The organism is Ureibacillus manganicus DSM 26584, from assembly GCF_000772945.1.
GTDB classification, from domain to species: domain Bacteria; phylum Bacillota; class Bacilli; order Bacillales_A; family Planococcaceae; genus Ureibacillus; species Ureibacillus manganicus.
Map to the genome: position 1 here is coordinate 1 of NZ_JPVN01000012.1, position 57,671 is coordinate 57,671.

60 protein-coding genes (1 of these 60 running past the window's edge) are annotated in these 57,671 nt (G+C 33.4%); 27 read left to right on the top strand and 33 right to left on the bottom strand.

From position 1 onward, the window contains the following. The first annotated feature begins 662 nt into the window (after positions 1-662). Positions 663-851 carry a hypothetical protein gene (locus CD29_RS10725; protein WP_036186441.1) on the top strand — a complete coding sequence of 63 codons (189 nt, stop codon included), beginning with the start codon at positions 663-665 and terminating at the stop codon, positions 849-851. 67 nt (positions 852-918) lie between these two features. Here the strand turns inward: CD29_RS10725 and CD29_RS10730 are convergent, their stop codons facing one another. The 7 genes from CD29_RS10730 to CD29_RS10760 all read right to left on the bottom strand — a co-directional run bounded on the left by CD29_RS10730 (position 919) and on the right by CD29_RS10760 (position 8,639). Next, a complete protein-coding gene (locus CD29_RS10730; protein ID WP_052124116.1) occupies positions 919-2,061 on the bottom strand; it encodes a GGDEF domain-containing protein in 1,143 nt (380 codons plus the stop codon). A gap of 394 nt (positions 2,062-2,455) precedes the next feature. Next, the gene (locus tag CD29_RS10735; protein WP_036186443.1) at positions 2,456-2,881 is read right to left on the bottom strand and encodes a hypothetical protein; all 426 of its coding nucleotides are present in this window, start codon (positions 2,879-2,881) and stop codon (positions 2,456-2,458) included. A 130-nt stretch (positions 2,882-3,011) separates the two neighbouring features. Beyond that, positions 3,012-3,572, bottom strand: a complete 561-nt coding sequence (locus CD29_RS10740; protein WP_036186446.1) for a DNA-3-methyladenine glycosylase I — start codon at positions 3,570-3,572, stop codon at positions 3,012-3,014. Positions 3,573-3,593: 21 nt separating this feature from the next. Further along, positions 3,594-4,202 carry a methyltransferase gene (locus tag CD29_RS10745; RefSeq protein WP_036186449.1) on the bottom strand — a complete coding sequence of 203 codons (609 nt, stop codon included), beginning with the start codon at positions 4,200-4,202 and terminating at the stop codon, positions 3,594-3,596. Positions 4,203-4,775: 573 nt separating this feature from the next. Further along, positions 4,776-6,020, bottom strand: coding sequence for a Ger(x)C family spore germination protein (locus tag CD29_RS10750; RefSeq protein ID WP_052124117.1), 1,245 nt, complete (start codon positions 6,018-6,020; stop codon positions 4,776-4,778). Further along, a complete protein-coding gene (locus CD29_RS10755; RefSeq protein ID WP_036186452.1) occupies positions 6,017-7,105 on the bottom strand; it encodes a GerAB/ArcD/ProY family transporter in 1,089 nt (362 codons plus the stop codon). Before CD29_RS10755 ends, CD29_RS10750 begins: the two co-directional genes overlap by 4 nt. A 1-nt stretch (position 7,106) precedes the next feature. Then, a complete protein-coding gene (locus tag CD29_RS10760) occupies positions 7,107-8,639 on the bottom strand; it encodes a spore germination protein (RefSeq protein WP_052124125.1) in 1,533 nt (510 codons plus the stop codon). A gap of 234 nt (positions 8,640-8,873) precedes the next feature. On the opposite strand from CD29_RS10760, the gene CD29_RS10765 reads away from it, so the two are divergent. The 5 genes from CD29_RS10765 (at position 8,874) to CD29_RS10785 (ending at position 15,173) form a co-directional block, all read left to right on the top strand. Beyond that, positions 8,874-10,625, top strand: coding sequence for a B12-binding domain-containing radical SAM protein (locus tag CD29_RS10765; protein ID WP_036186455.1), 1,752 nt, complete (start codon positions 8,874-8,876; stop codon positions 10,623-10,625). Between the two features lie 209 nt (positions 10,626-10,834). Then, the gene (locus CD29_RS10770) at positions 10,835-11,338 is read left to right on the top strand and encodes an Lrp/AsnC family transcriptional regulator (RefSeq protein WP_036186458.1); all 504 of its coding nucleotides are present in this window, start codon (positions 10,835-10,837) and stop codon (positions 11,336-11,338) included. Next, the gene (locus CD29_RS10775; protein ID WP_036186461.1) at positions 11,338-12,510 is read left to right on the top strand and encodes an aminotransferase; all 1,173 of its coding nucleotides are present in this window, start codon (positions 11,338-11,340) and stop codon (positions 12,508-12,510) included. Before CD29_RS10770 ends, CD29_RS10775 begins: the two co-directional genes overlap by 1 nt. Positions 12,511-12,881: 371 nt before the next feature. Next, on the top strand, positions 12,882-13,949 hold the full coding sequence (locus CD29_RS10780; protein ID WP_036186464.1) for a hypothetical protein: 1,068 nt from the start codon (positions 12,882-12,884) through the stop codon (positions 13,947-13,949). Positions 13,950-13,952: 3 nt separating this feature from the next. Beyond that, positions 13,953-15,173, top strand: a complete 1,221-nt coding sequence (locus CD29_RS10785) for an amidohydrolase family protein (protein WP_036186467.1) — start codon at positions 13,953-13,955, stop codon at positions 15,171-15,173. 48 nt (positions 15,174-15,221) lie between these two features. Here CD29_RS10785 and CD29_RS10790 read toward each other — a convergent pair whose 3' ends face one another. After that, a complete protein-coding gene (locus CD29_RS10790; protein ID WP_408056617.1) occupies positions 15,222-16,475 on the bottom strand; it encodes a mechanosensitive ion channel family protein in 1,254 nt (417 codons plus the stop codon). A gap of 386 nt (positions 16,476-16,861) precedes the next feature. Next, positions 16,862-17,731, bottom strand: coding sequence for a protein kinase domain-containing protein (locus CD29_RS10795; RefSeq protein WP_036186472.1), 870 nt, complete (start codon positions 17,729-17,731; stop codon positions 16,862-16,864). A 439-nt stretch (positions 17,732-18,170) separates the two neighbouring features. Between CD29_RS10795 and qoxA the strand changes: the two genes are divergently transcribed. The 4 genes from qoxA to qoxD are packed head-to-tail and all read left to right on the top strand — an operon-like array spanning position 18,171 to position 21,973. Beyond that, the gene (gene qoxA, locus CD29_RS10800; protein ID WP_036186475.1) at positions 18,171-19,085 is read left to right on the top strand and encodes a cytochrome aa3 quinol oxidase subunit II; all 915 of its coding nucleotides are present in this window, start codon (positions 18,171-18,173) and stop codon (positions 19,083-19,085) included. Between the two features lie 59 nt (positions 19,086-19,144). Continuing rightward, positions 19,145-21,094 (top strand): cytochrome aa3 quinol oxidase subunit I, encoded by a 1,950-nt coding sequence (gene qoxB, locus CD29_RS10805; protein WP_036186478.1) that lies wholly within the window; start codon positions 19,145-19,147, stop codon positions 21,092-21,094. Next, entirely contained in the window at positions 21,094-21,690 is a 597-nt protein-coding gene (gene qoxC, locus CD29_RS10810; protein WP_036186481.1) for a cytochrome aa3 quinol oxidase subunit III, read from the top strand. The genes qoxB and qoxC overlap by 1 nt, the downstream gene beginning before the upstream one ends. Before the next feature lies 1 nt (position 21,691). After that, entirely contained in the window at positions 21,692-21,973 is a 282-nt protein-coding gene (gene qoxD, locus CD29_RS10815) for a cytochrome aa3 quinol oxidase subunit IV (protein WP_036186484.1), read from the top strand. 58 nt (positions 21,974-22,031) lie between these two features. On the opposite strand, the gene CD29_RS10820 is transcribed toward qoxD, so the two are convergent. After that, positions 22,032-22,250 (bottom strand): hypothetical protein, encoded by a 219-nt coding sequence (locus CD29_RS10820; protein ID WP_036186486.1) that lies wholly within the window; start codon positions 22,248-22,250, stop codon positions 22,032-22,034. Between the two features lie 234 nt (positions 22,251-22,484). Between CD29_RS10820 and CD29_RS10825 the strand changes: the two genes are divergently transcribed. Continuing rightward, positions 22,485-22,937, top strand: coding sequence for a hypothetical protein (locus tag CD29_RS10825; RefSeq protein WP_052124118.1), 453 nt, complete (start codon positions 22,485-22,487; stop codon positions 22,935-22,937). A gap of 86 nt (positions 22,938-23,023) precedes the next feature. Here CD29_RS10825 and CD29_RS10830 read toward each other — a convergent pair whose 3' ends face one another. The 4 genes from CD29_RS10830 to CD29_RS10845 form a co-directional block, all read right to left on the bottom strand. Then, entirely contained in the window at positions 23,024-23,884 is an 861-nt protein-coding gene (locus CD29_RS10830) for a hypothetical protein (protein ID WP_036186489.1), read from the bottom strand. Positions 23,885-24,068: 184 nt separating this feature from the next. Continuing rightward, positions 24,069-24,938, bottom strand: a complete 870-nt coding sequence (locus tag CD29_RS10835) for an AraC family transcriptional regulator (protein ID WP_036186493.1) — start codon at positions 24,936-24,938, stop codon at positions 24,069-24,071. 219 nt (positions 24,939-25,157) lie between these two features. Next, positions 25,158-26,030, bottom strand: coding sequence for a TRM11 family SAM-dependent methyltransferase (locus CD29_RS10840; protein ID WP_081976228.1), 873 nt, complete (start codon positions 26,028-26,030; stop codon positions 25,158-25,160). A 344-nt stretch (positions 26,031-26,374) separates the two neighbouring features. Continuing rightward, positions 26,375-26,698 (bottom strand): SCP2 sterol-binding domain-containing protein, encoded by a 324-nt coding sequence (locus CD29_RS10845; RefSeq protein WP_036186499.1) that lies wholly within the window; start codon positions 26,696-26,698, stop codon positions 26,375-26,377. A 361-nt stretch (positions 26,699-27,059) separates the two neighbouring features. On the opposite strand from CD29_RS10845, the gene CD29_RS10850 reads away from it, so the two are divergent. From CD29_RS10850 to cbpA, 5 genes are all read left to right on the top strand, one after another. After that, on the top strand, positions 27,060-28,445 hold the full coding sequence (locus CD29_RS10850; RefSeq protein ID WP_052124119.1) for a glycosyltransferase: 1,386 nt from the start codon (positions 27,060-27,062) through the stop codon (positions 28,443-28,445). 91 nt (positions 28,446-28,536) lie between these two features. Next, entirely contained in the window at positions 28,537-29,220 is a 684-nt protein-coding gene (locus tag CD29_RS10855; protein ID WP_169716179.1) for a WbqC family protein, read from the top strand. Between the two features lie 50 nt (positions 29,221-29,270). Further along, complete coding sequence (locus tag CD29_RS10860; RefSeq protein WP_036186504.1) at positions 29,271-29,954, top strand: PIG-L deacetylase family protein; 684 nt, start codon at positions 29,271-29,273, stop codon at positions 29,952-29,954. A 17-nt stretch (positions 29,955-29,971) separates the two neighbouring features. After that, entirely contained in the window at positions 29,972-31,030 is a 1,059-nt protein-coding gene (locus CD29_RS10865; protein ID WP_036186507.1) for a DegT/DnrJ/EryC1/StrS family aminotransferase, read from the top strand. A 110-nt stretch (positions 31,031-31,140) separates the two neighbouring features. Next, a complete protein-coding gene (gene cbpA / locus CD29_RS10870) occupies positions 31,141-31,779 on the top strand; it encodes a cyclic di-AMP binding protein CbpA (RefSeq protein WP_036186510.1) in 639 nt (212 codons plus the stop codon). Positions 31,780-31,814: 35 nt separating this feature from the next. Here the strand turns inward: cbpA and CD29_RS10875 are convergent, their stop codons facing one another. The 3 genes from CD29_RS10875 to CD29_RS10885 form a co-directional block, all read right to left on the bottom strand. Then, a complete protein-coding gene (locus tag CD29_RS10875; protein ID WP_052124120.1) occupies positions 31,815-32,642 on the bottom strand; it encodes a carbonic anhydrase in 828 nt (275 codons plus the stop codon). A 177-nt stretch (positions 32,643-32,819) separates the two neighbouring features. Next, positions 32,820-33,605, bottom strand: coding sequence for a YqhG family protein (locus CD29_RS10880; protein WP_036186512.1), 786 nt, complete (start codon positions 33,603-33,605; stop codon positions 32,820-32,822). 49 nt (positions 33,606-33,654) lie between these two features. Further along, positions 33,655-35,172: a DEAD/DEAH box helicase gene (locus tag CD29_RS10885; protein ID WP_036186513.1), complete on the bottom strand. Its 1,518-nt coding sequence runs from the start codon at positions 35,170-35,172 to the stop codon at positions 33,655-33,657. Between the two features lie 242 nt (positions 35,173-35,414). Here CD29_RS10885 and CD29_RS10890 point away from each other — a divergent pair, with 242 nt between their 5' ends. Beyond that, positions 35,415-36,791 carry a coiled-coil domain-containing protein gene (locus tag CD29_RS10890; RefSeq protein ID WP_036186514.1) on the top strand — a complete coding sequence of 459 codons (1,377 nt, stop codon included), beginning with the start codon at positions 35,415-35,417 and terminating at the stop codon, positions 36,789-36,791. A 49-nt stretch (positions 36,792-36,840) separates the two neighbouring features. On the opposite strand, the gene CD29_RS10895 is transcribed toward CD29_RS10890, so the two are convergent. Next, on the bottom strand, positions 36,841-37,290 hold the full coding sequence (locus CD29_RS10895; RefSeq protein ID WP_036186517.1) for an SRPBCC family protein: 450 nt from the start codon (positions 37,288-37,290) through the stop codon (positions 36,841-36,843). 189 nt (positions 37,291-37,479) lie between these two features. Here CD29_RS10895 and CD29_RS10900 point away from each other — a divergent pair, with 189 nt between their 5' ends. Further along, a complete protein-coding gene (locus tag CD29_RS10900) occupies positions 37,480-37,731 on the top strand; it encodes a hypothetical protein (protein ID WP_036186520.1) in 252 nt (83 codons plus the stop codon). Between the two features lie 16 nt (positions 37,732-37,747). On the opposite strand, the gene CD29_RS10905 is transcribed toward CD29_RS10900, so the two are convergent. Next, complete coding sequence (locus CD29_RS10905; protein ID WP_036186523.1) at positions 37,748-38,158, bottom strand: nuclear transport factor 2 family protein; 411 nt, start codon at positions 38,156-38,158, stop codon at positions 37,748-37,750. Positions 38,159-38,476: 318 nt separating this feature from the next. Here CD29_RS10905 and CD29_RS20800 point away from each other — a divergent pair, with 318 nt between their 5' ends. After that, positions 38,477-38,599, top strand: coding sequence for a hypothetical protein (locus CD29_RS20800; RefSeq protein ID WP_268870985.1), 123 nt, complete (start codon positions 38,477-38,479; stop codon positions 38,597-38,599). Between the two features lie 51 nt (positions 38,600-38,650). After that, positions 38,651-38,788 (top strand): hypothetical protein, encoded by a 138-nt coding sequence (locus CD29_RS20270; protein ID WP_156111889.1) that lies wholly within the window; start codon positions 38,651-38,653, stop codon positions 38,786-38,788. A 43-nt stretch (positions 38,789-38,831) separates the two neighbouring features. Here CD29_RS20270 and CD29_RS10910 read toward each other — a convergent pair whose 3' ends face one another. Further along, the gene (locus CD29_RS10910) at positions 38,832-39,194 is read right to left on the bottom strand and encodes a DoxX family protein (RefSeq protein ID WP_036186526.1); all 363 of its coding nucleotides are present in this window, start codon (positions 39,192-39,194) and stop codon (positions 38,832-38,834) included. A 297-nt stretch (positions 39,195-39,491) separates the two neighbouring features. On the opposite strand from CD29_RS10910, the gene CD29_RS10915 reads away from it, so the two are divergent. The 5 genes from CD29_RS10915 (at position 39,492) to CD29_RS10920 (ending at position 42,767) form a co-directional block, all read left to right on the top strand. Next, on the top strand, positions 39,492-40,442 hold the full coding sequence (locus tag CD29_RS10915) for an NAD(P)-dependent alcohol dehydrogenase (protein WP_036186529.1): 951 nt from the start codon (positions 39,492-39,494) through the stop codon (positions 40,440-40,442). A 285-nt stretch (positions 40,443-40,727) separates the two neighbouring features. Beyond that, positions 40,728-40,850: a hypothetical protein gene (locus CD29_RS20805; RefSeq protein ID WP_268870986.1), complete on the top strand. Its 123-nt coding sequence runs from the start codon at positions 40,728-40,730 to the stop codon at positions 40,848-40,850. Positions 40,851-40,938: 88 nt separating this feature from the next. After that, positions 40,939-41,061, top strand: coding sequence for a hypothetical protein (locus tag CD29_RS20810; RefSeq protein ID WP_268870987.1), 123 nt, complete (start codon positions 40,939-40,941; stop codon positions 41,059-41,061). Positions 41,062-41,380: 319 nt separating this feature from the next. Continuing rightward, positions 41,381-41,545, top strand: a complete 165-nt coding sequence (locus CD29_RS20010; RefSeq protein WP_081976227.1) for an aspartyl-phosphate phosphatase Spo0E family protein — start codon at positions 41,381-41,383, stop codon at positions 41,543-41,545. A 169-nt stretch (positions 41,546-41,714) separates the two neighbouring features. Next, on the top strand, positions 41,715-42,767 hold the full coding sequence (locus CD29_RS10920) for an MFS transporter (RefSeq protein WP_036186532.1): 1,053 nt from the start codon (positions 41,715-41,717) through the stop codon (positions 42,765-42,767). Positions 42,768-43,084: 317 nt separating this feature from the next. Here the strand turns inward: CD29_RS10920 and CD29_RS10925 are convergent, their stop codons facing one another. From CD29_RS10925 to CD29_RS10965, 9 genes are all read right to left on the bottom strand, one after another. Then, entirely contained in the window at positions 43,085-43,870 is a 786-nt protein-coding gene (locus CD29_RS10925) for a metallophosphoesterase (RefSeq protein WP_036186535.1), read from the bottom strand. 60 nt (positions 43,871-43,930) lie between these two features. Further along, a complete protein-coding gene (gene tatC, locus CD29_RS10930; protein ID WP_036186538.1) occupies positions 43,931-44,812 on the bottom strand; it encodes a twin-arginine translocase subunit TatC in 882 nt (293 codons plus the stop codon). 12 nt (positions 44,813-44,824) lie between these two features. Beyond that, positions 44,825-45,037 carry a twin-arginine translocase TatA/TatE family subunit gene (gene tatA, locus CD29_RS10935; RefSeq protein WP_036186541.1) on the bottom strand — a complete coding sequence of 71 codons (213 nt, stop codon included), beginning with the start codon at positions 45,035-45,037 and terminating at the stop codon, positions 44,825-44,827. Between the two features lie 19 nt (positions 45,038-45,056). After that, the gene (locus CD29_RS10940; RefSeq protein WP_036186544.1) at positions 45,057-46,769 is read right to left on the bottom strand and encodes a GMC family oxidoreductase; all 1,713 of its coding nucleotides are present in this window, start codon (positions 46,767-46,769) and stop codon (positions 45,057-45,059) included. 16 nt (positions 46,770-46,785) lie between these two features. Further along, positions 46,786-47,556 carry a gluconate 2-dehydrogenase subunit 3 family protein gene (locus CD29_RS10945; RefSeq protein WP_036186547.1) on the bottom strand — a complete coding sequence of 257 codons (771 nt, stop codon included), beginning with the start codon at positions 47,554-47,556 and terminating at the stop codon, positions 46,786-46,788. Positions 47,557-47,809: 253 nt separating this feature from the next. Beyond that, a complete protein-coding gene (locus CD29_RS10950) occupies positions 47,810-48,874 on the bottom strand; it encodes a branched-chain amino acid aminotransferase (RefSeq protein ID WP_197061758.1) in 1,065 nt (354 codons plus the stop codon). 145 nt (positions 48,875-49,019) lie between these two features. Continuing rightward, positions 49,020-50,195: a rhomboid family intramembrane serine protease gene (locus CD29_RS10955; RefSeq protein WP_211277459.1), complete on the bottom strand. Its 1,176-nt coding sequence runs from the start codon at positions 50,193-50,195 to the stop codon at positions 49,020-49,022. Positions 50,196-50,283: 88 nt separating this feature from the next. Continuing rightward, complete coding sequence (locus CD29_RS10960) at positions 50,284-50,955, bottom strand: GNAT family N-acetyltransferase (RefSeq protein WP_036186553.1); 672 nt, start codon at positions 50,953-50,955, stop codon at positions 50,284-50,286. 146 nt (positions 50,956-51,101) lie between these two features. Beyond that, on the bottom strand, positions 51,102-51,485 hold the full coding sequence (locus CD29_RS10965; protein ID WP_036186555.1) for a VOC family protein: 384 nt from the start codon (positions 51,483-51,485) through the stop codon (positions 51,102-51,104). A 685-nt stretch (positions 51,486-52,170) separates the two neighbouring features. On the opposite strand from CD29_RS10965, the gene proB reads away from it, so the two are divergent. Together proB and CD29_RS10975 are read left to right on the top strand one after the other, a co-directional pair. Further along, positions 52,171-53,277, top strand: a complete 1,107-nt coding sequence (gene proB / locus CD29_RS10970) for a glutamate 5-kinase (RefSeq protein ID WP_036186811.1) — start codon at positions 52,171-52,173, stop codon at positions 53,275-53,277. A gap of 11 nt (positions 53,278-53,288) precedes the next feature. Next, a complete protein-coding gene (locus CD29_RS10975) occupies positions 53,289-54,539 on the top strand; it encodes a glutamate-5-semialdehyde dehydrogenase (RefSeq protein WP_036186814.1) in 1,251 nt (416 codons plus the stop codon). A gap of 126 nt (positions 54,540-54,665) precedes the next feature. Here CD29_RS10975 and CD29_RS10980 read toward each other — a convergent pair whose 3' ends face one another. The 4 genes from CD29_RS10980 to argH form a co-directional block, all read right to left on the bottom strand. Continuing rightward, entirely contained in the window at positions 54,666-55,724 is a 1,059-nt protein-coding gene (locus tag CD29_RS10980) for an LLM class flavin-dependent oxidoreductase (RefSeq protein WP_036186558.1), read from the bottom strand. A gap of 237 nt (positions 55,725-55,961) precedes the next feature. Continuing rightward, a complete protein-coding gene (locus tag CD29_RS10985; RefSeq protein WP_036186561.1) occupies positions 55,962-56,642 on the bottom strand; it encodes a hypothetical protein in 681 nt (226 codons plus the stop codon). Positions 56,643-56,815: 173 nt separating this feature from the next. After that, complete coding sequence (locus tag CD29_RS10990) at positions 56,816-57,313, bottom strand: hypothetical protein (RefSeq protein WP_052124121.1); 498 nt, start codon at positions 57,311-57,313, stop codon at positions 56,816-56,818. A gap of 189 nt (positions 57,314-57,502) precedes the next feature. Next, positions 57,503-57,671, bottom strand: partial view of an argininosuccinate lyase gene (gene argH / locus CD29_RS10995; protein WP_036186564.1) — the end only. The gene runs 1,217 nt beyond the window's last position; the window shows 169 of its 1,386 coding nt (coding positions 1,218-1,386); its start codon lies beyond the right edge, outside the window; its stop codon occupies positions 57,503-57,505.

Below are 57,671 nucleotides of genomic sequence, written 5' to 3' on the forward strand. Positions count from 1 at the left end.
CTCTCCATAAAAGAAAATTTGATAAAGCTCAAATTTTGTCAGACATTCAGTCGAATGTCTAAAAAAACATCTGCTGGCATCAATTTTGATGTCCAAAATTTTGTTTCTATAATAGAAACTTTTAAATCATTAACGTTTTGTTGTTCAGTTTTCAAGGTTCATGTTTTTCTGTCGTTTGCGACAGGAATTATATTATATCAAACACAATTTATTATGTCAATATAATATTTTTATTTTTTTCGTTTTTATCATTAACATTAACCTGTCCAGTGACAAGAATTTTATTATATCAGAATAATATATTCTCGTCAAACAATATTTTCAATTAAGATAATAATAGATTGAGAAAAGTATTTTATCGCATTAAATTAGCTATATTTTTCAGCATCTTATTGCGACAACTTTTCTATAATAACTCTCTAAATAATAAAATGTCAATATAAAATTATGTAGAACTTTCATTTTATTTCGCTTTACTTTATCGACCTCAAATAGATCTGTTTAAATGCTTCTATTACAATATCCTTCTGTGAATTCCAAAAACAATACTTTCTTATAATTCTAAATGAAAATAATGTATTGTTTGTAGTTGTTATTGAGAACACTTTCATAGGGAGATGTTGTTAACAAGTATAATCATATTCAATTTAGGGAGGATTTCAATGCCGGAAAAAAATGAATTATTCAATATGTATTCAATGCTAAATACAATGCAAAATCAGCTGAACCAATGCAAATTATATTTAGAAACAATTATGGATGAAAAAGGCTTTGACTATAGTACAATTTTAGAGGACTATGATGTTGTTCAATATGATGGTGAGGATTTTTACGACAACAAATTATCGTGAATTAATATAACCCCGATGTCAAATCGGGGTTCCTGTTAAAATTATGTATTAGATGATTCTCTACTTATTAAGTATGTACTTTTTGTTTATTATATAAAACAACTTGATTACTTCCATTTTCTTTTGCCTCATATAAAGCGTAGTCTGCTCTACTAATCAAATCATTTGCTATTTTACACTCGCCATCTATTGTTGACACACCTAAACTTACGGTTAGATGAGGGTCAATATTAGAAGCCTCATGAGGAATGGCTAAATTCTTAATCGTCAACCTTACTTTCTCAGCAACATACTTTGCATTTGCCAAATCAGTATTTGGTAATAAAATCACAAATTCTTCCCCACCATAGCGAGCCACTAAATCACTCGAACCACATAGAGTCGTTTCTATCGCTTTTGCTACTTGTTTCAATACCTCATCACCATGCAAATGTCCGTATGTATCGTTATATTGTTTGAAATAATCGATATCTAACATAATTATAGATAATGGGGTTTTAGTTTGAATTGCTTTATTAAACTCCGATTGAACGTATTCGTCAAAATAACGTCGATTAGCAATATCTGTAAGACCATCCCGTTTAGATCTAAGTTTCGCTTCTTCGAAGGCTTCATGTAATTGTTGTTCAGCACACTTTTTCTCGGTAATATCATTAACCATACCTATCGCATAAGTGGCGCTGTTTTCTATATCGGGAAATAATGTTGTAGTTACATTTCCCCAAAGGATATCACCGTTTTTTCGAATATATCTTTTTTCTAAAACATAATGATCGATTTTACCCGCAACCAACTCATTTAATAACTTCATGTTCGTTTGGGCATCATCTAGGTAACTAAAATCCTTAAATGTCATCGTACTTAATTCCGCTTCGGTGTATCCAAGCATTTCTTGCAATTTTTTATTCGAAATTATCGGACGGCTATTGTTATCAATTAATGCAATTCCAATTGGTACAAACTCGAAGATTGCTTTAAAGACTTGAGTATTTTTGTGTAATTCTTGCTTTTTAATCCTCACTTGCTCCTGTAAATATTTTAACTTGTCAAATTGGAAACCTCCCCACCATGCTATTAATAGCATAATTGGAAAGCCGAAAAATTCCATTAATATAAAATCTCCATCATCTTTTTTCACGTGATATGAGATAAATAGTATACCTATTACTAATGCAACTGTTATGGTGATGAGTCTGCCATTGTATTTCATTGAAGTACACACCCTGTAATTTGTTCATCTATCATTATAATGGATATTACTCCAATATAAATATAAATTTTGAAATAAATGTATGTTTGAATTATTTTCATAATTTTCTAACTACTTTTCTACATATTCTATATATTACTTCGCGTATTCTTCTTAGATTGACAAAATTCAAATTCGATACAAAACCAACACTTTTACCCACTGCAAATTGACGAAACGCTGTCAAATCTTGCGCTTACCTGGGAAATGATATTCGTTTTGATTAGGAAATAATGTGTATTTTCATTGGAAATATCATTCTCACTCTCACTTCCAAAATATTTCGCAAAATTCCTTAAGCACAAAAAAGTACGCAACCAACAAATGTAGGTACGCACTTCAAACGGATTATGACTCAATCATCCAAGTTAATTGTTTTATCTTTCCTCGAAACTAAAATATCCTGAATAATTTCTATGTGACAGGATGCCCAAGCTTTTTCTCGAAAATGTAGAAAAAGACTAAAAGTTATGCCTATCAAATAAATCAAAATAAATATTAACCAATTACGACTACCATCGGCAAATAAAATTTTATCTAAGTGCTGAGAGAAAAACAGAAATAAAAACGGAATCGACGATACGTAAATCGGAATCATTCCCGAACCATTTTTCTCCTTTATCAAACGGTAGAAAATTAGTTTTAGAACATCACTTTCAATCGAATCATAAAATTCACGTACTTCTTTTAGTTCTTTTAAGTACTTGGATTGTCCAATCAATTCTGGATTTTTTCTCAAACGACGATAAATTTTATGTGCATCACCACGAAACAAGTTCATTTAAACAGCATCCTTTTTAAATAGACTAGCTTGTGGAATTTACTTTTCCATAAAATTTATATTGTGAAACTAGGATGGTTTTATACTAAAATGACTTCATTTTTTTAAGCACTTAAGACGTGTTATTTAATTATTTATTAGAAGGGTGACAAAAACAATCTAAAGTATGATCATTTACCATTCCAACAGCCTGCATAAAAGAATAACAAATCGTACTACCTACAAATTTAAAACCATCTTTTTTTAATTGTTTGCTCATTCGATCACTCAGTTCTGTAGTTGCTGGCACTTCGTTTTTCGATACCCATTCGTTTATCAAAGGTTTGTGATCCACAAAGCTCCATATGTAATTTGAAAATGAACCATGTTCTTGTTGTAGCTTTAAAAACGACCGTGCATTTGTAATAACACTCTGAACCTTTAGTCGATTACGAACTATACCTGGGTCTTCTAACAACGATTTAATTTTTTCATCCGTATAATTAATAATTTTTTCTGCATCAAATTCATCAAAAACTTTTCGATAATTTTCCCGCTTTTGTAAAATGGTCCACCAACTTAAACCAGCTTGCGCCCCTTCTAAGCACAACATCTCAAACAATTGTCGGTCATCGTATAAAGGCACTCCCCATTCCTTATCATGATAATCAATATATAATTGTTCTTTTGTTACCCAATCGCATCTTTTCATAATCTCACGCACCAACTTCCCTTATTTGCTTAAACGATAAATTAAAAACCTCTCATAACTATTCTTTTCATATAAATTTGGAATCTCTATTTCGTTTATTAGTTGAAACATAGTCTGATATTCTAAAAAGAACCGATACTCATCATTCGCGTAATATAAAATAATATCAATTTCACGATTAGTATTTTCTACAGAATGCAATATATTATTAATTACTTTCATAAAGATTTGGATTGAAAATGGATTAAAAAAATAGAAACGGTTGTCTTTTGGTTGAATTTCATATTGTTCAGCCTTGCAACATAGAATATGAATTCGATTTTCCTTTCTCTTTAGTTTATTTAAATACCTTTCTTTATTTATCAATGCATCACTATAAAATACTTCATTCATTTCAACCCCAGTTACATAGCCGTCAAATAAATAATTCAAGTAAAAAATTAGTCGACCTTTTCCACAACCAAAGTCCACTAAGCGATCACGCTCAGTTACTTTATAATGCTTACATAATTCTTCTAAAGCACTGTAAGGTGTTGGTTCATATGGATGATAATAAGTAGAATCGTTTACTTCGTTCTTCTTACCAATTGTTTGGATATTCAACTTCTCTTCATAATACAATTCTTTCACTTTGAGTTCCCCAATCATTTCTTATTAACATATACATATGTAAAAAAATTAACACAACTTAAATAGAAAAGTTGTGTTAGCTAAAGCTATAAATTTGATTAAATTGTTAAGAATATAAAATTAGTTCATTAAAAAAACTAGTCACATACTATAATATTTAATAAGGTGGAAAATATAAAATAAAAAAAAGCAAGAGAGTAGATCGTCATCTAACATCTCTTGCAAATTAACAGATTATCGTCGTAACTTTCCAAAACGGATTCGTTAACGTCATTTACTTTAACAGCAATTTTATTAGAAAACTAGTATATATTACTCCCTAGTATGGCAGAGTATACTAATTCAAATTTCTAATCATGGTTTTTCTAATTTGTATTGTTCACATTTGTTAGCAAGGATATCCTTTTCTATTACCAACTTAGGACTGAAAAAAATGGCGCGATAATTATGGAGATCGCTAAGATACACACTGCTATGGAACCAGTTTTATTTTTTTGTCGCCATAGCTCTATTGAAAAACCAATTGTATAAAGAAACATTCCAATCATTATTATCCATACGATTATATTCAATTTAATCCCTCACTTGATTTAAGTCAGGTAATTTACTTTGTTCGCCAAATGTTCCAATATAAACATTTACACTAACATTTACTTTCATATTTGGATAAGTCTTCATCCAGTCAAACTTTTCAAAGTCATGGCTTGTCCAAAATTTTTTTCTAGCAATTAGCGACCAACCAAAAGCTTCCCCCTTAAATTCTTCCTGAGTTCTTTTAATCAGCTTACTCAACTTTTTTTGCACTTCTTCTTCAATATGAAATTTTAATTGTTCTATTTTTCCATTATCGAAGGTTTCCATACTGTGAATTGATAATATATCCATATAAAGTGGTACTGTTACATCAATTGTTGGTGTGTACCCATTAAGATTAATTTTTACATCATTCTTTTCACGTTTCATTATTCTTGCGGAAAATCTATACTGAGGGGAAAACGGATCTGGATACGTTGCATAAATTTCGCCCATTTCTAATGTTTCATTCAATACTATCGTAAGACGTGTTTCCTCACCATTCATAGTTCCAATCATCTTCCCCTCTTTAAATACGGCTGAACCTAAAAATTGTGAATTATTCGATTCTTCTCCTTCTATTTTTAGCTCTCCTGCTAGTAGCTCGTCTTCTCCAACTGTATACTTGCCACCAGGAATCTGTTCAGTTGTTGCATACGGCGCTAAAAATAGGCCGGCATCTGATTCTGTAATTGAAAAATAGCTGTGTAGTTTAAAATTAGGTGTGAGACCTGCTTTATTTGAATTTTCCAAGACAAATTCAAAATACTTATGAATTCTTGTTTCTAGTTTCGGTTTATTTTTTAATAAAAACGTCTTCACTTTTTCTTTCGTAACAATCATTGGTATATTTCGTTTAATTTCACGATCCTTTGTCACGTCATACATATACCTTATAAATTCAGGGTCTTTAGCTAAATCTTCAGAAACAATCAAAACATTTAACATGTTATACGTAATTTCTTTTGCGATCACTGCATTTGCAGTGTTTTTTGCAGAAATTATGTCATTAGCTGGAAATGTAATAACTTCATGTGCTGGTTCACTTGAGGGTCCTTCTTGTTTTGAAAACTCTGGATTTGCAATTAGATAGGTAATGCTTATTTTATTGTCTTCTCCTTTATCTAAACCCAAAGCAACGACGTAAGCCCTTTTATCAATACTAACTTGATCCCAACAACCACTTAACATAGGTAATATAAATATTAAAAAGAGAAAATGGAATAAGCCAAGTCGAGTTTTCACTTTTTTAATTCCCCTTTTAGTTTTGCTGTGATCCATAGTATTAATGGCAGAAATAAAAAAATAGGTGTAGTAAGATAAGCGAAATTTTCTCTTAGATTAATTAAAGTAAAAACCGGGGCTTCTGGTATCAAACCTAAAAAGACAATTAAAATAGCAATAGATGGCACAAGGTAATTAAATTGTTTGATTTTAAAAAGTGCACCAAATAACAATGCACTAATATATAAATAAAATGAAAAGCGTAAAAAGGAAGCGACTAACCAAAATGGTAAGAATAACGATTCTACATTCGTTAAAAACCCTAATTGAATGAAACGAATTGTTTCATGAAAAGGATAATTCAAATTGACAATTGACACATAATCAAACAACATAATATAACTAATCAGAGCAAGCATATATACTGTTGTAACATAGATGAATCCTATCCAAATTCCCTTTTTATAAACATTGGTACTACGTAAAGAAGTGACAATAAAACCTAAATAAAGAAATTCACCTAAAATCGATGCGTTCATTGCACTTTCCTTCATTATTTCAGGAATCCCATTTCCCAAAATGGGATATACATAATTAAACCTTCCTTGTAATATCGATAAAATTAATACGACAAATAAAGCAATATTTAACCCAATGAGAGAAACCCAAGCAGCGGAACCAATGAACTCTAATCCTTTTTTTGCGCCATATGCTGCGACTCCAATTAAAACAATATAAGTGAAAAATAAAGGCGTCTTAACAAAGTACATCGTTTCAATGATATCGGCATACGTGGCAGAATTTATTACAATCGAATATGTTTCCGTCGTCCATAGTAGAAAAATAACAAAAAATCCAATATATTTTCCTAATAAGCGAAATATGATATCGATTAAATTTTGGTCCTCATAAGCAATAATCAATTTTGTTAAAAGGTAGATGGGAATGAAAGAAAATAAGCCCATTAAGATTACTGTAATCCAAGCAGCACTCCCTACTTTATCAAATAATGAAGTTGGTGTGTTATCAGTCACTTTTGTACCAATTGTAATTAGAATAATGGCCAAAAATTCCCTTATTCCGATCTTTCCTTTTGTATTATCCATTCTATTCTCCCGCTTTTTTCTCAATATCCTTTGGTTTTAAGTACCCAGGTCTAAATAATTCATTTTTTACAAGTCTTCTAAAAATAGTATCTTTAGCTGTAGAATCATTTGGTGTCATTGGAGCTAAATATGGAACACCAAAAGATTTAATGGATGTCACATAAAGTAAGCAAATAGTAAATAATGCTGTCAATCCAAATAGACCAAAGACCCCTGCTGAAATTAGAAATGGAAATCGCAATAATCGAACAGTATAGTTCAAATTTGTATCACCTATGGCAAAGGAGCTTAATCCTCCAAGAGCTACAATAATAACAACTAAAGGACTAACAAGGTTTGCTTGTACAGCAGCTTGCCCCAAAATTAAAGCTCCTACAATTCCAATGGTTGGACCTATTGGCTTTGGTACACGCAATCCACCTTCACGTATCAGCTCAAAAGCAATCTCCAACATTAATATTTCAACTAAAGATGGAAAAGGGACGATTTCTCGCGTCGAAGAAATGGCTAATAATAAATCGGCAGGTATCATTTCCACGTGATAATTCGTAATTGCAATATAAATAGCAGAAATAAATAATGTTATAAACAATGCCATTAACCTTAATATTCTTATAAAGTTCCCAAATAAGAATCTTAAATAATGATCTTCTGAGTTATGGAAAAATGACCAAAAAGTTGCTGGTAATATTAGTGAATCGGGCGAATTATCCATAAGTAATACGATAAATCCATCTTCAATGAATTCGCTTGCACGATCTGGTCGTTCTGTATATAAAATTGTTGGAAACAGTGAGTATATATGGTCTTCGAGATATTCTTCTAAAACCGAAAGATTTTGAATGGAATCTATATCTAGTGAATTGAGTTTATTTTTTATATTTGTTATTAGTTCTTCATTGGCAATATCTTTTATATAAACTAAGTACAATTCATTTTTCGCTCTTTTTGAAATGGTTGTGGATTCAACAATGAGTTTTTCATCTCGAATTCTTTTTCGGATCAATGAAATATTTGTCATGGCCTGTTCATTAAAAGACTCTTTTGGCCCTTTTACAACCACTTCATTTTCTGCTTTTTCAACGCTTCTACCTTGAAAGTTTCCCGAACTAATAATGTAAGCATACGGTTCGCCATCGACGAAAAGTGTCGTATTGCCATTATTGATTTCAACTAATATATCTTCAATCACATCTGCTTTACGAACTTGCGGCGATAATAACAATTCTATTTCTTTTGATTCATCCTCATTAATAAGTAATGGGCGAATAACAAGTTCTTCGATTAACTTAGTATTTGAAATTGAACTAATAGTGATTACTGCAGCATTTTTTTTGATTCCACCAATTTCAATGTAGCGGATATTTACGTCACTATTATTTGGAACATAGTAAATTTTTTTGAATAATTCCATAGTATCTGCTAAACTCGAATCAATCTGTTTTTTCTTTAACAAATCATCCTCGGTAGCAGCTTTTTCAAATGGGGGATGCTCCTCTTTCAACAGTTTCTTAAAAAATCGCTTCACTCTCATTTTTTCCAAGAATATATACAACTCCATATTTTTTCTTATTGTTCCACCGAAATATAAAGTTATGTATAAAAATTGTAAATTGGAATGCGTTAAGGATAAACTGTGATAAATCGTATCCACCATTTCCTTCTCCAAAACAATTAGAAAACACAAGTAAGTAGCACAAAACCTCAAATACTGCTAAAATCATATAGTTATAATAGTACGTGTAATTAAAGGAGATTTACTAAGTCAATGAATATCGTCTTAACCACACTTAATGCAAAATATATCCATACGAATATTGCGATTCGTTATTTGAAAGCGGCCGCGCTGCCTGAGTTTAATCCAACAATTGTTGAATATACGATTAAAGATCCGACGTTTAATATAGTTACGGATCTTTACCAATACAAACCAGATGTTGTCGGCTTTAGTTGTTATATTTGGAATATCGAAGAAACGATTCGTGTTATAAAAATGCTCAAAACAGTCTCCCCTGAAACTAAAATTGTATTAGGTGGGCCAGAAGTGTCATACGATACGAACTATTGGGTTCGGCACCTACAAAATGAAGTAGATTTCATCATTATGGGAGAAGGCGAATTTTCTTTTAAAGCACTTTTGAGACATTTAAATGAAGAAATCCCTCTAGAAGATGTTCCAGGTGTTTGTTATTTACAAGATGGAAAATTCAAAATCCATCCGCAACCGACTAAGGTTGACTTACGCGAGTTGCCAAGTCCATATCGTTTTGAAGAAGATCGTCCTCATTTAGGCAAACGTATTCAATATATCGAAACTAGCCGTGGCTGTCCGTTTAGTTGCCAATTCTGTCTTTCTTCCATTGAAGTTGGAGTACGCTACTTTAACAGAGAGAAAATTAAAGAAGACATCCGCTACCTTATGGCAAATGGTGCTAAGACGATTAAATTCGTTGACCGTACCTTTAATATTAGCCGTAGTTATGCAATGGAAATGTTCCAATTTTTAATTGATGAACATGTACCAGGTGTTGTTTTCCAATTTGAAATTACTGCGGATATAATGCGTCCAGAAGTTATTCAATTTTTAAATGACAACGCCCCTAAAGGACTATTCCGTTTTGAAATTGGTGTACAATCCACGAATGATGAAACAAATGAACTTGTAAAACGCCGTCAGAATTTCGAGAAACTAAAGCGTACTGTGACAATGGTAAAAGACGGTGGGAAAATCGATCAACACCTTGATTTGATTGCAGGTTTACCTGAAGAAGATTATGATAGTTTCCGTAAAACCTTTAATGATGTGTTTGCAATGCGTCCAGAGGAATTGCAGCTTGGTTTCTTAAAATTATTGCGTGGTACAGGACTTCGAGTAGAAGCCGAAAAATTTGGCTACACATACGTAGATATTGCACCATATGAAATTTTCTCAAACAATGTATTAACATTTGATGAAATAATCCGTATTAAACAAGCAGAAGATGTACTGGAAAAATATTGGAATGACCACCGAATGGATCAAACAATCGAATACCTTGTAACAGAAGGTTTTGAAACACCATTTGACTTCTTCCAAAACTTCGGTACATTCTGGGAAGATAAAGGCTGGTCGAGAATTGGGCACCAATTAGAAGATTTATTCACTCGATTAGAAGAATTCCTAATAACTCAAAACCATGTGAATTTACCTGTCGTTCGAAGTTTAATGAAGCTAGATTATTTGTCAAAACAACAATTCCAACCGCGCAAATTATGGTGGGAGGAACGCATTCAACAAGATGAGCATAAACGCATTTACAGCATATTAAAAGAATCTCCAGAGCTTGCAGGCAGTGAATTTGCAGAGATGGCGCTAACTGAAAAGGAATTCTTTAAGCACTCCCTTCTTACACCATTTGGTATTGATTTTGAAGCTTGCCAAGATGGAAAGATTGTACCGCAGGATGGAATTTTACTTACGATTTTCCGTCAAGGACAAGCACCATATTTTGCAACGTTAAATGATATGAAAATTAAATAATCGATTTTCTACAAGGGACTTATTTTAAGTTCCTTGTTTTTTTATGTAGGTTATTTTGAATTCATTTGTGCAAAATAATATCGAAGAATAGAAAAAGTCTGAAAAATTTTAAGGAACATCTTGAATTGTTTTCCCGTCATAGCTATTATGAATTCTATGAATTAAAAATTCAGCCTTATCTAAATATTATACATATGGAGGTTTTTTCCATGAAGTTATCACCAAAAGAGATGGAAATTGTTGAGATTTTGGAAACTAATGCGCGGATCGCTACTGATGTTATAGCTAAAATGGTTGGTTTGAGTATAGAAGAAACAGAACAAGCCATCAAAAAATTAGAAGAAAATAAAGTTATTGTTAGATATATTTCCCTTGTCGATTGGACAAAGGTGGAAAATCACCCAGGTGTTCGCGCAATGATTGACGTAAAAGTAACGCCAAAACGCGGAGTTGGATTTAATGATATTGCTGAACGAATTTATCGTTTCGATGAAGTGAGCTCAGTCTATTTGATGTCTGGTACTTATGATTTGTCTATTATTGTTGAAGGAAAATCGTTAAACGAAGTCGCTAACTTTGTATCACAAAAGCTTTCTACATTAGAATCTGTGATCTCGACTACAACTCACTTTATCTTGAAAAAATATAAACATGATGGGATCATTCTTGAAACCGAAACAATTAAAGACAAAAGAATAGTGGTGTCTCCATAATGAAATCTACACGAACAACTTATATATCTAAAATGGCAACAGATTTAAAACCATCTGGTATTCGACGCTTTTTCGACTTAGCTGCTGGAATGGAAGGTGTGATCTCTCTTGGTGTGGGTGAGCCTGACTTCGTAACACCTTGGCATATCCGCGAAGCAGCGATTAATTCCCTCGAGCGCGGGTTTACTTCCTATACACCGAATGCTGGAATACTTGAATTACGTGAAGAAATAGCATTTTATATGAAAAACCAATTTCACGTGGAATACGCTCCAAAGGATGAAATTATTGTTACTGTAGGGGCAAGTTCTGCAATTGATCTTGCGATGAGAACAATTTTAGACCCCGGGGAAGAAGTTATTGTCGTGGAACCGTGCTTCGTATCTTACGTGCCAATGGTTGAATTAGCCGGTGGAGTTGCCGTTCGTGTACAAGCTACAAAGGAAAATGATTTTAAAATTTTGCCTGAACAATTAGAATCTGCAATTACATCTAAAACAAAAGCTATCATGCTTTGCTCACCAAACAATCCTACTGGTACCTTGTTAAATCAAGCGGAATTAAAAGCAATTGCTGATTTAGCCATTGAGCATGATTTACTGATTATTGCTGATGAGATTTACGCAGAACTTTCTTATGATGACGAAGAATATACGAGTATGGCTGCTATTGACGGGATGAGAGATAGAACGATTTTAGTCTCTGGGTTCTCAAAAAGCTTCGCGATGACAGGTTGGCGACTTGGCTTTGTTTGTGCTCCTATTGAGATCTCAAGCGCGATGTTAAAGGTACATCAATATGCATTATTGTGCGCATCGACTATGTCACAGTACGCTGCTATTGAAGCTTTGAGAAATGGACGACCTGATGTTGAAGAAATGGTAAAAAGTTATCGTCGTCGCCGAAATTTTATCGTTCAATCATTTAATGAGATCGGTCTGACATGCCATGAACCAGGTGGTGCTTTCTATGCATTCCCTTCTATTGAGTCAACGGGCTTAAGTTCACAAGAGTTTGCTGAACGATTACTTATGAAAGAAGGCGTAGCAGTCGTTCCTGGAGATGTATTCGGAGCTAGCGGCGAAGGTCATATTCGTTGTTCCTATGCAACTTCTCTGGAAGAATTGCAAGAAGCTGTGAAAAGAATTAAGCGATTTATTGATTCGTTGTAGTAAATTTTATGATTCTAGGCTGTCCGAAAGTGTGTTTTCTTTCGCTTTTGTGACAGCCTTTTTATGTGTCTTGACACTTAAGGGAGGAATCAATAGAAATCTTAGAATCTCATTTAAGTTGTCCAAATAACACGTCTATCTAGACAGAAATCACAGTTCCCGCTTAAAGATTCCAAAATAAAGAGCAATCTATACAAAGATCCCTTCATCATTAGGTACTTTTACTAATGATAGTACGCTTTAGTCAACAAATCCCATTTACAAAGACAAGTTCTCGCCATATTCTAATCCGCTTACTCAATCCCACCTCCCCCTTCTCTCACAATCCCCTGCCCACAACATACTATAGTAAAAAGAATGGAGGTGTTAAGATGAATCACTCACGCAAAAGTTGGGCACCAATTGAAGTCGTAGGGATGATTATTGTTGTCATCGCTTTAATTGCATTATTATTTGCTCCAGGTTCACTTTCTCAATTATTTGATTTGACCATCAATGAAGTCTATACCGTAGTAGTCACAATCTTCTTAACAGGTACGGTCGGAATTGCAATCATCGTCAGTGTGATCTTAGGCAGAATTTTAGAAAGACTTGGTTTTACAGACGGATTAATTCGTTTGTTTGTCCCTATCATGAAATGGATGCGCATTAATCCAACGGTTATTATTCCTAGTATTTATAATATTTTAGGGGACATCAATGCAGCTGGTAAAATTGCAGCACCAGTTTTAGTAAAAGCGAATGCGACAAAAGCTGAGCAACAAATTGCCGTTGCAACGATGATTCAATCCCCACAATCCTTTGCAACTTTTGTATTAGGGTTGTTAGCTCTTTCTGCTGCTGGTATTAGTTTGTTTCCAATTATTATTCTTTCAATATTTGTTCCCCTCATCGTTGTTCCTTTTATACTTTCAAGAACAATTTATCGCGATACAAGAAAAGTAGATTTACATGAACTTCCCCGCTTTACACCAAAAACAAAACCGCTTGAAACATTGTTCCAATCAGCAAAAGAAGGTACTGAACTACTTTTACTAGTCATTATTCCTGCTGTAGCTGCCGTGTTCTTCATCATTGGCGTATTGAAATTCATAGGTGTTTGGGAATTTATTCACTCTATATTATCTGTTACGTTAACCTATTTAAGTATTGAACCGACATCTGGTATTATCTCAATTCTTGCAGCACCTACTCTTGCAGTTGCACAACTCGCAGATATTGCTAGTTCAATTCCACCTGGACTCGTTGTTGGCTCTTTTGTAATTGCAAACTCAGGTTTACCACTTTCCGTAATTTTTGGTCAAATGCCTGCAACATGGAAAGAATGTTCAAGTTTAAAAGAAAAAGATGTCATTGAAGCTGCCCTAGTCGGCCTTGTCCTTCGTTTTGCTACAGCATGGTTCCTTGGTTTTGTCATCACTCCATTTTTGGTGGTGTAAGCGTTGTCAAAATATATTATAAAAGCACATAAATTTGTAACGGTTTCAGAGCTTGGCACAATTTATAACGGAGCAATGGTCATAGAACATGGTAAAATAATTGCTCTTGGGTCATGGCAAGATATCAAACAAAGAAATAATGAACAGTTACCTATCACTGATTTTGGAAATCTAACTGTTGCTCCAGGCCTAATAGATTGTCACACACATTTACTAGAGTTTGCTCCAACATCTTTATACCCTGTTACAAAAGATACACAAACCCTTGCAGCAAAAGCAATTTTATTGAAAACTTTGGCTTCTGGTATTACCGCTCTCGGTGAACAAATTTGCGGAAGTCCTATGTTATATAAAGAAATTAATGATTTAAAAAGATCCATGAAAGATTTTCCGATAGATATCTCTTATGCTACAACAAGCATTTCCATTGGATTAGAACCAATCCAACACTTTACTTCTGTCACTGGTTCAATTGCAGTTGATCGGGATGTTTTAGTTCAACATAACATTATTATGTCAATTGCACAAAATAGCGAGTTCCCCGGAGAAAACATATTCATCAACGCAACACCTGCTAACTTTACAAAAGACCTTATCCCAAATGCTGGAGTAATTATTTATTCGCAAGAAGAACTGAACACCATTGTCTCTATCTTTCATTCAATAAATCGAAAAATCGGAACCCATGTTGCAGGTGAAGTAGGAATCGATATGGCTCTTAACGCAAAATTTGACGTGCTACATCACGCCCATGGAATTTCTGACGAGCAAATCAATCGAGTTGCACATCAAAAGGTCAAGATTGTTGCCACCCCACTCGGAGGTACTCACCTTCCACCAAACACTGTTGAAGAAGTAATGAAAATGGTTAATGCTAATATCACAGTTGCAATTTCAAGTGATGGATACTTACCACCACACGAAAATACCGTTACATTTCCAAAAATTATGCAAGGCTTAATTGGCCCAGATTCTCTCATGGCGATTGCGAATCCTTTTATGAAAAAATTACACGAGGCAGGTTTTGGTGAAAACGATATACTTTCCCTAATCACATTAAACCCCGCAAAAATACTCGAAAAAGATCACCAATTCGGAAGTTTAGAAGTTGGAAAAGATGCGAATTTTCTTGTTGCAGATGGAATACCGGGGTTAGATATTGTAGATGTCGAACAAATAAAAGCAGTCTATTTCTGCGGAGAAAAGATGATTCAACGTAATTAATAAAATTACCCGTTTCTGTAAAGTGAATACAGGAACGGGTTTTTAACTTTACTTCAATGTATTACTATTTCCACCACTTAACAAACCCGATTTCAAATCATTCCCACTTGGATTTTGGAAAATGCGTAACCCAAACTCTGGAGCTACCGCAAATAGATGATCAAATATATCGGATTGAATTGTTTCATACTGAGCCCATACCGTTGTATTTGCAAATGCATAAATCTCTAATGGTAAACCATTTTCAGTTGGCTCCAATTGTCTTACCATCAATGTAGATTCTTTATTGATTCCCGGGTGGTTTTGTAGGTAATTTCCAATATAAGCACGAAATACTCCAATATTCGTCAATGCTCTACCATTCACAATATTACTCCGGTCAAATTTATTTTTCGAATTGAAATTTTCAATTTCTTTTTCCCGTTCAACGATGTATTCCTTCAAATAGTGAATACTTTTACATTTTTCAATCATCTCATCGGAGCAAAAAGAAATACTAGTCGTGTCAATTAAGAGAGACCTTTTTAAACGTCGTCCCCCTGAAGCCTGCATCCCACGCCAATTAATAAAAGAATCAGAAATAAGCGCATAACTTGGAATCATTGTAATCGTGCGGTCAAAGTTTTGGACTTTTACTGTATTTAAAGAAATATCTATGACATCCCCATTAGCACCAAATTTAGGCATTTCAATCCAATCACCTACACGAACCATATCATTACTACTCAATTGAACGCCTGCAACAAATCCTAAAATGGAATCTCTAAAAATTAACATTAAAACGGCAGATAATGCCCCAATCCCGCTCAAAATAATTACTGGACTTTCACCTAGTAGATTCGCAATAATTATGATCGATCCAATAATGAAAAGAACAATTTTAGCTACTTGAATATACCCTTTAATCGGTCTCACTTTTGAAATTTCAAAATTTAAGTAAATATCATTAAGGGCATCAAGCAAACTATTAATCACGCTAATTGCTACAATAATAATATACAATACAGCAAACTTTTCAATTATTTCAGTATATGCAGGAAAAGACCTCGCAAAATAATAAATAATAACAGCAGGAACTACGTGTGATAGTTTATGAAATACTTTTTTTTCTAATAGAATATTATCCCATTTATATTTGTTATTATTTACGATATGTGTGATGAACCTGATTACCACTTTCTTAGTTATGAAATTTGCGATAATACATAAGAGTATGATCGATAAAATCATAATACCTATAGCTAAATAGTCAGCCCAAAAGTCGTTAATTCCAATCCCAGTTTCAAGGAGGTAATCATGAATGTATTCCACTAAAATTCCTCCATTCTATGTATTATTTTCATTGCAGTATATTCTTAAAACAAAATCTATTATACTGACTTTCTTAAAATAAACAAAATAAAAAAACCATTTCCTATGTTACGTGTTACCAGCACCTAACGGAAACGGTCTTCTATTTCGAATCACTTGTATTCTGACTTTATTATATAATAGCTGTTTTTCTGAAACAACCGGTAAATTATAGAAAGCTAATTATCATCAAACAATGCGATTTTGTTTAACATTCAGCTTCCATCCGCCACCAAAAGTCACAATTGTACCATTCACACAACTTGCTTTCATCCGCTACTAATAATAGCGCCTCAACAACAATTTTTTATTGGCTAAAGAATTAACACTATATTCTTTTATATAGTAGAAAGTCTTTTCCAAGCAAAATACAAATCCTCAACAGTAGGATATCTCTCATTGCGATCTTTACTCACTACTTTCATTGCCACTTTGTGCAGACCATCCCCTGCTTCCCACTTTGTAATCGAACGATCAAGTTCCCCACCCAATAGTCCAAAGGCGATTGCTCCTATATTAAACACATTCGTTCTTTCATCAATATTAGCTCCTAATTCAAACTCCTCTGGGGACATAAATCTCTGAGAGCCCCACATTCTGCCCATTGTATTTACTAAGGGTTTCTTCCTATATAAATCTATATCGCAGATTTTTGTTTTACTGTTTTTAAAATCGTAAAGGATGCTTCCATCATAAAAATCGACAGCTACATACCCTTTCTGCTCTACATGAACATGGAATTCTAATAGACTCTGAAATGATCTTAACCGATCGGTTATGGGCAACTGTCTAAAGCGAAAATAGGGCGAATCTGGATGAGTATATTTATGTGGAGGAGGAAATGTCCAATGGGGATGAAGATTTTCCCCTTCAAACCATTCGAAAACTAACGCAAATCCCTCTCCAATTTCAAGAGAATCCAAAAGATTCACTAGATATGGATGTTGTAAATCATGATATACGTTAACTGAATCTTTTAATGTTTCAATCGCCTCGCTTGGTTCACCGGAAAAATTTATAGTCTTTGCACCAGCATACTTTACAAACTTTTTAACACCATCTTTTTCAACCCCAAAACTGATATTCCCAGAATCCTGCTCTGAAAATACCATAAATACACTCCCAAACTCTTGGAACCATTCAAAGTTATGTTTTTCTTTTAACTGAAAGGACATATTACCAACACTAACATCAATTAAATTATCCATAGATAATCCTCGCACATTATTATAGTAGGAAAATTTTGTTCTATAAAAAAATAGGAATAGTATTATACATTCTACAGCAATTAGCTCTTTTCCTTTTGCATTTCAATTTTCTTTATTTTAGACTTACGCCATCCACTCTTTTTTCCATTTAATTCATCAAGAAATTCCATTAAAAAGCTCTTAAATACAGAATTGGAAGCCTTTTCAAAATTCTAAGCACCTAATTCTGAACGCAACAAAAATTGCAAGTAATCACCTCAAAAACTTTAAATAAATTATGTCTTTTTTTTAAACTATAAGTGACTAATTTATGAATTAAACACTATAGTCACCGTGAAAACATTTTTTATCGGAAATTATTCTATTACAATGAATCTAATGATTGTAAAAGGATCATTAAAATCAGTTTTGTTACGTATAAGGGGAAAGGAGTATCCTAATGAAATTAAAATGGGCATTGTTAGTCTCACTAACAACACTTACTGCCATTCTTGCAGGCTGTGAACCCTTAATGGTTCTGGATCCAAAAGGACCAATGGCTGCCAGACAGGCAAGTGACATTATGTTATTGATTGTGTTAATGTCGTTTATCGTCATTGCCGTATTAGTAATTTTAGCTATTGTACTATTTAAATACCGCGCATCAAAAATGCCTGAAGATTACGAACCACCTCATATTGAGGGGAATATTTGGGTAGAAGTAATTTGTATAGGGGTACCTATTATTATTGTTGCCTTCTTATCTTTTGTTTCAATAAAAAGTAACTACATCGTTGAATCGGCTCCAACTGGATATGAAGAAGAACCTTTAGTAATTTATGCTTCCTCATCTGACTGGAAATGGCACTTCAGTTATCCTGAACAAGGTATTGAAACAGTGAACTATTTGTATATTCCAACAAATAGACCACTAGAGTTCAAACTTTACTCATATGGCCCGATTACAAGTTTCTGGATTCCACAACTTGGTGGACAAAAATATGCGATGGCTGACATGGTAACAACTTTACATTTAGCTGCTGATGAACCTGGTGAGATGATGGGTCGTAACGCAAACTTCAGTGGTAAAGGATTTACTGAAAATACATTTAATGTAACAGCTATGTCACAAAAAGATTTCGATGAATGGGTTGAAGATGTTTATAAAACAGCTGACCCAATTACAGAAGAAGAATTTAACAAATTATTAGAACCTGGTCATTTAGGTCAAATGACATTTACTGGTACACACTTAGATTTCAGTCCTGCTCCTGAACATAACCACGGTTCAGACGGTGACGAAACAGAAGCTGAACATGATGAACATTCATCACACGATGAAACAAATGAAGAATCAGACCACAGCGGTCATTAATCTACTATAGAAAAACTAGATTTTGAGAATACCCTTTTAATCTAGAAAGGAGAATAAGGATGGAATTCTTTGAAAGATTCGCCGTACCTCACCCAAGTCCGATGATTTATGCTTCCATGGTTGCGATTGGTTTAGTCGTAATTGGAATTGTCTTCGGGATCACATATTTTAAAAAATGGGGTTACTTATGGCGTGAATGGTTTACAACTGTCGACCATAAGAAAATCGGGATTATGTACTTAATCTCTGCCTTACTAATGCTTTTCCGTGGTGGAGCTGATGCAATTTTAATGCGTTTACAGCTTTCTTCACCAGATATGGAAATTTTAGACGCACAACATTATAATGAAATCTTTACTACTCACGGGGTTGTAATGATTATCTTTATGGCGATGCCATTTATCTTCGCCTTTATGAACTTAGTTGTACCACTTCAAATTGGGGCACGTGACGTAGCGTTCCCTCGTTTAAATGCACTTAGTTTCTGGTTATTCTTTGCTGGTGCTATGTTATTTAACATTTCATTCGTAGTTGGTGGTTCTCCTGATGCAGGCTGGACTTCATACTTCCCTCTTGCGGGTAATGATTTCAGTACATCAGTTGGTACTAACTACTACATGATAGCAATTCAGATCTCTGGGATTGGTTCATTAATGACAGGGATTAATATGATCACAACGATCTTAAAAATGCGTGCACCAGGCATGACTCTTATGAAAATGCCAATGTTTACTTGGTCTGCATTTATCGCAAACGTAATTATCGTGTTTGCATTCCCTGTATTAACAATTGCTTTACTTATGGGTACTACTGACCGCCTATTTGCAACTAACTTCTTTACAACTACTAATGGTGGTATGGATATGCTTTGGGCAAACTTCTTCTGGGTTTGGGGACATCCTGAAGTTTACATTTTAATCTTGCCTGCATTCGGTCTTTACAGTGAAATTATTTCAACGTTCTCAAGCCGTAACCTATACGGATATAAATCAATGGTAGGCTCAATGGTTCTCATTTCCCTACTATCATTCTTAGTTTGGACTCACCACTTCTTTACAATGGGTCAAGGTGCTTTAACGAACAGTATCTTCTCTGTTACAACAATGGCTATTGCTGTTCCAACCGGTGTTAAGATCTTTAACTGGTTATTCACAATGTATAAAGGAAAAATTCGATTTACTGTACCAATGCTTTACTCGATCGGATTCATTCCATTATTTACTGTTGGTGGAGTTACTGGGGTAATGCTTGCTATGTCAGCAGCGGACTACCAATTCCACAACACAATGTTCTTAGTAGCTCACTTCCATAACACGATTATTCCGGGTGTTGTATTTGCGATGTTAGCTGGTTTAACTTATTATTGGCCAAAATTCTTTGGCTTCATGCTAAATGAAAAAATCGGTAAATGGTCATTCTGGTTACTTTCTGTAGGTTTCGTACTTGCCTTCTTCCCAATGTATATCACTGGATTAGACGGTCAAGCACGTCGTATGTACACTTACTCTGAAGCTACAGGCTTTGGACCATTAAACTTGATGTCATTCTTCGGTGCTGCATTAATGGCGATTGCATTCGTAACAATCGTTTATAACATTCTTTACAGTATTAAAAATTCACCAAGAAACATTGGTAATGACCCATGGGATGCACGTTCTTTAGAATGGGCTACTCATACACCAGTACCAGAATATAACTTTGCTAGACTTCCACAAGTTGCTTCAAGTGAAGCATACTGGGATGCAAAGAAAAATGGTCACAAATTGTTTACAGGTGAACTTAAAGATATCCATATGCCAAATAATAGCGGCGTTCCATTCATCATGGGGATTATTTTCTTCGTCGCAGGGTTCTCATTCATATTCGCACTATGGGTACCTGCAGTAATTGCATTAATCGGTATTTTCGCATGTATGGCACTACGTTCATTCGAACTAGATCATGGACGTCATATACATGTTAAAGAAATAAAAGAGATAGAGTCACAATATGAGGGAGGTGCTAAGTAATGAAGCTAGATCACACTCAACCACTAGAGTATAGTACAGATCAAAATCAGTTAAATATTTTAGGCTTCTGGATTTTCCTTGGCGCTGAAATTATGTTGTTCGCTACCCTATTCACGTCATACTTCATTTTCGAAGGAAGAACTGGTAGCGGCCCTACACCAGCAGAAATTTTTGAAATTACTCCAGTACTAATTGAAACATTTGTTTTATTAACAAGTAGTTTTACAATTGGACTTGGTGTGCACGCGATGAGACTTGGACGCAAAAATGCGATGCTTACTTTCTTTGGAATTACCCTACTTCTTGGGTTAGTGTTCCTTGGAGTAGAAATCTATGAATTTATGCATTATTACCATGTTGGTGCAACGTATCAAACAAGTGGTTTCACTGCTGGTCTATTAACATTATTAGGTACACATGGTGCTCACGTTACTTTAGGTCTATTCTGGGGATTATTCATTATCCTTCAAGTGAAAAAACGTGGGTTAACACCTGAAAATGCAAATAAATCATTTATTTTCTCTCTTTACTGGCATTTCTTAGACGTAGTTTGGATCTTTATCTTCAGCTTCGTCTATCTGAAAGGAATGATGTAATATGAAAGAATTATTTCCTGCTAAACAGGTGATGGGCTTAGTCTTTTCATTGGTTTTAACATTAGTTGCATTGCTTGTTCATTTTACGGATATGTCCTTTGCAGTTGGCATGACAATCCTACTTGTAACAGCGTTTATCCAAGCGTTTTTACAGTTAGTTGTCTTTATGCATGCTGGGGAATCAAAAGATGGTAAAGCCATTTATACGAATGTATTTTACGGTTTTATTATCGCCTTAGTTACGATATTTGGTTCATTATTAATCCTTATTTGGGATATGTAAAACGAAAAGCTTGAGACTTTGTTCTCAAGCTTTTTTTGTGTAGTAAATAGTAACCTCGCTATTCAATATTTAGTTGTGCACTACTAACTTTACGATTATTAGTTTTTGATTTGTTTTCCAATATACTAAAGAACATACCAAGGATAAATATATACATACTGCTTTTAGCAATTTCAATTCCATACCAAATGGAAAGGCTTCCAAAAGCACTGATCCCAATTAACGCAATCCCTAGAACAAATAAGAAAATAGAAAAGTATTTAAACCCCTTTATCATTCTGATGCAACCCCTTTTCTTCATTGTTGTACAAACTATTTTTTCCGTTCACAGTTTAGACAACTTTTGTTAACAAAATTGTAACATATAGTCTCAAAAAAGAAAATACTTCTTTTTCACCACTTGACAAAGAGTGATTGAATGGTGAAAATTATTGTTTGATGCTAAAATAAAGTCATTATATTTAGATAGTTCTATATTCATTCAATGCATCATTTCGAGGAGGATCTTATAGTGGGTTTTAATTTGTCTGAAGTTACAATTGAACGTTGTGATAAAGAAACAGAAGATATTATTTCTAAAGAAGAAACATCTTTTCTTAACACATCATTAAAACATGTTAAACAGAATCAAAATGAGTTTATTTATATTGAGTCCCCTGCTTTTGATGAAATTAAAGTAGATGCGATTTCATTAGAATTGGACGATGTTTTTCAAACATATACAGCATTATTTGGACTAGCAATGCAAAAGAAGTATACAGCCGCGATTAAAAACTATTTAAATGATAATTTAAAAGGCGAAAATAAATATTTTAGTGCAAGTTTTTCTGGGGACGAAGGAATGTGGGATTTAAATATTCCTCTAGATTATATTCAAGGTTTTTCAGAAGATATGACGATTGGAGAAGCTCTTTCGTTAACTTATCAATTGATCGAAACATTAGTGAACGAAATTAAGCAATAATATATGAAAAATGCCTTTTTAGTTTTAAGCAAATGTTTGCAAAAATTTAAAAAGGCATTTTCCTTTTATATAAAAACCGCATTTTTTTACTGTGTAGTAGTAAGCATCATTGATCTCGCAATATTATACAAATCTTCGCCATTTAATCGAATGTCTGATCCCAATATGATAGATAGCTCATAACTTCCTGATTTATCTTCGCGAATCTCACCTACACCATTAAATACAATTACCTTCTTAATAGAAAGCAAATCTTTAATTGCCCAAAATTTTTCTAAATAACTTTTATTAAGTGGTTCTTTCTTAAATCGTTCTTCAAAGACAATCTTTATTTCTTCATCTTGATAGCCTACTATAATTTCAGCAACTGAATCTATAAGTTCAATATCTTTCACAAAACCTTTAATTAGTCGTACTTCCCCAATGTCAGTTGGAATAATCGCATCAACAAATTTTGATAATAGCTTCTTACCTTTAAAATGTGTATCCCCTTCATCAACTTCTCCACCAAATAATCTCATTTGAACTGTTTGCTCTGTAAGTTGCCCATCCTTTTTTGGACTTTTCTTTCTTATTTCATTTTTATTTTCCTGAACTGCTATAGGTATTTCATTTTCCGAAAGAATCATTGACTTATAAGCTCTCACTAATGCATCTTGCTTTCGACGATTACTAATATTTACTGTAACGGCTTTCCCCAATTTTATGAGGGTTCTTGTTTCAACTCGATCTAACTGATACATACAATCAGACGAATGATTACTATACCTCCAAGTTTTATAATGTGCCTTGGGGCCGCTACTAAATGAAACTTTTGCTATGCAGTGATCAGTTGGGCAATATAATTTTCCTTTATAAATTGCATCATACTTTTTCTTTGTCATTTCTTTAAGAGTTATGATCTTGATGTCATCATCCGTTATATATCTAGCTGTTGGAATTCGCATAAATATACCTCCATTGACACAAAGTTTTTTATTTCAAAACTATTAACTCCTTGATGATGCTATATTCTACCTAATTATAGAATGTAAAACGATTAAATGAAAGAATATTCAAATAATTAATAGAGAAAAGACCAGTCAGCTTTCTTCTGACTGGTCTAAATTTATATATAATATAATTTTCACGTTATTTGATTTCTTTTTTCTTCACAGAAATCCACACTTCACTATAAACATTTTCCGATGCACCATTGTGCTTTGTAAAAGAAATCCCAGGTAAATCTGTAATTTCATAATCTGCTGAAGGTAACCATTCAGAATAGATTTTTGCAGTCGTTTCTTGAAGCATTGCAGGAAATGGTCCTTCATTCGGAAAAATTGCCCAAAAACTTTCTTCTATAGTAATTTGCTCTAAATCTTCAAAGGGATTATCTTTTGTCGTTGCAAACCCAATCATATGTGTTAAATTGCCCTTTTCTTCTAAATAGCTATCATCAAAATCATAGGAAACATTCAATACATAATGGGGATATAAATCTGCAAGTTTATGCATTTCATCTCTTTGTTGCTTTGTAATAGACTGGGCTAATTCTAAGATTGAGTTATTTACTCCCTCGAATTGTATTGGTACTCTTTTTGCTACCCCTACTATATTAAACTTCTCTTTCTTCTCAATTTTGAATTCCATGGAGTTCCCACCTCTAATATCAATAATAAATGTAAATTTGGGAAAAGACTTTTGAATTTTGTTTTTGGCAACTTCAGATGGTAAAAAACCACACCATTCACGAAAGGCTCTGGAAAATCCTTCGATTGACTGATATCCATATTTAAAGGCAATGTCAGTTACTTTTGCACCGTTGATTAATTCCACGTTCGCTAATGACAATCTCCTATTTTTAATATATTCATTTAATGACATGCCAGATAAATACGAGAACATTCTTTTAAAATGATAATCAGACATTCCTACAATCCTTGAAATATCTGTTCCGGTGATACCTTCCGTTAAATGGCATTCAATATAATCCATCAATTGATTGAATTGTTGTAACATCCGTTCCCCTCCTTTACATCTATATAGTAAAAGTAAAATAATTTTTTCACTTGATATTTTTTATACGAAATCAATCGGAATTAATAAGAAATTGAATGTATTAGAAAATTATTCTTTACTAAATAGCTTTAATAGATTTCCAATAGTTCTATTGTAAATAAAAGAGCCCTACTAAAATTAGTAAGACTCTTCTAATGAGCACAATACGTTCTATTACTATTATTTGCAAACAATTACTTGTCGTTCAAACTGTTGCTTTTTTGCAATACCACGATCTACTATTGTGAAACCTGCTCTTTCTAGCAAATGGTCGATCGTGTCGACAGTGATAAACACGACCCGATCTGCAATACGTCTAGCTTGGTAAATGATATCATATTCTTCTTCAGGCGAAACATGTGAGTAAATATTATAAGGCATATCAATAATTGCCACATCATAATGTTCCTGCACTTCAGAAATTGGGCCTTTTGTTATTTTGCCGTCAAGCTCGAAAAAGGTTAGATTCTCTCGTGCTCCGACACAAACAAGAGGACTTATATCTCTTCCTACAATATTCACACCCATCGAAAGTGCTTCTACAACAACTGTCCCAATACCACAGCAAGGGTCAATGACTTTTACATTTTCAATTGCTGGTACTGCAATATTTACAACTGATCTTGCCACTCTTGTGCTTAATGCAGTCGAATAACTTTTAGGTTTATGTTTGTGTTGACGCCACACTGACTCCGATTTTGTATGTTTCCCAAAATACCATCGATTTTCTAATAGAATTAGCCCGTAGACAACATCTGGGCGATCTAACTCAGGTTCTCCATCTATACATAAGCCGATTTCACGCTCAATTTTACGACGTTCTGGGTGATGAATTTTACCTGTACTTCCTAAATTCATCGTATTTAAGCAAACTACTTTATATGAATCTGCTGTAACTAGCAAATCTTTTACTAGCTCCTGCATATCTTCAATACTATTACTTTCATATAACACTTCAAGCCGATCTTGTATATACGGACTACGACTTGGATCCACCTCAAGGTTACTCTTCAAATAATTCATGTCAGTATCAAATTGAAATAAAGCTCTCATTTCAAGTCGACATAGATCGTATTCATCCTCATGGTGGGAATAAGTATAAATGTATGTTTTATTATGTTGCAATCTTAAGTACCATCCTCACTGAATAATTAGAAAAACACATTTCGACCCAAATTGGTCGAGATGATGTCTTTTCTTATGCGGATTTCCGCGAAAAAAAATAGACAGTCGGAAATTGACTGCCTTATTATTCATTTTTTTCTTCAAACTTTATGAATATAGTATTAGTATACACTTTTTACAAATGCATTTCTATTGAATCACCAATAATACAGATATTAACATCGTTTTAAAACAAAAAGCCGAGCCCAAAAACTCGGCTCAGCTCTATAATTTTACTTTTGGTAATAATCTAATATACTACTTAATTTTAAAAGTTGAGATAGGTCCCCTTTTGCTTTAATTTTCCCAAAGAAGAAAGCAGTTTGAGGGTTTAGTTCACCAGCTACTAGCTTTTCAAAGTTTTCACTTGTAATTTGTACAACACAAGCAGCCCTTTCAACTTCATCTACAACAACAGCCTTATCCTCAAGAAATTGAACGTTATATGTTTCTCCCACATCTGTAAACTCAAATTGAATGGTATTTTTATAACCTCTTAACCCACTACCATCCTGGTCAATCTTTTCGATCAAATTATTGATTGCAACGCCACTCACATTATATCCCCCTTTTGAATCCATCCATTAACTACATAATACCAATTCTCCCCTACTTTTCAACAATAATTTCTACTTTAAGTAAATTTCTTATCGAGCCTTATTTACAATAGTATTGATTCAATAATAATGATATTTTGAGAAAATAATAAAGGCGTTATAAATCAATTACGTTGAAATGCCTATAAGAACAATTTGCCTATCAATCTTGTAAGTGAAAACCGTAGTAAAATTTCTAAATTGTTTCTATGCTCTACTTATTATCTCTATTTTTTTTAATAAAACTATGTTAAACGTGCAGTTCAACGAAATACTCGAACATATTTATAGTACATAAGATAAATAAGAGGATGATATTATTATGATTTTTGAAAATAAATCTGGAAAACGGTGGGTTGTCGTTAAAAGTATTTTTTTGATATTTCTACTATTGGTTCTAACATTGTCTACATGTTACGTTCTAGACCACTATGGATATTATAAATTTCCAGTAATGGTAGAATGGATACATTTCTGTGGTTCGATCTTGCTGTATATATTTGTAGCTTATATATTAGTCACCATCATCATTGGGTTTATTCGCATGTTTATCATATTTTATTTTGTTGCAAGACAAGTGAGAAGGAAAAAAATTATCCATAAATATAAAAAAGCTAACAGAAAAATTCTACGCCCTTATCGGCCATTTGTTTCCGTCATTATCCCTGTATATAACGAAGAAGTGGTTATCAGAAGGACTATACATTCGATTTTAAAAAGCAATTACCCCCTTCTTGAAATATTAGTAGTCGATGACGGTTCGACAGATAGAACTGCTTCAATTATTCGAAAAGAGTTCGCAAAATATCATAGGGTTCATTTTATTCGCAAAAGAAATGGCGGAAAATCTTCTGCACTTAACTGTGGGATAGATTATGCTATTGGGGATATTATCGTAACTATTGATGCAGATACGATGTTTAAAAAATCAACGATATCCTATTTAGTAAGACAATTTTCTGACCCAAATGTAGCTGCTGTTTCTGGAAATTGTAAAGTTGGGAACATTAGAAATCAGGTTACACTCTGGCAACATATTGAGTATGTTACTGCAAACAATCTCGATAAAAGAGCCTTTGAAGAAATAAATGCCATTACTATTGTGCCAGGTTCAAACAGTGCATGGAGAAAATCTGTCATTCAAAGAGTGGGATATTTCGAAGATGATACGCTCGCTGAAGACACAGATTTAACGTTAAAAGTGATCAATTCAGGATACAAAATTATCTATGAACATCGCGCAATTTCCTATGAAGAAGTACCTGAAACGATAAAAGATTTTTTAAAACAACGATTCCGTTGGTCCTATGGAATATTACAAGCAATTTGGAAGCATCGAAAAACAATTCGAAAATCCAATAACAAAATGCTTAAGTACGTTGCAATTCCAAGCTTACTTTACAACTACTTACTATTTCTAACAATGCCAATAGTAGACATAATGTTCATTTGGGCATTAATCAATGGTTATGTTTCAATTTATATATTTGCATTAATATTCTATTTAACAGACTTCTTGAATTCCTATGTAGCATTTAAAGTCGGAAAGGAAAATAAGAAGCCACTTTATTGGATTGTTGTGCAAAGACTTGCATACCGAGTATTTTTCGCATATATAACTTGGAAAACATTTTACCGAGCAATCAAAGGACGAAAAGTTGGTTGGACAAATTTAAAAAGAACTGGGAACAATTCTTTCAAATCGTAAATTATACCAAATAATTGGAATTAATCCCAAACCAGCTTCCACTCTTTGAATACTATAGTTTGCAAAATAGTAAAAGAGAGGTTTGATGTTTATGAAGATTGCCATCCATCAACCAAATTATTTACCATGGATCGGATTCTTCGATAAATTAGATCAAGTTGATCGATTTGTCCTACTAGATAAAGCACAATTTTCCAAAGGTAATTTTATTAATCGAAATAAAATAAAGTCTCCACAAGGTTCACTATTTTTAACTGTACCAATAAAAAATAAACTAAAACCAATAAATGAACTTGTCATTGATCATCAAAAGAAATGGCAAGTTCAACATTGGAAATCCATAGAAGCAAACTACAAAAAAGCGCCATTTTGGTCACTTTATCATAAAGGTTTTGAACAAATTTATCTTCAAAAGTGGGACCTTTTAGCACCTTTTAATATTACACTAATCAAACATATTTGCTCGTTATTATCGATTTCGACTGATATTTTTGTAGAATCAGATTTCGGAATCGATTTTGGTTCAAATAATACTAGAAATGTTAATATCGTTTCCCATTTAGGTGGCACGATTTACGTATCAGGAACAGGAGCGAAAGCTTATAACCAACCTAATGAATATACAAATAACGGAATCGAATTAATTTATCAAGACTTCAAGCACCCTTTCTATTCACAGCGATATGGTGATTTTGAATCCAATCTATCAATTATCGATTTACTATTTAATTGTGGGCCAGAATCTATAAATATCATTCGCATGCAAAGAAACTAGGTAAAACGTCTCATAGACGAACGTATTAGTATTATCGAGGAGGTGAAATCTTGATCACATCAGGAAAAGAACGAATTTTGATCATAGCGCCGCATGCAGACGATGAGGTGCTAGGTTGTGGAGGGCTCATTGAAAAAGCATGTCGATTTAATAATGAAGTGAAAGTAATTGTCGTTGCAGTTGGAAATGTTACTCATCCACATAGTGGAGAACATGTGAAGGCAGATACAAGAATTCAAGAATTGAAAGATGCTCTTGGCATACTAGGATGTACTAATTTTGAAATAATGTACAAAAACAAAGATTCCCTTCTCGATACCATTCCGAGAAATGACATAATTTCAAGACTCGATACAATCATCGAAGATTTTCAACCTTCAATGGTTTTCATCCCTCTACCTAGCTACCATCAAGACCATATCGTATTATATGAGGCTTGCTTTGCAGCATTAAGACCGAAACCTTCACATTCGATTAAGCTCATTGCGGTTTATGAATACCCGTTAATCTCTTGGCAGTTTCAAAAGTTTTGGAACACAGGAGAATTGTATCTAGATATTTCTGAAACCATTGACAAAAAAATCGAAGCATTTCTAAAGCATAAATCCCAAAGACGCCCGACGAAACATCTAATTTCGCCGGAAAATGTGAAAAAATGGGCTGAAATGCGCGGATTAGAAATTGGCTTAGATTATGCAGAAAAATATTATATTTTACGTTCACACCTTTTATAATTTACCGAAATGGAGGCATGAGCATCATAGGAAAAGGATCAAACGAAAACTGGATATGTCGAGACCCCATCCCACATAATCGACCTACCTTGGGCAAATCAGAGGAAAAATTCGCCATTAATATTCTTCGTTCAGGTTGGCTCGCACAAGGAAGTGCTGTTGAAACCTTTGAACGTGAATTTTGTGAGTTTTTAGAAATTCCAGAAGATTGTGCAGTAGCCGTTTCTAGTGGCACAGCAGCATTATATCTTTCTTTGTTAGTTAATGGTGCAAAAAATCGAACTGTAGCTTATCCTGCCTATACTTGTTCAGCACTTCGTAATGCAGTCGGTTTAGTAGGTGGGAACCATGCTTTAGTAGATAGTCAGTCTCAATCTCCTAATATGAATATCGAACAAGTACCTAAACATGCATCAATTGCAATCATTCCACATATGTATGGAATTCCTCAAGAAATTCCATACAATCTGCAACAATTATTAACAATCGAAGACTGTGCACAATCTCTTGGTGCCAGAGTAAATGAAAAGTACACTGGACTTCAAGGTGATCTTGGTGTCTTTTCTTTTTTTGCCACTAAACTAATGACCAGTGGCGGCCAAGGTGGCATGATTATAGCAAAAGACCCAGCCATCATACAGGAAATAAAAGACTATCGTTTGTTTGATAAAAGAAGTGATGAGAAATTACGCTTTAACTTCCAAATGACAGACCTACAAGCAGCAATTGGTATTGCACAAATAAGACAATTCCCTTCCTTTATCAAACGTAGAGAAGAAATCTATCAACAATATAAAGAAGCAGGATTACCATTACTAGATGGTCCACCAAATATTACACCTGTTCGGTTTAGAGCAATTATACAAACAACAAAACAAAACGAACTTATTACCGCGCTACGACTAAACAATATTACCTCGGTAATCCCTCTGCAAGAATGGGAGCTTTTAGGGCCAAAAAATATGTATACAAATGCATATCATTGGACACAAAATCTTGTCTCCCTTCCAATCTATCCAACATTAAAAGATGTGGAAGTAAAATTAATTTTGGAAATCACAAAAAATATATTGTAATTTAAATGCATAGTTGGTAAAATTTCGGCATATAGTTGAATAGCTTACTAGAATTCTGCCCTACTTTTCAATTAAGTTGTGGCAGATTCTTTTATGAAAGGAAGAATAAGATGATCGTTAAACAAAGATATTTGTTAAAAGATGAAGTTGTTTATTGTAAAGTAACAGATCCTGCTTCCGTTGTCTTAGCAAAATTGAATGATTCTGGCTATCGCTGCATTCCAGTATTAGATGAAGCTTTAGAAAAGTTTGTTGGAAATGCATATAAAGTGGACATTCTTGAGCATCAACTAGAACATGATGAAGATGTATCTATCTCAAATTTACTAACTGACCAAGATGGATTTATTAGTGAAGAAAGTTCTTTTTATCAAGTATTTTTCTCTATTAAACAATTGCCTTACTTAGCAGTGAATGATGAGAATGGATTATTTGCAGGGATACTTACTCACTCCAAAATTTTCGAAATTTTAGAACAGGCTTGGGGTTATAAAACAGGAAGTTGCGCATTAACTCTTGCTTTCCCTGAAACCGACGGGATACTAGCGAAAGCACTAACTGAAATAAAGAAAAAACACCCAATACACTGCGTCTTTTCACTAGATGATAACGAATGGTATTTAAGGAGAGTAATTGTTACACTTAGTAAAGGTGCAACTAGTAAGACAGTGAAAGAAATCGAAACACTACTCCATAAAATAGGCACTCGTATTATTGATGTGGAAGTGTTTGATAAAGAAAATTTCTAAAAAATTCAAGCCACTCCTAAGAGTGGCCGTTTTTATTAATTATCCAAGTTAAATTTATAAATTTTTCTGTCATTTAATTGTTGAATAGGTCGATTATTATGTGAGTAAATTTCTGCAAAAGCTTCAATTTGAATTGCCGACATTTCAACAGGTTTTTCAAAAAGAATCCATGTTACACCTTCAGTACAAGGTGGAGTTGTTAATGATCCACTGTATTGAAATACACTTTTATCTTCAGGTAACACTTCGTTTAAGTCGATTGAACGGTTCACCTCGATTGGTTGACTCGTTATATGTTCGGGTAAAAGTGCCCATAAATCAACTAAGTCTGTATTAACCTTTCCTTCTTTGATAAAAAATCCAATAACTGCTTGTTTGCCATCTTTTGCCTCATGAACAAGATGTCCTTCCATATTATAAGTTTGACCATTTAATTGGTGTTCACTTGGTAAATGAAAATGGATTTGAACAAGTGTGAATTCTTCTCCATCTATCGTTAGTGAATTTTTTCCTGATGGATCCTTAACTTCAATGGTATATCCATTATTTTCAACTAAAAACTTCGTTGGTTTATAATTGATTTCTATCTTTTCAAAACTTCGTTCTTCCCAAACACTATTTTTATCAATGTTTATTGGTGATTGTTCATACCCTCCTCCACAAGCATAATAAGATGGATCAATACTTACCCATTCTTTAGGTCCATTTTCATCCTCGTAAGTCCAGTATACTTGTTTTGCAACACCTTCTTTATTTTCTTGCTGTATTTCTTCAGAGGGAACGTCACTCAATGATACATAGACTATAATTGCAACAACAATTTGTACAGATAATAAAATTAAATAAAATTTAGTTCTACTCAAAACTTAACCTCCTTCGATGTAAATTCACGATGTATTACTAAATTATCCAAAAATATCTAATCTTAACGAAACTTGCTCCTTTTTAACCAAAAAATATGTACCACTATATAAATAGGGAGGTTTTACTTTGAAAATAAAAAGGTTGCCAATTGAAAATTGACAACCTTGCTAGAAACGCTAAAGTAAATAAAACAATCCTCCATTAATTATTTCGACTTTAATTCTTGGATTGAACCGCTCTTTTAATGCTTTTTTTTCGATTTCATAGCATTCTGGCTTTTCTTCCACACCTTCATAGAAGTAATCTAATACTTCTTGCTCTTTTTCCCATCTCATATTTGCCTCATGTGCCCATGTATGATCATCATTTTGAACAATTGATTGAATCATTTCATCTAATCTTTCTAATCCTCTATGAGGTTTAATAATATATGGCAAACAAAATATATTTTCCGGTTGTTCGTTTTGTAACTCGAGCTCGAAAATAGATTCGTGAAAATGGTCCTGTATGTTACCATTGACCAAGTTAATGCCCAAAGAATATAGTTTTTCTTTCGTTTGGTCACAATAATAAGAAATTTTGTAATTTACACAAAAATAAGGCATTAATGTTGGACGATTTCCATTTTCAACAATCGGAACACTTTGATACATTTTAACAAATGCCCCGAGCTCTTTCGTCGCTTTAAATATTTGGTTTAATCGCCTTGAGCCAAAATGGATCATTTCCCCCATAAACTGATTTTCAATTTTGCTTCTGTCTGTAATTAACGTTAATCTTGCTGGATTCGAAGGCATGCCTGTCGTTTCAACATATTGCCAGTAAAACGGCCGATTCATAATTTTTTTATCTATATCTATCGTCAACTGAACCGTCATTATATGCCCTTCATCAGATTCTATTTCACATTTTGTTTCACGAAAAAAGGTGCGTAAATAATCATGAACTTGGGTAGCAAACATTAACTTCATCTCCTCGTAAACATAGTTTCAATACTGATATAGAAAATACTTACGTTGCCAAAATGGCATCAAGATCACCAACAACCTTTTCGAAGACATCGATTTTATCGCCCAACAAATCTAATATTTTCTGTTCAATCGTATCTTCTATCGCTAAATTATAAATATGAACATCGTGTTCTTGGCCAAGTCGATGAACACGCCCTATTCTTTGTTCAATTTTCATCGGATTCCATGGCAAGTCGTAGTTAATAACATGATGACAAAACTGAAGGTTAATCCCCTCACCTCCAGATTCAGTTGCGATTAGTACTTGATCCCTTTCTCTAAATAATTGCTTTACCCAATCTCGCTTACTCTTACTAAACTTCCCGTTAAAGAGGCTACTTGAAATGCCTTTAGTATATAAATACCACTGTAAATATGCTTGTGTTGCTCGATATTCAGTAAAAATAAGAACTTTATCGTTAGCAGCTTCAATAATTTCAAGCACTTTTTCAGCTTTTGAGTTGACTTCTAAAGTCATCATTTTTGCAATAATACTTTCGATATAATCGGTTTCTTCTTTTGTAATACACTTTTCTAGCATTTTATTAAGTGTTAAAAATGTCGCTTCTTTACTACTACACATTTCCTTCAGTAACGTCACCATTGTAAAGGAGCTTTTAAAAACGGATGAAACATTTTTTAAATCGAAAATCATATCGTAAATTTCACGTTCACCTTCAGTAAATATGACTGGGATTGTTTGAACTTTACGACTTGTCCATTCAATTCCTGTATCCTGTCTTCGATTTCGCACCATTACTTGATTCACAAGCTCTTTTAAATATTTCTCCTCTTTTAAAGTGTGTTTTGTTGCTGAAAAAGAAGATTGGAACGATTCAAAATTCCCTAAATGGCCTGGTTTTAACAATGAAACAAGGTAAAATATTTCAAATACATCATTTTGAATTGGAGTTGCGGTAAGTAATAAGCAAAACTTCTTCTTTAAACTTTGCACAAATTCATAAATTTGTGTTTTATGGTTTTTTAACTTATGTGCCTCATCAATAATAATCATGTCATAATCTTGCTCATAAATTTTTTCTCTATGAGGGCTTTTCTTCGCAGTATCCATACTCATAATGACCACATCATATTGATCTAACGGGGTATTCTTTCTATATGGGATTGCTGGGATGAAAAAACGAACGTTAAGTTCTGTGACCCACTGGTTTTGCAGCGAGGCTGGAACTAATATTAGTGCTTTCTTCACTAAACCACGAATCATATATTCTTTCATAATCAACCCTGCTTCAATGGTTTTTCCAAGTCCAACCTCATCAGCTAAAATGGCTTTGCCATTCATTTTTTCAATGACTGTTTGAGCTGCCTCCATTTGATGAGGTAAAAACATTAAATTAGTTAAAAATTTAGGTGCTTGTAACCCTGAAAACTCAGGGATTAAATTCATTTTTTCTATTTCATAACTCATTTTGTATAATGACCAACTATCCCAAGGACCATTTTCCTCAAGTCGTTTGTTAAAATCTTCTCTCCAATTGGACGACCTTTCGATATTCATTTTCGTCACCTCACAATTTCTCTAACTTATTTTGTCCAAAATAGAGAAACATATGTTCACAATTTACTTTTTGAGATTTATAAAGAAAGAAAATACTTTATTAAATTTTTTAAAAATTTCTCAAATCTAGTAAAGTTCTACATGATAGATGAATAGACTATATATAGGATAGGAATATTGTGGTAGAATTTACTTACAAATGCAGCGATTTCAATACGTGAAACTAAGAGGAGGTAATTTTTGTGCCAACAAAAAGAGAATTGTTAGAAGAAATATTGAGGAAAATGGATAGTATTGAACAATCACAAAGTATTATGAACTCTTCAATTCAAGAATTACAATCTTCACATTATAATATGAAGCAATCAATACAAGTATTAGAGTCATTACAAGGCCAAAGCTTCGAACCAAGTGCTCAAATTCAATCACTTGATAGTAGAACAGAATCCCCTTCTTTGGAATCGCAAAATAATCATTTAAACCAAACATTAGCCCTTTTGAAATCTACTCAAAATGTTATTAGTTCGTCTATTTCTGAATTATATTCTGAAATGACTGTTATAAAGTCAACGCTAATGAATCGCGAGACGAAGGATCGAATAATAACAGATAAGATTGATGACACAAAGGCCTCAATCTCAGATGTACAAAAATCAATTAATCAAATGAATAGCAAAGTGACAGAATTACAAACTTCACATATTATGATGAAGTCAAATGTAGATGAAATGAAAACATCACAAGTAGAATTGAAACAATCATTTAACGATATTACTTCTATGACTAGTGAAACTATTACTACTGAAGTTGATTTAACTGCCATCAATGAACTTAAAACTTCTTTTAGTAGTTTACAGAGCTCAATTGATGGAGTGAAAAATTCTATCACTCAAATAAATAACAAAGTTACAGATCTACAAAACTCACAGAGTATAATAAAGTCGAATGTAGATGAAGTAAAAACGTCACAAGTAGAATTGAAACAATCGTTTAGCGAATTAACCTATATGACAAATGAATCTAAATCTACACATATTGAACTGCCAGCTATAGATGAACTTAAAAATACTTTTGGAACAATACAGGATTCAATTGATGGTGTAAAAAATTCAATTTTTGAGCTTCAAGCTGCACAAAGTATTACAAATCTATCTGTTCAAGAAATTCAATCTTCACAAAACAATTTACAAAATGCAGTTGCAGAATTACAAGTATCTAATATCGAATTAAATAACAGTGTGTTCGATATTACAAATTCTCAATCTGAGTTAAAAGAAAACATTACTAAATGGCAAGATTTTGACCGTGCTATAAAGGATTCAATTAACACTAGCCAACAGGATTTACAACCCATCACAACTCAAATTGAAAAATACAGTAATCGCATTAATTTGTTGAAAAATTATATTGACCGACTTCATGAAAATCTAGAAAGAGTATACGATGAAATCGATACAATTAAAGGACATACAATCAAAAACTCTACTTTACTGACGCCATTGAATCATATTGTACCGAAGATTTTGCAAATTGAAACAGATATGAATATATTGAAAAAGCAACTAGAATCAAATTCTTTTCGTGCAACTCAAGAGCTTATAAAAAATATGGATGTTTGAAACACATAACATACAAAAGGCAGAATCCTTAATTGGATTCTGCCTATTTTTAATTCATTTCAGCTATATTTTTTACTCTTTCAACAAACTGGACGACAACTTTATCGGACTTTGATAGTTTTAGCATAATTTTTATAAACCATTTTAAAGGCTTGTTTGATGTCGTATATTTAAAGTACGTTTGGTGATCATCGATTTTTTTCAATTCATATGCTGCAGTAATATCAAACATATTTGCAAGGTTGAATGTAATTTTCAATTGTTTTTCTTCTGGAGTATTTTTATATTCAAGCACCTTTACATCGTACACCACCACTTTTTTACCTTCTTTGTAGCCTTGACGATAAATTGTGCCAATTTTATCATCAGTTATATGAATTGGTTCATTACTAACTACCTGAGGCATAATCTTTTGCATATCTTCTAAATTACCGTCAAAAAACCTCCATATTTCCTCTATGTTTGCGTTTATTTCAATATCTTTAGTCCATGTTTTCAATTGGTATCCCCCAAACTATTACTTCTAATTTCATCATACTTTGTTGAGATTTAACTTTCCATAATTTCACTCTTACAGTGAGTTACCAATTTATTAGTTCTCCTTTTGTTACAAGGTGTGCGTTTGCCAAAGTAATCCTTAGTGAAACACATAAACTATGAAGTGAAATAAGGAATGAGGTGTAAAAAGATGTCGAAAAACGAACATAATGACCACCATGGCACTGGTGCAAAATTCCTTGTAGCTGGTGGATTTATATCTTCACTTGGCGAATTTATTCAAGCTATCGGCGGCTCTCTTCTCGCTGTGGAAAAAATGAGAGCACATAAAAAGATAGAGAAACAATTCAATCATAAAATTAATGACTTAGAAAAAGAAATTCATTATTTAAAAGAAGAAATGAAAGAAATGAAAAAAATGAAAAAAAGTGATATGAAGTAGCTAATGTATATTCTACTTACATATCAGTTATTTCAATGTATTTTTGAAAGTAAGTAGTAATTTCTTTAATTTGTATATTTTGCTCGTCATTCGTAAAAGTATATACACTACAATATTCACATTTCTCATGATTAGAAAGTGTTACAGCTGCATTGACGGCTCCAGCTGTTCCATGTGAAATAATGGATTGTATAAATAATTCTTTGACAGGCAAATTTCCTACCTCCTCCATAAAATCTATTACTTTTTCCTTCCCCTTCAATGTTTGTAACCCTATAATGTGCCATCGAATGTCTTCGGTAATATGATCAAAGAAAAATTGCATATTTCGATTTGACATTTGAATGTTTAAATCTATTAAAAAATTGATGAGTGGAGAATCTCCAACATCTTTTTGAACGTTTACTTTTATTTCATTTTGTACCATGTGTGCTCCTTTTACTAAAAATATCTATCGAATACTATATCTTAATTTTCAGAAAATTACTATTCTATTTTTCAAAAAAATTCTAATACATATTTATTTTTTTTAGTTCAATGTTTTATTGTTTAATATAATTCTCTTCATTGTCAAAAATTGAAAATAGATTTTTGAACAATATGTGAATTGTATCACTATCTATTTTCTTTTATGTTGATTGGGTGTACAATGGTCTCAAGGTTGATATATAACACAATTAATAACAATACATTTATGTGTCAGTGTTCTATAACAAAAATAATAAACTGTATGGAGGCGATCCTAATGTGGGTTGTAACAGTATTTGAAAAAAGTTCAGTTCGAATCTTTAAGTTTACTAAAAAAGAAGAAGCAACAAAAATTCTGCTTGGTTACAAAGGATCTGCCATTTTATCATATACAAACTAAAGACAGAAATAGCAAGATAAAAGTAAGCTTAATTACAGGAGGCAATTGTCCATGTGGGTACTAACAGTTTTTAAACAAGACACTTACCATTTTTTCGAATATGAAACGAAAGAGGAAGCACAAGAAGCTCAAGAAAATACAGAGTTTCCATCAATCATTACATTCACAACTTTATCATTAGTTGCATAATGACAAAAAGAGAGACGCCGTAAAATATCAGGCGTCTCTTTTATTAATTGAAAAAAATTCGACCAACTGTGATGAATAACGCGATGAATAAGAATATACAACTAACTTTTACGTCTTTATATTCTTTACGATTGAAATGAAAGAATATGTTAAACAACATAAGTATTACTAATACAGAAGCTGCAATTTGCGCTATCATTGTTAAACTCTCAAAAATGATTGGTAAAACTAATCCAAAAGCTGCAATAATTTCAATAATTCCAATGAACACAACTAACCCCTGCGGAACATCTCTTACCCAAGGTATATTCGCTCTTGCTATCGGATATTGAAAAGCCTTCAGTACACCGTCCATCATAAACATTAACATTAATGTAATTTGAAAAATCCACAGCACAACATTCATGCAGGCTTCCCCCTTGTCATTGAATGATTCAAATATTGAATTTGCTTAATTAACTGCGAATCACTAATATAATCGTCTATATAGAGTATTCATATCTCTCAATTTTGGGAGTAAGTTTAAAGATGTTTTACGGCAATCTTCAAGTCTTAGACAAGAATAATTTTCAATATGACTTTTTACAAACCACAATTATTTTTAATCACATAACTCTTACAACAACATTTTGTATATATTTAATGGGAGGATCTTTTTCATCACGAATTGACGTCAAAGGAACGTATGACGAGGAGGAAGATAATGAAAGCCTATATTTCAAATCAATATGGTTCACCGGATGTTTTAGAATTGAAAGAGGTTGAAAGACCCAATTGTAATGACAATCAAGTTTTAGTTAAAGTTCATGCAACATCTATAAACTATGGTAATATCGTACTCTTACGAGGAAAACCTTTTGCGGCACGTTTTGTATTTGGTTTAACAAAACCAAAATTTAAAATTCCTGGTGGAGATATTGCAGGAACAGTTGTTGCGATTGGAAAAAATGTTAAACAGTTTCAAGTTGGTGATGAAGTATTCGGAGATTTATCGAGTAGCGGTTGGGGTGGATTTGCAGAATTTGTAGCAGTACCAGAGAATGCAATCTCGCTTAAACCAAAAAATAGTACGTTTGAAGAAGCGGCTGCTTTACCAATGGCAGCTACCACTGCCCTACAAGCACTCAGGCAAAAAGGAAATATTAAAGAAGGCCAAAAAGTACTAATCTATGGAGCCTCAGGTGGTGTTGGTACTTATGCCGTACAAATTGCAAAAGCATTAGGTGCGGAAGTGACAGCAGTATGTAGTACAAGAAATGTTGAAATCATTAAATCTTTAGGTGCCGATCATGTAATAGATTATAAGAAAGAGAGCTTTTCTGAAGAAAATACGTATGATTTAATACTTGGTGTCAATGGATATTTGCCAATTGGAGTGTATTTAAAAGCATTGAAAACAAGTGGGAAGTTTATCCACGTTGGTGGTTCCCCAAAGCAAATGTCTCAAGCAATCTTCCGTTCAATTGGAAATAAAAAGGTGTCGATTTTCTTACAATCACACAAACAAGAAGATTTGAATTTTATTAAAAATCTGTTTGAGGCCGGTCAACTAAAATCAGTTATAGATCAAAGATTTACTTTTCAAGAACTAAAAGAGGCAATGAAATACTTCGAAGAAGGTCATGCGCAAGGAAAGGTACTCATCACATTATAACAATTTGAAACCATTCAACCATTGAATGGTTTTTTGTAGTTATATACCCATTATTATTAAATACCCCTAATTCCTAACATTAAACCTAAATATGCATGCAGTTTGCAAATGATTTTGTGAAATCGTTAACAAATTGAATAATATGTGAATTATTTCACTATCTATTTATTTTTACCATTATTAGGTATACAATGGATTTAGTTGATATATAACAATGTAATTTACAATACAACAATTAATTGATTGTTATATAACAACAGATTATATTTGAGAGGAGATCCTACAATGTGGGTTGTGACAGTTTTCGAGCAAGATTCTTTTCGAATGTTTGAATTTGAGGAAATGAATGAAGCTACTTTAGTCATGGCAAGCTTTAAAGGTTCAGCAATCTTATCTTATACTAAATAAATTTACTTAATGATTGAACGCTAGTAACTATGGAATTTACAGTAAGTACTGTTTGATGATAGAGAAGAAAATATTGGAGGTTTTATACATGTGGGTTGTAACTGTATTCGAACAAAATTCTTATCGAATATTTGAGTTTGTTCAACAGGAAGAAGCGACAAAATTATTAGAAATCTTTAAACATAGTGCAATTTTATCTTATACAAAGTAATTTACTAGTGAGCATCAATACGTTGATGCTCTTTTTTGTACCATTTCCCTTTCATTTTTCGACTCGACCGAATAACTAAAAACCCCTTTTTTACTCCATTCTACACAATTCTTCTATTACGTACCCTTTTTTTGTCATTTTCTTCAAATTAAAATACAAATTATGAACAATTTAAACACTAAATTGTGACAAATTTGTGAACAATGCTTTTTCATGCACAATCCGACAAATTTTTCATATTTTCTATTATACAATGATAGAGCTTTAAGAGATTTGCCCCTACTAAAAGATGAAAAATACTAGACGGAGGAAAGAAATAATGAAAGACTTTTTATTTAAAAAAGTTTTAAAAGTAGCAATTGAAATGAAAAGAAAAGATATGTACAAAAAGGCACATGACTTAGGTTTTACACATCCAGAAACGGTTACTTGTAGTCAAGAGTTAGATGCTTTACTCAATGTATATTCCCATAAAGTAGCGTAATTCTTCATAATTAAAATTAAGTGGAGTGAATTATATAGATCTATTACATATAAATATATGATAGAGCCCAGTTATGTTAGATTAAGTCTACTAACTGGGTTTTTAACCTTTTCTTTGATAGTTTAATATATTAAATATGTAAAACATATTTGCAAATTGGGAGCGCGTCATGACAACAAGAAAATTTCGTCAACCACGCTATTCTTTAATTACCTTTCTTTTGACCATTTCTGGATTGTTTATTTTAATGTGTATGTATATCCCCATACCTTTGACGAATTCTTTCATAAACTTTTTTTCAATTTCTGAAACACAAGCTATTTGGATTGGTAGTTCCTTTTCTTTATGTTATGGTATCTGTTGTTTAATTTATGGACCATATTCAGATCACTACGGTAGAAACATTTTTTTAATTTCAGGAATTATTGTTTTATGCATCATTACATTTATTATTAGCTTTGTAGACCATTACCCTACCTTTATTGTTTTAAGAATACTACAAGCCATTGGGGCTGCAGCATTTGTACCAATATCATTAGTGTATGTTGCAGAATTATTTCCACCTGAAAAACGTTTGACTGCTATTGGTTTTATCACATCCGGTTTTCTTGTGGCAAGTGTCCTATCTCAAATATTTGCGACGTTAGTAGATTATTACTTAGGTTGGCAAGCGATTTTTCTTATACTAGGTATCATTTACTTTGTTCTTACAATTACTTCTATTACCTATTTACCCATAATAAAAAAGATTAAACATAAAAAATCCATTTTTTCAAAGTTTTCTGAAATAAAACTGCTTTTTCGTAGAAAAGAACTGTTATTTTCATTTTCTATTACCTTTTTATTGCTCTTTTCGTTAATTGGCATGTATACAATCTTAGGTAAATATCTTTCCTCATCTCCATTTAATTTTTCTGAAGATAGTATATTATTAGTACGCAGTTCTGGCTTAATTGGAATAGTAGTTACATTTTTCACAAGTTTAATAACAAAGAGATTTGGAGTATATCAAACTTTTCGTATAAGCCTGGTATTTTCCTCTCTAGCGTTGTTGTTAATGGGTTTAAGTTCAATCCCTACCTTCGTTACTATTTTTAGTATTATTTTTATTGCAGGAATTGCACTATTAGTTCCTATCAATATTATGCTAATCAGTTATCATGCCGGTGATCAAAAAGGTACTGCAGTACTATTTAGCATTTATTTTATTTATTGGAGCTAGTGTAGGCCCATTATTAGCTAATTACATTATGCAAATAGGAACTGCTTTGATTGCATTTTCTGTTTTTAGTGGATTTATATTTTTCGGTTTCATTTTATCAATTTCCATAAAAAATAATGAAATATAACTTACGAAACAATTTTCAAAATAGTTCCTAAGTACCTACATTTCATTAGACATAGTTTATTGAAATAAGTTACAAGTTTATTGAATTTTTTTCCTTATATTATAAAAATTTTTATACGAAATGCAGTATTAGGAAAAACAGGTGCAGAAAAAATCCTTTGATATTTCTACACCTGCTTCTCAATAACTAGTTATTTTTGTATTGGATTATCGTTTCCTTCTTTACCTGAGTAATTTTTCTTTGCAGGTACAAAAACAAATTCATTTTCAGGATATCGATAAGTCGTTAATTTTCCGCCAAACACTAATCCTTGATCGATATTGATAGTGTTATTTATGGTCATTGGTTCTCGTTTTGGATCATGTCCCCAAATAATTAATAAGTCATTGTTATGATTAATAAACCAGTCTTTCCTTATAGGCTTACCATTTTGATCGGTTCCAGCGACATCACCATATCTGCAGAAATCTTTAATTCGTGAGTTTTCCTTTCCAATATATTCGCCTTTAATTCCTGCATGGGTACAGACAATTTTATCAACATTGGATTCTTGTAAAATATAATGGGAAGGTGCATTCATCAATAATTCTTTTAGCTGTCTTTTAAATTCTTTAGTCTTTTTTGGATCATTTATCTTTTCGTATTCTAAAAATTCCTGTTCAACTAGTTCATCGCCATGTCTAAGCTGAACTTTCCTTCCATCTAACCATCTAGCTATTTTCCAACCATGATTGCTGTCAGTCATATAAGCCAGTCTTGCGTTAACATGGTTTAGAAAAAATTCCATACAACGCAGCGATTGTGGCCCTCTACTCATCACATCTCCTAATGACACCAACGTTCGCCCTTCTGGATGTCGAAAAAGGCCATCCTCCCCCTCTATATAGCCAAGCTTCACTAACATTTCGAGAAATTCGTCGAAACATGCATGTATGTCACCAATAATATCTACACCTTTACTAATTTCAATTTTCAATTGTTTTTACTCCTTTCATCATTCTAATAGACCATATTCAAACGAAAAAGCACACCACTACTAGTGTGCTTTTTCGGTTAATCTTAAGTTAGATGCCCGCTTAACCTCTACTTTTCGAACGATATAAATGCTTATTTCATATAAACCAATCATCGGAAATAAAATTAATAATTGACTAATAAAGTCAGGTGGTGTTATTAGAGCAGAAACTACAGCCATACTAATATAAGACCATTTCCTGACGTTTTTCATCGAATTTGATGTTAGAATTCCGATGGATGAAAGAAATAAAGCAACAATAGGCAATTCAAATAGTAAACCAATTGGAACTGTCGTCATAATGAGAAAATTTATATAGTCAGTAGCAGTGATCATAATATCAAAATTCATTTCACCTAGACTAATTAAAAACTGGTAACTCATTGGATTCACTACAAAGTATCCAAAGGCGAGTCCAAAAAGAAATAGAAGAAGCATGATTGGTGAGTAAAGTCCGATAAACTTCTGCTCTTTTTCATAAAGACCAGGCTTTGCAAATTGCCAAAGAAAATTACAAATAAAAGGTAAGGATAGACCTAATGATAACGTAATCGAAATAGAAGTATAGGATTTAATTACTTCTAGGGGACCAAGAATGACTAGGCTATGTCCCCTAGATATATAAGGAAACCAAAAATTAATTGTTGAAAAAACCGTAACGAAAAGTGTTACAAAAACAATCGAACTTTTTATGAGCTGCTTCCGTAAATCAACTATATGGTCAAACCATGATTCATTGGGTTCTTTCATTTTGTTTGTTGTATCAAAGTTAATAGCACTTTCTTCTTTTTCAATCATTTCTTCTGGCTCTATATTCTCATCAGTCTCATCGGCCAAGAGTTCTGATTCCTTCTTTTTTTTCTTATCCAAAGGACTTAAATTGTTGTATCCATAAGGATCCATTTCAATCACCTACTATGCATCTTCGGTCTTTTTTACTTCCTTTAAAACAGTTTTCTTATCGTCCTCATCATCTGCAATGGCTTCGCGAGCTGACTTTTTGAATTCGGATAACGTCTTACCTACAGCTCCACCAATTTCAGGTAACTTCTTAGGACCAAAAACAATTAGCACAATGACTAAAATTATGATTAACCCTGGAACACCAATAGAACCAAAACCACCCATAATAAATTCCTCCTATTATTTAGACAAGACTGCCACCAGTTTTACTGTAATTAATAATCCCTTCTGCACAACGGTAAGCTAGTGCTCCAGCAGTTCCAGTAGGGTTATAGCCACCATTGTGTGCAAAGTTCCCTGCTCCTACAACGAATAGATTTTCTGCATCCCAATGTTGCAACCACGGATTCACTACACTAATCGCTGGGTCGTTCCCCATAACAGTTCCACCAGTATTATGAGTCGTTTGATAAGGGACAATATCATAATCGGTTAGAGGATTTGCTGCAACCACAGTTTTTGCGCCCATTTCCTTCATAATTTCAGCAGTCTTCTCTGAAAGGTATTTATGAAGGTTCCGATCTTGTTCTGTAAAATTGTAAGTTATCTGCAATAATGGCACCCCGTAAGCATCTTTATAATTCGGGTCAAGTGACATAAAGTTTTCCTTATGTGGCATAGATGCCCCTTGTCCTCCAATGTTTAATGTTCTTGTATAATAGTGAATTGATGCCTTTTTAAATTCAGCACCCCATGCAGGAGTATCAGGTGGAACTGGATTAAACTGAATTGGACGCTGACCAGTTTGAGTGATCGTTAGACTTGCACCATGGATAAAATCAAGGTTTGAATGGTCAAAAGAATCACCATTGTAATCGTCAATTGTCATTCCCAATGCACCAGCACCCATAAAGGTATTAAATTGTTCATCAAAGAAGCCTGTAGCGCTAGGTAAAATTTGGTAACAGTAATTTCTTCCGAGTGTACCTCTTCCTGTATCAGGATTATACTGCTCTCCTATATTAGACACCATCAGCAGTTTTGCATTATTCAAAACATAAGATGTTAAAACTACAATTTCAGCAGGTTGAATAAACTCTTCACCAGTAACTGTGTCGATAAAACGAACTCCTGTAACTTTATCTCCTTGTTTTAGTACTTCAACTACGTTTGAGTGGAAACGGATATCATAATTACCTGTCTCCAATGCTGTTGGAATAACTGTTATTTCAGCGGAGGATTTCGCTCCATACTCACAACCGAAACGTTCACAGAATCCACAGTATTGACAAGCTGCTATCGTTGAACCGTCTGGATTTGTATAGGATTCAGAAAGGTTTGCAGATGGCATCATGAAAGGATGATAGCCGAGATTTGTCGCTGCTTTTTCAAAACGTTGTAAAATAGGTGTTTTTTTCATAGGTGGTGTTGGGAAAGGTTTTGATCTTTTTCCCCAAAACGGATTATTATCTTCTCCTGAAATTCCGGCTGTATATTCAAATTTAGTGAAATATGGTTCAAGCTCATCGTAAGTGACACCCCAATCTTGAAGTTGGTAGTCGCTACCAAGTTTGTTAGCACCATATTTTTCATCTGTCATTGATTTGATTTGAAAATCGTATGGTAAGAAGCGCCAATTATGACCATTCCAGTGTGTACCAGCTCCACCCAAACCTTCTCCTAATAAGAATGATCCCATCATACGCATTGGAAGTGCATTCATTTTTCTAGTATTACGAAATGTTATTGTTTCTTTTGATAAATTTTGGAATAACTCATAACGAATTGCATAACGAAATTCATCATGAGCCATAAAGAAATCTTCTGTTCCTCGTTTTGCTCCACGCTCTAATCCACGTACTTTTAAGCCCGCTTTTGAACATTCTGCACCAATGATTCCACCTAACCAACCAACACCGACTGTTACAACATCAACTTTATCTAAAGTAGTAGCCATAATTTTATTCCTCCAATTAATGCGTCATACTGCTAATTGACTGTGGCTCAATTTTTTGAAACTCTTCGTTTTCGATTTGTGCGATATAACTCATCTGATGTCCTGGGAATCCTTTCATTTTCCAACCTTCCATGTTTTGATTTCCACTATAGATAGGATCAGCATAAGCTCCCTCAAGTGTTGCTTGACGAAGAAGTTTAAAGAAGAAATCTGACGTTACTGCCAACATTTCTACTTCGCCTTTTTGAAACGCTGTAAGTATTTCATCCATTTGCTCTGGTTCTAATTCGGCAAAACCCATTTGATATCGAGTACGGGCTTCTTCATCCAATTTAGCAATTCCTTGGGTAAAGATTTCAGCACGAGTTAGCCTACTTTGATACCCCTGAGTAGTTGCACCATCTGCAAATGGGCCTTGCATGTATTCTTTCGCGTTCATTCCATAGGCACCAGCCAATTGGTTATCAATAAAATATGGAACACCTAATCCAATTGCACCTGGTCCTATATCATCTTCTGGGAATATACGTTCAGTCGCTTGAGAAAGAACGTTAAATGCAGTCATAGTGGAGAAAAACTTAAGACCAACATTAACTGGATGGTCTGCTGTCTGTCCGCTACTATTATTTCCCTTTTGGTTACCAGTTGTATTGGTAGTGCCCTTATCGCGGTTTACATTGTAACCAACAAGTCCACCTATAATCCCGCCTCCAATTAAAGTACCAGTTGCAATCCCTGTTGTTTTCATGAAGTCACGGCGAGATACGCCTTTTTTTTCATTTACCATGTTGAAGCCTCCAAAGTAGTTAATTTTTAGCTTCTAAAAGTATTGGGAATAATTTAACAAATTAAACAATATTATGCGAAACTTGTATAAAATAATTTACACAAAACTCTACTTGCAAAATATGAATCAATAAATATAATATTTAAATCGATTTTTTCCTTCTTTTTGTTTTTTCCATAAAAAAACTACACCTCCATTGTTAGATGTGTCTAACAATTGGGGTGTAGTTCAATTTAGGTTTGTGTTTAATTCATTAAAGTTTAATAGTCCAGCCAAAAGTATCTTCAATTGTACCGTTTTGAATTCCAGTTAAAGTATCATAAAGCATTTGTGAAACTTCACCGATTTTACCATCATTAATGATTAGTTTCTCATCAAGGTATTTTAACTCACCTACTGGAGAGATTACTGCAGCAGTTCCTGTACCGAACACTTCTTCTAGCGTTCCGTTATGAGATGCTTCAACAATTTCATTAATTGAGATGCGGCGTTCCTCAACTGGAACGTTTTTAGATTTTAGTACTTGAATCATTGAGTCACGAGTAATACCAGCTAAAATACTACCATTTAATTCAGGTGTAATTACAGTGCCATTGATTTTAAAGAAGATGTTCATACTGCCAACTTCTTCGACATATTTATTTTCTTTCCCGTCTAACCAAAGAGTTTGAGCGTAGCCTTCTTTTTCTGCAATTTCTTGCCCTTTTAGAGCACTTGCATAGTTGCCACCAGTTTTTGCTTCACCCGTACCACCTTTTACCGCGCGCACAAACTGTTGTTCAACCATAATTTTAACAGGGTTAATACCCCCTTTATAGTAAGAACCAGATGGTGACATAATAATAATGAACTTATAGTTTTTAGATGGATGTACCCCTAGGTTTGCTTCTGTAGCAATGATGAATGGACGTATGTATAAAGAAGTCCCTAGTGCATTTGGTACCCAATCACGGTCAATCGATACTAGTTGTTTCAATGCTTCTAGTGCAAATTCCTCATCAATAGCAGGAATCACTAAACGTTCATTTGATTTGTTTAAACGTGCAAAGTTTCGATCTGGGCGGAATAATAATACTTCACCATCAACTGTTTTATATGCTTTTAAGCCTTCAAATACAGATTGACCATAATGGAATACCATAGAAGAAGGATACATCGGAATTGGTTGGTACTGAGTTATTTTAGCATCATGCCAGCCTTTACCTTCTGTATATTCTACAATGAACATATGGTCTGTAAAATAATGACCAAAGCCTAATTCATCTACTGCTGGTTTTTCTTTTGGATTTGTTGTTAACTCTGTGCGAATATCTAGCATTGAAATGCCTCCATTGTAATAAGAATGTTCTGAATTTTTAATTGCGAATTCAGCCAATACTTGCAATCTATGCAACTTGTTTGAATAGTACGCTATTCTTACTATTATACTAGCTAAATAGACTTTTCTCTACCTTAGAATTGCACTAATATTCATAATCATCTCTTAATTCTTCTAACATTTGATGAAACTGATTATATGCATCTTCTACTTCTTGCATTTTTGAAAGGAATGCATTACTTTCATAAGGCGTCATCGTTTCTAATGTCTTTTGTGCATGTTTTGCAGCTTCAAGCAACTTTTCATTCATTATTAGCAGTTGATTTTGGACTTGATTTGTTTCATTAATACTAGAGTGGTTATGAATAATCTCTATATTTTCTTCAAGGATTGCTATTTTTTCTGTAATTGCCTCTTGTTGGGCTGTAGGGTGATCTATATTAATACCGTTGTTATAATCTTCGACTAAACCATTAAAAAGAGGTACTGATTTTTCATTATATTGTTCAATCATCCAATTCAACTCATCTAAAACGGGGTCTCTATGAAGGTTAAATAGGGCAACTTTTTTCTTTCCAGTAACATAATCACCTAATCCAACTTGTGTAGCCACATCGATAAAACTATGACTTTTAATCACATTTTGAGGAATCAAAAGAATAGCAAATATGATCCCAGTTGTAATAATTGTTTTAAAAAAGCTTATGAAAAATCCTTCTTTTATTAATGTTTTTGAAGCAGGAATCCACATACCAAGTAGCATTCCAGCAAGCAACCCACCTAAATGTCCAGTTATCGAAATCCCAGGAATTAAGAAAGTTGAAATAATATTAACTGCCGTAATAACAACCATTGGATAGGCAATTTCCTTCGTTAAAAGTGGATGTTGTTTTACCATTAACGCAATATAAATCCCTAAAAATCCAAATACCGCGCTAGATGCACCACTACTCGTAAGATCCGTCGTAAAAAGTAAAGTTACTAGACCACCGAAAAACCCAGTTAGATTAAACAAAATGACAAACCTTATCGTTCCAAATACACGTTCGATGAAGGGAGAAATAATGTAAAGAGCGATTAGATTACTAGCCAAATGTAACACTCCACCGATATGTTGGTATGTCGATGTTAATAAATAAGGAAATTCGGTCCATTCTTTGTTATTCGATTGCATGGCACCAAATTGTCTCGCCGTTTCAAAGTCAGTTGCACCTTTCCCGTATACGTGCGTTAATATGTGGAGAACAATTAATGCAAGTATAATAATTGATGTGGCAGGGAAACGTCTCACATATGTTTTCCAACTACTTTCATATATCACTTTAAAATCACTCCAAATGATTTGGCTTTTGTCCAATTTAAAAATACGCTTTGAATTTCTTTCATGAAAAACAAAGCGCATTTTCCTATTAAAGAGGTAACAATGTTACTCTTTCTTCCTTTTCAAGATTCTCTATCATATCAATCCATTCAGCAGGCTTATTGGATAGTACAGAGTAATAATCTTTTAGAAAATCTGTAATTAAAGATGAAGGTATTTCTGTAACAGTTTCATCTAATGGCATAAAGCAGAAATCAAGACCTTTGACTGCTTCCCCATCATTTTTCCAAGATGGGTGAACATAGTTAAAATTAAGTTTTTTATACCCTAAATGTGACAAGACTTCTCTACGCACAAATGGATTCATTGGCTTAACGCCACCAAAGTCAAAATCTTCTCGAACATATGGGTCATAAATTTCAGCAAACATGCCAAATAATGTTTTTCCATTTTGCTCAGCTAGTAAATGCAAATCCTGCTCACGATTTTTTGCTAAAAAACGACCGATTGATAAGCCAGGTCTTCCGATAATTGTAAAATCCGTCATTGCAATATTCCATGGTGGGTAATAACGATATTCTGTTGCACCAACAACTTCATCATTATGTACTGCAACAAATACACGAATTCCTGGATCTTCTAATGGCTCTTTCCAAAGCTCAAATTCTAAAACTTCCTCTGGTGGGAAAACTTCCCCTAAAAGAGTGTGCATTTTTGCAAAAAGCGGATCCTCGATATTAGTAATACGAATATATTGCATAACCTTTGTCTCCTTTACATCTATAAAAATCATTTTGTAGTAGAATAATTTATATTATAATTTCGATAATAGAAAGACAAATCCTTCTATTTAGCATTATTTCTTATTGTTCATATATGAAGCTATTTTTCTAAATAACGTAAACGTTACACTTCAATGAATTGCAATAGTTCTCCATTGATGCCCTTACACATAATTGTTTTTTTCCCGAAAGCTGTAAGACTTGGCTTATCATTTAAAAATGGAACACCTTTGTCTTGTAATTCATTAATCATTTCTTCGATATCTTCTACAGCAAATGCGATATGATCGATTACACCGTTTACATATGGGCTCTCTTTTTCTTCCAGTTCTTCAATGAGCTCAATTTCCACCTCTGGATGACCGATAATGGAAAGAAATGCAATTTTGCGTTTGCCAGTGTTCGCTGTCGTTCTCAATTGAAAGTTTAATAGGTTCACGTAAAACTCAATGGATTCTTCTAAATTCTTTACAATAATGGCAGTATGCTCGATTTTCTTAATCCCCATGTTAACCTTCCTTTCGCTATTTATATATTAAAAGATAATCTTTAGCAATATGGTATCACACTTAACCTTTTTATAATATTCAGAAGACTGAAAAACTGAAGGTGTTCTTAACTCCATTAGGTATTTTTCTAAAATTTTTTATAAATGACTCAAATGACATTCTATAATTCTTCTTTCCAATTAGATGGAGACTTTTCTTAAATTATTATATATGAATACATTTTAGAAGATTAAACTTTCGTAATTTTGTAAATGATAAATTAAACACAGATAATTGGTATAATCCTTATTATTGAACCTAAAAATCCATTTCAGAGGAATATGATTACATTAAGAGCTTTGCAGAAGTTATCGAAATATTATCATAACTATATTGACAATTTTGAAAAAATCGGTCATATTTAATGGAAATATATTATACAAGCGTATCGAAGAATAGTATGTAGTCATTCAATGAACAGAGAGCGATCGTTCTAGGCTGAAAAACATCGTACCTTAGAATCTACAGAACCTACTTCGCTAGCTTCTAGCAAAACTAGACGCCTTACTCTAGCGTTAATGAGAGTTTAAAGTGGGATTAATGTAATCCAATTTAGGTGGTACCGCGGAAGTCAATCGACCTCTTTTCGCCCTATTGTTATAGGGAGAAAAGAGGTTTTTTATTATTTTAGGAGGCAAGAAGATGATAAAAAAGCAACGGATTGTCGTGAAAATTGGAAGTAGTTCCCTCACGAATTCTAAAGGTGAAATTGACCATGAAAAACTACAAGATCATATAGATGCAATCGCAGCACTAAAACGTCAAGGGCATGAAGTATTACTTGTTTCATCTGGAGCTGTTGCAGCTGGTTTTCGAAAACTTGGCTATCCTTCAAGACCAATTACTCTTAAAGGAAAACAAGCAGCAGCTGCTGTTGGGCAAAGTTTACTTATTCAGCAATATGCTATGGGGTTCCAAGAATATGAAATGATTACAGCACAAATTTTACTTACACGTACTGACTTTTCTAAAAAAGAGCGCTATAAAAATGCCTATGCAACTTTTACAGAGCTATTAGAAAGATCAATTATACCGATTATTAATGAAAATGATACTGTGTCCATCGCAGAGCTAACATTTGGGGATAATGATATGCTATCCGCTTTAGTAAGTGGGCTCGTCCATGCAGACCAACTAATAATTCTAACAGATATTAATGGCTATTATAACGACAATCCTAATAAAAATCCGAATGCACAGCGTATAAACCATCTTTCGGACATTACAGAGGAAATACTATCTAAAGCAGCTGGTAGTGGATCGAAAGTAGGCACAGGAGGTATGCAATCTAAACTTCTAGCAGCACAAACAGCTCTCAATTCAGGCGTAACGGTATTTATCGGTAAGGGAACAGGTGCAAATAAATTAATCGATATTTTAAAAGGTAATGGCGACGGTACTTATATTAGCAAAAATCATTCTTCTACAATGCCAAACAACAAACAATGGATTTCATTTACTGAAGTTTCAGGTAAGATTTTCATCGACGAAGGTGCAAAAATTGCTTTACTAGACAAAGGGAAAAGCTTATTACCTGCTGGTGTTTGTGAAGTAGAAGGAGAATTCACTGCTGGAGATGTTGTAGAAGTTTACTGCAAAGATATACTTCTTGGTCGTGGTGAAGTCCATTATTCTAGTGAAGAGTTAACCTTTGCCTTAGGAAAACGTACAGAGAAAAATTTGTCAAAACCTATTGAAGTCATTCACCGTAATAACTGGGTAAGAATAAAACTGGAGGAGGAATCGAAATGACAAATCAAATAATGGAAAGTGAAGTTCGATTAAAAGGAAGACTTGCAAAAAAAGCGAGTACTATATTAAATATAAAAACTACTGATGAAAAAAACCATGCCCTTCTTAAAATAGCCGAACAATTACTAAAAGACCAAACTGAAATCATTGAAGCAAATAAAAAAGATCTTTCGTCTGGAAAAGAGAAAGGCTTAACAGATTCTGTTCTTGACCGCATTCTATTAAATGAATCACGAATTACATCGATGGCTAATTCTGTTGAAGAATTAATTGCATTAAAGGATCCTGTTGGTGAAATTCTTGAAACAATTCAAAAAGAGAACGGATTAAAAATAGAAAAGCAGAGAGTACCTCTTGGAGTAATTGGTATGATCTATGAGGCTCGACCAAATGTGACAGTTGACGCGGCATCCCTTTGTTTAAAAACAGGAAATGCTGTAATTTTAAGAGGTAGTTCTTCAGCAAAATATTCGAACAAAGCACTAGTACAATCAATTCACAGAGCATTAGAAAATACATCTATTCCACTAACTGCTGTTCAATTAATTGAAGATACGAGTCATGAAACAGCAAGTGAATTATTCCAATTAAATGACTATTTGGACGTGTTAATTCCACGAGGAAGCAAGAAATTAATTGACCTTGTTGTGAAAGAGTCTACAGTACCAGTATTAGAAACTGGTGCAGGTAACTGTCATATTTTTGTCGATGAATCTGGTCAATTTGATATGGCACAAAATATTATCATCAACGCTAAAACCCAACGTCCATCTGTATGTAACGCAGTGGAAAGTTTATTAGTTCATCGGGAATGGTTTAACCAAAATGGTGTTCAACTCTTGAAACGTTTACAGGACTCAGGTATTACAATCGTTGGTGATGAACATATTTGTGCTGTTCTACCTAATGCTGTTAAAGCCACTGAGGAAGATTTCGCTTCGGAATTTTTAACTTTAACAATTAGCGTTAAAGTCGTGGAAACTGTAGAGGATGCTATTAACCATATTAATTATTATGGTACAAAACATTCAGAGGCTATTATTACTGAAGATGAGTTAAATGCGGCAACATTTTTAAAAAATGTTGATGCAGCTGCAGTTTATCATAATGCATCAACAAGATTTACTGATGGATTTGAATTTGGTTATGGTGCAGAGATTGGCATCAGTACACAGAAACTTCATGCTCGCGGACCAATGGGATTGCCTGCCCTTACTTCTTCAAAATATTTCGTTTATGGGAATGGACAAGTTCGTAACTAATGAAAATGTGGTGGGGAATAATCCCCACCTTTTTTTATTCTTTATAAAATGGACGAATAGGAACTAATGCATTTTTAATTAATCTTAGTTAGTTAAACTTCACTCTAAAAATCGTCCGTCAGAATATTATTGATTAGCTGTATATTTTCTAATAGCAGGTAAAATCTCATTTCCAATAATTTCAATGTTTTTCATTAATTTATCGAATGGAACACCACCAAAATCCATTTGACCAATGTAACGTTGATGCCCGAATAATTCATATTGATAAAGGATTTTTTCAATGATTTGTTGCGGACTTCCTACATTCATTACATTTTGAGGATCTGCACCTTGAGCAAATTGATACATTGGGAATCCACGGCCGTTTGATAATTTCATACCTCCATCAATATGCGGATGATATTCTTTAATTGCATCTTGAGTTGTTTTAGCAGCATAGAAAAATCCAGCGGTTGCAACTGGTAATTCACTTGGATCAAAACCATTTTCTTTAAGTGACTCACGATATGCATCTATTGAATATTTAAAGCTCGTTGCAGGTCCACCAAGCATAGCTATCATCATTGGTACTCCTGCTCGTCCAGCTTTAACTGCTGAGGCAGGTGGTCCACCAACAGCTCTCCAAATCGGAAGTGTGCCATTTAAGGGGCGAGGTAGAATTTGAGCATCTTTTAAGGGTGCACGGAATTCCCCACTCCAGTTTACGATTTCTTCTTTATTAATTTGTAATAAGAGATCGAACTTTTCTTCAAATAATTCTTCGTAATTGCGAAGATCATAGCCTAATAAACTAAATAAACCAACTCGTGAGGCTCGTCCAGCAATAATTTCAGTACGTCCATTTGATATTAAGTCAATTGTTGCAAAGTCCTCATACACACGCACAGGATCTAGTGTACTAACTATCGTTGATGAACTTGATATTTTGATATTATTCGTCGCTTGAGCGATTGCCGATAATACAACGGAATGTGCTTGAGTTGTGAAATATTCTTGGTGACTCTCCCCTACACTAAAAAAATCAATTCCTGCTTGTTCTGCTAGTTTAGCTAATTCAATAATTTCTTGAATCCTTTGTTGCGCTGAAATGCGCTCTTTTGAATGGGGATTTGCCATATGATCTCCTAAAGTATAAATGCCAAACTCTAAACCATTTTTCGGGTTAATGCGATATTTTTCCATTTTTAAAACTCCCCTTTTATTTAATTTTGAATAATAATTCACAATAATAGCATTATATCTTGAATTCAAGATTTATAATATACAACCTTTGATTGAAATAATTAGACGTTTGTGACCTAAATATTCCCATTGTTTTGTATTAATATAAAAGGATATTAAGGTTTAATAAATAAAAATTGATTGCGAAAGCTTTCCCATTTTCGCAATCAATAAATCAGCCAATATAAATAAATAATTTCATATTGATATTTCATGAATAACTTTTATATGTTCTATATTCAAAAATACATGTGAATTTTCACCCGTTTGTACTTCTACCATTTTACCTAAAAGGTTTTTAATTAATCCCGTATGGTTACCTTTGAATCCTAGATTAATAACAACCAGTTTATTAATCTTGCTTTTTATTAGTAAATCGAATTGATCTGCTAATTTATGATTGGGAGTAATGGAATAAAATTGCTCTTTTGTTAACCCATATGGATGTATTTCTTCTGTATGTGGAATGATCCATTTTAAATGTTTGGTTGAAATGTACATTGTTTTATAAATTGGCGAATGAAAAACAAAATAATCTTTCATTACATTCACTATAACACCATGTAATGGCTGTCTATTCATTACATTGACTTCTGTATACATACCAATTGCCTGAGTCAACACATCTGATAAAGATAATTCCTTAAGAGCATCATCAGTAAAATATTCTGGTTTCGTAATTGGACTTTGAATATCTTCTACTTGCTGTGCGGTCGAAATATTTTGAATATGTTCAAATGAGATATATAAATATTCTTTTCCAGTATACAGCACTAGTATTTCACTACTTTGATCGATGATTTTTCCTTTTACAAGAACATCTCCAGCAAGGATTACTTCAACGATTTCTTTTATTTCCGGTTCAAACTTATTAAACAAGTTCTCCCTCCTTATTAAGAAAAGAACTAGAACACTGAAAAGAACTATGGGAAAATTTATATGTTTTATAGAGTTGTTTGAATTATGTTATGGACAATATTTGTTATTTTTATATACTCCCATAGTTACTTTAATAAGATGTGAAAGTTATTTGAGGCGTAACATTAAGCTAGTTATTTTCTTCTGTTTGTTTTTCTACTGTTCTGTTGATTTTTTGCATTAGAATCAGTTTCTTCACTTTCTTCCTGTGTTGCAAATTGACCATTACTTACACTACGAATATGGTGCATCGAAACCCTAATTAATTCTTCGTTTGCAATAAGTGTTATATAATCGTCTGAAACAGAATCAAGTACACCTTCAATATTTTCAGGAATGATTTTTACCCATTGATGATCGAAATTATTATTGATCATCGTTTTGAAATCTAAACCAGAAAATTGTTGTTCAACTTCTTCCGGTATAAATGTATCAATTTGTTCCTGTTCTTTTAAACTCTGACTAATGGATTTTACATGGTAAAGTTTATAGACTACAAGACCATTATTTTTTGTTAATAACGTAATATAATCATCACCGTATCCTATGCACTTACCTACAGCAGAATGAGGGCCACCGCGATCAACTTTTATAGTTTGACCTTTTAAATGTCTAAATAGTTCGCCATTCATTTTAAAATTAACCTCCTATTTTTTATTTCTTGCTCAATATATGGCAAAGTACCCAATTCATTAATGTTAAATGCCTATAAACAAATTAATTATTTTTAACAAGAAAAAACCGCCTCGCGACCCGAGACGGTTTTTTGAACTTTATATTTTTATAATTCGTATCCTATGAACCAATGATGTATCAACTTTTTAGAATTGTTTAGGAACTATGCACTCTTTCGCCTTTTCGATTTGAAGTCGTACTTGGTCAAATCCAGTACCACCCAGTGAATGTCGTCTACGGACAGCAGCTTCTGGACGTAACACTTCATACACATCTTCTTCGATCAGATTACTTTCAGCTTTCATATCTTTAAGT

Coding starts and splice junctions, on each gene's coding strand:
- CD29_RS10820 (WP_036186486.1), bottom strand. CDS start 22,250: ATGATAAAGGGGTTTAAATACTTTTCTATTTTCTTATTTGTTCTAGGG.
- CD29_RS10940 (WP_036186544.1), bottom strand. CDS start 46,769: ATGGCTACTACTTTAGATAAAGTTGATGTTGTAACAGTCGGTGTTGGT.
- CD29_RS10910 (WP_036186526.1), bottom strand. CDS start 39,194: ATGAATGTTGTGCTGTGGATTTTTCAAATTACATTAATGTTAATGTTT.
- CD29_RS20810 (WP_268870987.1), top strand. CDS start 40,939: ATGTGGGTTGTAACTGTATTCGAACAAAATTCTTATCGAATATTTGAG.
- CD29_RS10780 (WP_036186464.1), top strand. CDS start 12,882: ATGAATCACTCACGCAAAAGTTGGGCACCAATTGAAGTCGTAGGGATG.
- CD29_RS10770 (WP_036186458.1), top strand. CDS start 10,835: ATGAAGTTATCACCAAAAGAGATGGAAATTGTTGAGATTTTGGAAACT.
- CD29_RS10950 (WP_197061758.1), bottom strand. CDS start 48,874: ATGCTAGATATTCGCACAGAGTTAACAACAAATCCAAAAGAAAAACCA.
- CD29_RS10755 (WP_036186452.1), bottom strand. CDS start 7,105: ATGGATAATACAAAAGGAAAGATCGGAATAAGGGAATTTTTGGCCATT.
- CD29_RS20010 (WP_081976227.1), top strand. CDS start 41,381: ATGAAAGACTTTTTATTTAAAAAAGTTTTAAAAGTAGCAATTGAAATG.
- cbpA (WP_036186510.1), top strand. CDS start 31,141: ATGATCGTTAAACAAAGATATTTGTTAAAAGATGAAGTTGTTTATTGT.
- qoxB (WP_036186478.1), top strand. CDS start 19,145: ATGGAATTCTTTGAAAGATTCGCCGTACCTCACCCAAGTCCGATGATT.
- CD29_RS10975 (WP_036186814.1), top strand. CDS start 53,289: ATGGAAAGTGAAGTTCGATTAAAAGGAAGACTTGCAAAAAAAGCGAGT.
- CD29_RS10795 (WP_036186472.1), bottom strand. CDS start 17,731: ATGGATAATTTAATTGATGTTAGTGTTGGTAATATGTCCTTTCAGTTA.
- CD29_RS20270 (WP_156111889.1), top strand. CDS start 38,651: ATGTGGGTACTAACAGTTTTTAAACAAGACACTTACCATTTTTTCGAA.
- CD29_RS10775 (WP_036186461.1), top strand. CDS start 11,338: ATGAAATCTACACGAACAACTTATATATCTAAAATGGCAACAGATTTA.
- CD29_RS10900 (WP_036186520.1), top strand. CDS start 37,480: ATGTCGAAAAACGAACATAATGACCACCATGGCACTGGTGCAAAATTC.
- CD29_RS20800 (WP_268870985.1), top strand. CDS start 38,477: ATGTGGGTTGTAACAGTATTTGAAAAAAGTTCAGTTCGAATCTTTAAG.
- CD29_RS10905 (WP_036186523.1), bottom strand. CDS start 38,158: ATGGTACAAAATGAAATAAAAGTAAACGTTCAAAAAGATGTTGGAGAT.
- tatA (WP_036186541.1), bottom strand. CDS start 45,037: ATGGGTGGTTTTGGTTCTATTGGTGTTCCAGGGTTAATCATAATTTTA.
- qoxD (WP_036186484.1), top strand. CDS start 21,692: ATGAAAGAATTATTTCCTGCTAAACAGGTGATGGGCTTAGTCTTTTCA.
- tatC (WP_036186538.1), bottom strand. CDS start 44,812: ATGGATCCTTATGGATACAACAATTTAAGTCCTTTGGATAAGAAAAAA.
- CD29_RS10735 (WP_036186443.1), bottom strand. CDS start 2,881: ATGAACTTGTTTCGTGGTGATGCACATAAAATTTATCGTCGTTTGAGA.
- CD29_RS10920 (WP_036186532.1), top strand. CDS start 41,715: ATGACAACAAGAAAATTTCGTCAACCACGCTATTCTTTAATTACCTTT.
- CD29_RS10740 (WP_036186446.1), bottom strand. CDS start 3,572: ATGAAAAGATGCGATTGGGTAACAAAAGAACAATTATATATTGATTAT.
- CD29_RS10960 (WP_036186553.1), bottom strand. CDS start 50,955: ATGCAATATATTCGTATTACTAATATCGAGGATCCGCTTTTTGCAAAA.
- CD29_RS10855 (WP_169716179.1), top strand. CDS start 28,537: ATGAAGATTGCCATCCATCAACCAAATTATTTACCATGGATCGGATTC.
- CD29_RS10830 (WP_036186489.1), bottom strand. CDS start 23,884: ATGCGAATTCCAACAGCTAGATATATAACGGATGATGACATCAAGATC.
- CD29_RS10725 (WP_036186441.1), top strand. CDS start 663: ATGCCGGAAAAAAATGAATTATTCAATATGTATTCAATGCTAAATACA.
- CD29_RS10945 (WP_036186547.1), bottom strand. CDS start 47,556: ATGGTAAATGAAAAAAAAGGCGTATCTCGCCGTGACTTCATGAAAACA.
- qoxA (WP_036186475.1), top strand. CDS start 18,171: ATGAAATTAAAATGGGCATTGTTAGTCTCACTAACAACACTTACTGCC.
- CD29_RS10850 (WP_052124119.1), top strand. CDS start 27,060: ATGATTTTTGAAAATAAATCTGGAAAACGGTGGGTTGTCGTTAAAAGT.
- CD29_RS10865 (WP_036186507.1), top strand. CDS start 29,972: ATGAGCATCATAGGAAAAGGATCAAACGAAAACTGGATATGTCGAGAC.
- CD29_RS10965 (WP_036186555.1), bottom strand. CDS start 51,485: ATGGGGATTAAGAAAATCGAGCATACTGCCATTATTGTAAAGAATTTA.
- CD29_RS10840 (WP_081976228.1), bottom strand. CDS start 26,030: ATGAGAGCTTTATTTCAATTTGATACTGACATGAATTATTTGAAGAGT.
- CD29_RS20805 (WP_268870986.1), top strand. CDS start 40,728: ATGTGGGTTGTGACAGTTTTCGAGCAAGATTCTTTTCGAATGTTTGAA.
- CD29_RS10835 (WP_036186493.1), bottom strand. CDS start 24,938: ATGTTACAACAATTCAATCAATTGATGGATTATATTGAATGCCATTTA.
- qoxC (WP_036186481.1), top strand. CDS start 21,094: ATGAAGCTAGATCACACTCAACCACTAGAGTATAGTACAGATCAAAAT.
- CD29_RS10730 (WP_052124116.1), bottom strand. CDS start 2,061: ATGAAATACAATGGCAGACTCATCACCATAACAGTTGCATTAGTAATA.
- CD29_RS10760 (WP_052124125.1), bottom strand. CDS start 8,639: ATGAGAGTGAAGCGATTTTTTAAGAAACTGTTGAAAGAGGAGCATCCC.
- CD29_RS10915 (WP_036186529.1), top strand. CDS start 39,492: ATGAAAGCCTATATTTCAAATCAATATGGTTCACCGGATGTTTTAGAA.
- CD29_RS10885 (WP_036186513.1), bottom strand. CDS start 35,172: ATGAATATCGAAAGGTCGTCCAATTGGAGAGAAGATTTTAACAAACGA.
- CD29_RS10765 (WP_036186455.1), top strand. CDS start 8,874: ATGAATATCGTCTTAACCACACTTAATGCAAAATATATCCATACGAAT.
- CD29_RS10990 (WP_052124121.1), bottom strand. CDS start 57,313: ATGAATGGCGAACTATTTAGACATTTAAAAGGTCAAACTATAAAAGTT.
- CD29_RS10980 (WP_036186558.1), bottom strand. CDS start 55,724: ATGGAAAAATATCGCATTAACCCGAAAAATGGTTTAGAGTTTGGCATT.
- CD29_RS10880 (WP_036186512.1), bottom strand. CDS start 33,605: ATGTTTGCTACCCAAGTTCATGATTATTTACGCACCTTTTTTCGTGAA.